Here is a 57671-nt window from a genome sequence, read left to right as displayed (position 1 = left end):
GCAACGGACGAGGGGGTGTGAAAGAGGTTCCGGCGACAGGGTCCTGTCACGGCAGCTCGTTGTCACGGGTGCGTCCTGGGGCGTGTCAGCTTCCTGACGGAGGCTCTCCGGGCAGGGAAGGCCCGAAAGACGGGGCAAATGTGGCCGTACACGACAACAACCGGCCCCTGGGAGGGGCCGGTTCCGGATAGAGGTCCAGGAGGCACAGTGACTGGGCCGAGCTCTCGGCGCGCGCGAGGTCCGGTGCCAGGAGGAAGAACACCGCGCTGACGTGCGTTTCCTCGCACCGGACGTAGACGTGCTGCAGGTGGTGGTCAGGGGTGGCGTACCCGAGCAGCCGACGCCGGATGCTCACCGGATCGGATGCGTCGAGGTATTCCATATGGGCTTGTACGAAGTACATGTGATGCCTACTCCTCCGAAAGGGAGAGTGGTCGAACGACAGGGTTGATGTGGGGGAGTGGGCCGGCATCGCGGCTGGTTCTCGTTCCCAGTGCCCGGTCATTACGAGAGCGGGGTGTGGACGGAAAGGCGGTCCACTTCGGCCGGAACGGGCGTGATCAGTGTGCGGGCCGGTCGGACGACCGGCCCGCAATGATGTGCCGGGCCAAACGGCACGCACGTTATCGCCCCATTGGCCGCCCGGTCCACTCCTCCCACGAAAAACGCTGTGTTCAGGCCGAGATCGGCGCACGCAAAGCGGTTTTCACGTGCGCGACGACCGCGTCCGCGGTGATGCCGTTCCGGGACAGCAGATGCCCGTGGCCACCGGTACCGGCGGCGAAGTGGTCCCCGACGGCCACGGTCCGCACCGAGCATCCGCGCCCCAGGCGGCACACGGCCTCGGCCACCGCGGATCCGAGTCCACCGGCCGCCCAGTGCTCCTCCACCGTCACGATGCCCCCCGGCCCCAGCGCCGCGGCCGTCAGGGCATCCACGTCGAGGGGTTTGACGCTGTGCATGTTGAGGACGGTCACGTCGACGCCGTCCTGCGCCAAGCGGTCCGCGGCGTCCAGCGCGGTCAGGACCGGCAGGGAACCCACCGCGACGAGGGTGGCGTCCGCGCCCTCGCGCAGGCGCTGCGCACGGCCGATCACGACCGGCGGCGCGCCCGGGGGGAGATCCGGTGTGGCCTTGCGCCCGAGTCTCACGTACACCGGTCCGGGGAGCGCGTGGGCCTGCGACAGGAGCTCCGGAGTGGAAGGCCCGTCGGCGGGCGTGACCACGGTCATGTTCGGGAGCATGCGCATCACGCCGAGGTCCTCCAGCGAGTGGTGCGTCGACCCGAGGTGGCCCGCGGAGAGACCGCCGTGCGTCGCGACGATGCGCACGGGCAGGTTGTTCAGGGCGATGTCGAGCTTGACGGCTTCCAGGGCGCGGGTCGCGGCGAAGGTCGCCATGGTGTTCACGTAAGGGATCCGGCCGGCCTTCGCGAGTCCCGCCGCGACACCCATGAGGCCCTGCTCCGCGATGCCCACGTTGATGTAGCGGGGCCGCTCGTCCCCCCACTCGACACCGTTGAACAGGCCGGTGTCGCTGTCGAGGCAGACGACGCGTTCGTCCCGCCGCATCAGCTCCACCAGGGTGTCCCGGTAGATCTCCCGCCCCGCGCGGGGCGGGGCCGTCACCGCCGCCGTGGTCGTCGTGTCGGTCACAGCGCCGCACTCCTCTGCTGTTCGTCGTCGAGCACGCGCAGTGCCCGCTTCACCTGGCGGTCCGTCAGTCGTGCGTAGTGGCTGCGGGCCTGCCCCTCGACCTGGGGGAAACCACGCCCCTTGACCGTGCGGGCGATCACCACCGTCGGCAGCCCGTCGGCGCGCGGCACCGTGGCGAACGCGGCACGCAGTTCGGCCGGATCGTGCCCGTCGACCTCGTGCACGGCCCATCCGAATCCGCGCCACCGGTCCGTCAGGCACGGTTCGCCCATCGCCGCCGTGACGGGGCCGGTGATCTGCAGGCCGTTGGCGTCGACGACGGCGACCAGCCGGCCGAGGCGCAGGGCACTCGCCATCATCGCGGCCTCCCACACCGATCCCTCCTGCAGCTCCCCGTCCCCGAGGACGACGAAGCAACGCCGGTCGGCGCCGGACAGGCGGAAGTCGAGGGCCGTGCCCACGCCCAGGGCGAGCCCGTGGCCGAGGGAGCCGGTCGGCATCTCGACGCCCGGCAACGCCGGGTTGGGGTGCGCGGTGAGCGGGGAGTCGGGGCTGCCGTAGCCGGTGAGGAGTTCCTCGGGGAAGAAGCCGCGGCCCGCGAGTGCCGCGTAGAGTCCCAGCGCCCCGTGGCCCTTGCTGAGGACGAGGACGTCCCGGTCCGGGGCTTTGGGGGAGGAGGGGTCGATGCGCAGCTCCGCGTGGTAGAGGGTGGCGAGGATCTCCGCCATGGACACCGAGCCGCCCAGGTGGCCGCCCTCCGGGTTGGCGCACATCCGCGCGACGTGCCCGCGGATCCGACGGGCGTGCTCGCGCAGCAGCGCGTCCGGGATCACGGTGTCCCGGTGGGGGGTCTGCGGGAGAGTGGTCGTGGTCATCGTTCGCCGCCTTCCGTGACGAGGGCCGTTACGGGGGCGGGCGCGTCGGCGTCCCGCCCGGTACCCAGCCGCCGCCCGATGTCCTCCAGGGCGGACGCGAGGATGCCGATGCCGTCGAGGTACTCGGAGAGCACGATGTGCTCGTCGTCGGCATGGTCGAGGGAGCTGTCCCCGGGACCGTAGGTGGCCATCGGGACCTCCCAGGCCTCGGCGAGCGTGTTCATGTCCGAGGTCCCGGACTTGACCTTCATGCGCGGCCTGGCCCCCCGCGAGCGGATCGCCGCCGACAGGGACCGCACGACCGGGTCACCGAGCCCGGTACGGCAGGCGGCCACCGAGCCCACGACGTCCAGAGCGCCCTGAGCGGGCAGCCGGCTCCGCAGCTCCGCGACGAGACCGTCACTGTCGTAGCCGAGCGGCGTGCGGACGCTGTACTCGGCTTCGGCGGACGCCGGGTCCCCCGCGACGGACACCAGGGTCGCGGTGGGCCGGTCGAAACCGCCCCCACGGGGGTCGGCGGGATCCGAGCCGAGTACGGCGAGCACGGTGTGCCAGCCCGCCGCGACCTGCTCGGCAGCCTGCGGAGCCGGACTGCTGGGGTGCGTCGCAGGGCACTGGACCCGGTAGCGCAGGTCGAGCTTGCCCTTGTACCCGAGGACGACCGTGTCCCAGCCGCTCGGCTCACCGACGATCAGGGCGTCCGGCCGACGGTGGGTCTCCCGGACGAACACCGCGCCCCGCGACCCCGGCGTCTCCTCCTCGACCGCGCCGACCACCACCAGCCGGCCGCGGAAACCGGAGGCGTTGACCGCCGCGCAGATCATGGTCGCCAGCGGGCCCTTCGCGTCGACCGCGCCACGCCCGTACAGACGGTCGCCCTCGACGCGTACGGGAACGTCGCCGCTGACGGTGTCCATGTGGCCGAGCAGCATCACCGTGGGACCGTCCCCGCGGACGATCTCGCCGACGGCGTTGCCCGCCTCGTCGACGCGGGCCGCGGTGAACCCCAGCTCGGTCATCGCGGTCACGAGGTGCCCGGCGAGCGGGGCCTCCCCGCACGAGGGGGACGGGATCCGCAGCATGCTGCGCAACAGGCCGATCGCGTACGGCTCCGGGCACGGCACGGCACCCCGGGACACCGGGACGACCGCGGTCATCGGAGGACTCCGTCCGTGTCGGGGGAGCCGAGGACGATCCGGGTGACGCCGCGGGCGAGGGCGGAGCGTACGGGATCGGCGGCGCGGCCGTCACCGACCAGCACCCGCGGCACTCCACCGGCCAGTGCCTCCCGGGCGGCCACCAGCTTCAGACCCATGCCGCCGCCCGTGACCGGCGGCGGCCCGTCGAGCGGGACCGGGCACTCGGCCAGCACGGAGCTCTCGTCCGCCGGGTCGGCGAGGACACCGGGAGCGCCCGTCAGCATCACCAGGACGTCGGCGCCCAGCGCGGCGGCGACGGCCGCCGCCACCCTGTCGGCGTCCGCGTTCACCGGACGGAAGTCCTCGGCGAGCGCCGGCGGGGACACCACCGGAAGATGGCCGTCGGCCAGCAGACTTCGCAACAGGTCCGCGTTGACCGAGGTCACACGGCCGCTGTGCTGATCCCTGACCACCTGGGGGCGGCCGTCGACCACGGTACGGTGCGCCGTCTTACGGCGGGCACGCAGCAGTCCGCCGTCGATACCGGTCAGGCCGACCGCGGACACCCCGGCCGCGGCGAGCTCGGTGACCAGACGGGGCTTGGTCACCCCCGTGAGCGCCATGTGCAGCACCCGCAGCGTGGCTTCGTCGGTGTACCGGGTCGACACCCCGTCGGGGGCGGTCAGCTTCCGCTGCCGCAGTCCCACACGTTCGGCGAGCGCGTCGATGTCGGCGGAACCGCCGTGCACGAGGACGACGCCCCACCCCTCGGCCGCCAGCGCGGCCACGTCACGGCACACGGCCGCCTGGTCCACGGCGGCATTGCCCCCGCACTTGACCACGATCGTCTTCTGTCCCATCGGCTGTTCCCTCAGCTCTCGCGTCGTCCGTCCGGCTGGACGGCCTAGTTCGGGTGCAGGCCCGTGAACTCCAGCCCCGCATCCTCCGGCCAGCCGAACCGCACGTTCAGGCACTGGACCGCATTGCCCGCGCCGCCCTTCACGAGGTTGTCGAGCGCGCCGACGAGAACCAGCTCGTCGCTGCGCTCCGACACGGCGAAGCCGACGTCGCAGAAGTTCGACCCGGAGAGGATCTTCGGTTCGGGGAGCCGGTAGGCGCCCCGCTTGTGCGCCACCACGCGCACGAACGGCTCGTCCCGGTACGCGGAACGGAACGCGGCCCGCACATCGGCCTCGGCCGCGCCCTCCACGAGCCGGGCCCGCGCCACCACCTGCACCCCGCGCACCGCCTCCACCCCGGTCGCGGTCATCCGTACGGGCAGACCGGTGGCCTGTGCGATCTCCGCCTCGTGACGGTGACCCGTCGGGGCGAAGACCCGCATCGCGCCGCTGCGCTCGGCGTGCAGATTGGACGAACCGGCCGACACCCCCGACCCGCTGGACCCCGTACGGGCGTCGAGGCGGACCGTGCCCTGCACCAGGCCCGCCTCGACGACCGGCCGCACCGCGAGGATCCCGGCCGCCGCCATACAGCCGGGGACCGAGATGCGGTCACTGCCCGCCAGCTCCTTGCGGTGCCACTCCGGCAGCCCCGTGGTGAACTCCGGGATCAGCGCGGACTGCGCGTGCGGCACCCCGTAGTACGCCTCGTAGACGGCCGGATCCCGCAGCCGGAAGTCCCCCGACAGGTCGACCACCACGTCCGCCAGCGCCAGGTACTCCGGCATCCGCAGCATGGTCCGGGTGTGCGGCATGGCCAGGAACAGCACGTCGTAGCGGACACCGCCCGCACCCAGCCGCTCGTGGGCGACGAAACGCAGCTCCGAACGCCCCCGCAGGTTCGGGTGGGGCCCGTCGACCCGCCGGCCCGCGAGACTGTCGGACGACACGGCCACCACCTCGACGTGCGGGTGGCCGAGCAGCAGACGCAGCAGTTCGCCGCCGATGTAGCCGGAAGCCCCGGCGATGGCCGCTCTCAGCATGAGGCCGCTCTCTCCTTCAGATGGTCCAGGACGGCATCGGCCACGGGCACCGAGTCGCCGAGGGCGCGCTGGAATCCCGTGAACTCCACGCCGTGATTGACTTCGAGGACGGACAGGCCGCCGTCGGCGTCCTCGATGAGATCGACCCCCGAGATGTCCGCCTCGACACACCGGGCCGCCTCGACCGCCAGCTTCTCGATCTCCGCGGTCACCGTGCAGCGCACGGTCTCCGCTCCCCGGGCGACATTGGTACGCCATCCGCCGCCGCGCCGGTACACCGCACCGACGACCCGGCCTCCGACGACCACGACCCGGATGTCCCGGTCCGGCTTCGCGACCAGCTCCTGCACGTACACCAGGTGCGAGGACGCCCCCGGCAGCGCGGCGATGTACTCCATGACCGTCTCGGCGGCCTCCCGGTCCGGGAGCCGGCTCACGAGCCGCCCCCACGAACCGGTGAGCGGCTTCACCACGGCCGGATAGCCGATCGCCTCCAAGGCGTCCATCGCGGCCTCCGGCGTCAGCGCGAGCGCCGTACGCGGCGTGGGCAGCCCGGCGGCCCGCAGAGCCAGCGACGTGCGGTACTTGTCCCCGCACACCTCGGTCGCGGTCGCCGAGTTGACGACCACCGCGTTCACCGACTCCAGAGCGCGGGCCGCGTACACCGCCCGCGCGTGTCCGATCTCGCGGTTCAGCACGACGCGGCGCGGCCGCCCCGTGCCGAAGTGCGGCACGGGATCCGCTTCGAGCGCCTGCCAGAACCGGCGGCTGTCGATGACCTCGCACCGCAGCCCGTGCCGGTCGAACGCGTCGAGAAGGCGCTTCTCGTCCGTACGGACCCGCGAGGCCACCATCGCGAAGGAAGCCTCCACACCGCCCGCCGTCACTCGCCCCAGTCCTCTTCGATCTCGGGGGCCAGCGCCACCTGCAGCGGCTCCACGGAAAGGATCTCCAGCTCGGTGGAGCAGTCGCCGCACTCGACGATCTCACTCACCCGCGGCGCATCGCCGACGACGACGGACGCCTCGCACTCAGGGCACGCGATCACTTGTCACTCCTCGATGTGGGTGTGGCCCGGGCCGGATCCGCTGTTCGGCCCGGCCGGCCTCGACGTTCGACCCCTGCCGAACGATCACCAGTAGAGCCCGCACCGCACACCCGCCACATCCACTGCCCCGATGAAGCCGGGGGGAGCCGCCGCGTCGACATCCACTGCCGCGCCGTAAGCGCGGCGTCGACGGCCACCCCGCGCCGTGTCGCTCCGCCGTCCCGCATCAGGCTTCGTCTGGCAGCTACTTGCCGGGGCGACCTCCTGACAACGCGCCCTCATGGTGCTCGCGCGAGCGGACGACAAGACTTCCTGCCACGGGGACCGGAAGCGGCCGTGCCATCCGGCAGGCCAGGGATTCCGCCGTACGCCCGGCCCCGGCAATCGACGAACGGGCCGCTTCACCATCGTGGGAGAAAACGGAATGGGAAACTCTCTGCTGCCGCTGCTGGCCGCACAGTCCGGCATCTGGTACGCGCAGAAGCTGGCGCCGGGCGAGCCCCTCTTCCGGCCGGGTGAATACCTGGAGATCCACGGGCCCGTCGACACCCAGGCCTTCCGAGCCGCCCTGCAACAGACCGTCGACGAAAGCGACACGCTGCGCCTGAAGTTCATCGAATCCACCGACGGCCCGATGCAGTACGTCGCCCCCCACGTGGACGCCGACGTTCACATCGCCGACCTCAGCGCACTGCCCGACCCGCGCACCGCCGCCGAACGCTGGATGGCCGAAGACCTGGGCCGGGTACCCGACCTCCTCACCGAACGCCCCTTCTCCTTCGCCCTGTTCAGGCTCTCCGCGGACCGCCACCTCTGGTACCACGGCTACCACCACATCGTCATGGACGGGTTCGGAGCCGCACTGTTCGCCCGCCGGGTCGCCGAGCTCTACACCGCCGCGACCCACGGCGAAACGGCACCGGCCGGCCGGTTCGGCACGATGGGAGAACTCCTCCTGGAGGAGAAGGAGTACGACTCCTCCGCCGCCTTCAAGCAGGACGAGGAATTCTGGCAGGCGGAACGCGACGCCGACCCGGCCCGCGAACACAGCACTTGGCCCCCACTGGCCGGCCCGTCGGACTTCGAACGCTTCACCGCCACCGTCCCCACCGACGTCACCCACGCCCTGCGCACCCTGGCCGCAGACCTCGGCGTCAGCCTGTCCCGGCTGCTCATCGCACTGACCGGCCGCCACCTCCAGGCCACCTCCGGCACCCGGTGCGCGGCCATGGAACTCCCCGTCACCGCCCGGACCACGCCACTCGCCCGCAGCACCCCGGCGATGATGATGAACGGCGTCCCCCTCACCCTCACCCTGCCCCCCGGCACGACCCTCCCCGAACTGCTCCGGCACACCGCGGACCGGGTGCGAACACTGCTCCCGCACCAGCGGTTCCGGGGCGAATACCTGCGCCGCGCGGGCGGCTTCCGGCCGGTCGTCAACGTCATGACCTTCGACTACTCGCTCACCTTCGGCGGCCACCCGGTCACCGCCCACAACATCTCCAAGCGACGCATCGACGGCCTGTCGATCTCCACCTACACCCGCACCACCGACGGCCCGCTCCTCGTCGACTTCGACGTCAACCGTGGCCTGCTGGAGACCGACGAGCCCGCCGCACAGCCCGCACGCTTCGTGCGGGTGCTGGAGCAGGCCGCCGAACTCGCCGGCACACCCGCACACACCTCCTTCCTGGTGGACGGCCTTGACGTGCTGGCTCCGGTGGAGCGTGCGGCGGTGCTGGAGGGGTGGAACGACACGGCTCTGGCGGACGCCGCCGGGTCGGTGGTCGAGCGGTTCGAGGCACGGGCGGCAGCGGATCCCGACGCGGTCGCGGTGTCCTGCGCCGGCCGTGAACTGACCTACGGCCAGCTCGACGCACGCGCCGGACGCCTCGCCGCACAGCTGTCCGCGCTCGGCGCGCGCCCCGAGCGGCTGGTGGCGGTGGCGCTGCCGCGCTCACCGGAACTCCTGGTGGCCCTGCTCGCGGTCCTCAAGTCCGGTGCCGGGTACGTGCCGGTGGACCCCGGCTACCCGGCCGAACGCATCGCGGCCGTCCTCACCGACGCCACCCCGCAGGCCGTACTGACCAGCCGCGAAGTCCTGGACACCGGCATCCTCCCCCACACCGGCCAGAACCCCCTGCTCCTCGAGGACCTCGAAGCCCTCGAAACCCCCGACGCGGCTCCGGTGACGGGCACGGCCCCCCTCGCGGACAACCCCGCCTACGTCATCTACACCTCGGGCTCCACCGGCCGCCCCAAGGGCGTCACCGTCACCCACGGCAACCTCGCCAACCTCCTGACCGCCATCCAGCAACGCATCCCCCTCACCCCCACCGACAACTGGCTGGCCCTGGCCACCGTGGCGTTCGACATGTCCCCGCTGGAGCTGTTCGGGCCCCTCACTCAGGGCGCCCGGGTGGTCATCGCCGCCTCCGAGGAGGCCAAGGACCCCGCCGCGCTGGCACGCCTGATCACCTCCCACCAGGTCACCGTCATGCAGGCCACCCCCACCACCTGGCAGATGCTCGCCGCCGAAGCCCCCCACGTACTCCACGGCCTGCGCAAACTCACCGGCGGCGAAGCCCTGCCCCCCGCCCTCGCCGACCAACTGCGCACGGCCGAGGGAACTGCCTACAACCTCTACGGCCCGACCGAGGCCACCATCTGGGCCACGGCCACCCGCCTCGCGCCTGACGAAGCCGACATCTCGATCGGCACGCCCCTCGCAAACACGCGTGTGTATGTGCTGGATGAGGGGTTGGGTGTGGTGCCGGTGGGTGTGGTGGGTGAGTTGTATGTGGCGGGTGCTGGTGTGGCTCGTGGGTATGTGGGTCAGCCGGGTTTGACGGCGGGCCGGTTCGTGGCGGATGTGTTCGGTCCTGCGGGTGCGCGGATGTACCGCACGGGTGATGTGGTGCGGTGGCGTTCGGATGGGGGGCTTGAGTATCTGGGCCGCTCGGACGACCAGGTGAAGGTGCGTGGTTTCCGGATCGAGCTGGGCGAGGTGGAGTCGGTACTGGTGGGGCATGGGTCGGTGGCTCATGCGGCGGTGGTGGTGCGTGAGGACCAGCCGGGAGACCGGAGGCTGGTGGCGTATGTGGTGCCGGTGGCCGGCGCGCCGGATGTGGTGGGTGAGTTGCGTGTGCTGGCAGGGCGGTTGCTGCCGGAGTACATGGTGCCGTCGGCGTTCGTGGTGTTGGAGCGGCTGCCGTTGACGGCGAACGGGAAGCTGGACCGTCGTGGGCTGCCGGTTCCTGAGTACGGGGTCGAGGGTGTGGGGCGTGGTCCGCGTGATGTGCGGGAGGAGGTGTTGTGTTCGCTGTTCGCGGATGTGCTGGGTGTGGAGCGGGTCGGGATCGATGACGACTTCTTCGCGTTGGGCGGGCATTCGCTGCTGGCGACGCGGCTGGCGTCGCGGGTGCGGTCGGTGCTGGGCTGGGAGATGTCGTTGCGGGCGTTGTTCGACCGTCCGACGGTGGCCGGCCTGGCGGAGGGCATGGACGCGGGGGCCAGTGAGCGTCCGGCTCTGACCGCGGGTGCTGGTGGGCGTGGCCGGGTGGGGGTGTCGTTCGCGCAGCGCCGGCTGTGGTTCCTGGGGCGTCTGGGCACACTGGGTGCCGCTTACAACATTCCGCTGGTCGTCCGTCTGAACGGCACCCTCGACGAAACAGCGCTACGGGCAGCTGTCGCTGACGTGGCCGCCCGGCACGAGGTGCTCCGCACGGTGATCGTCGAGGACGGGGACGAGGCTTTCCAGGGCATCCGGCCCGCCGATGTCGTGGTGCCGTTCGAAACGGTGGTCTGCACGGAAGCAGATCTGGCGGGCCGGCTGGCTGAAGCGTCCGGTCATGTGTTTGATCTTCAGGCGGAGATACCGCTGCGGGTCACTCTTTTCCGGGTCGGCGGGGGTGAGTGGGTGCTGCTGGTCCTGACCCATCACATTGCGTCGGACGGCTGGTCGACCACCCCGTTCCTGAAGGACCTCGGCCAGGCCTACACGGCACGCCTGGACGCCGGCACGCCGCCGGTATGGCAGCAACTGCCGGTCCAGTACGCCGATTACACGCTGTGGCAGCGTGATCTGCTCGGTGATCCTGCCGACCCGGGATCGTTGTTCGCCCGGCAGCTGGAGTACTGGAAGCAGAACCTGGCCGGCGCACCCGAGGAGCTGGTACTGCCCTTCGACCGGGCGCGTCCGGCGGAGCCCTCGCACGAGGGCGCGATGGCCCTGTTCGACATCGACGCGGACACCCACCACCAACTTGCAGCGCTGGCACGGTCGACGAACACCAGCATGTTCATGGTCTTCCAGGCCGCCATCGCCGCCACGCTGACCCGTCTCGGCGCGGGCACCGACATCCCCATCGGCATCCCCATCGCGGGACGCACCGACGACGCCCTCGACGACCTCGTCGGATTCTTCGTCAACACCCTCGTCCTGCGCACCGACACCACCGGCGATCCGACGTTCCGCGACCTCCTCAACCGCGTCCGCGACACCGACCTCGCCGCCTACGCCCACCAGGACCTGCCGTTCGAGTCCCTCGTCGAGGCGGTCAATCCGCAGCGGAGTCTGGCCCGTCACCCGCTGTTCCAGGTGACGCTGGCCTACCACAACACCACCCAGGCCGCCCTCACCCTCCCGGGCCTGACCGCCCACGTCCTCCCGCCCACCAGCAACACCGCCAAAACCGACCTCACGTTCAACATCCTCGAGCGGGATTTCAAGGCAGGGGACGAAGCCCTTCGCGGTGCCCTCCAGTACGCGACGGATCTGTTCGACCGCGCCACGGCCGAGCGGATCACCGCCTACCTCACCCGTCTCCTCACCGCCGCCGCCGACCACCCCGACACACCCCTCCACACGATCGACATCCTCTCGGAGCAGGAACGCCGCCAGGTACTGGGGGAGCGGAGCGGCCCGGGCTTCGAGCCCAGCACCGCCGTCCTGCCGGCTCTCTTCGAAGAGCAGGTGGTGTGTCGTGGGGATGCGGTGGCGGTGACCTTTGAGGGCGTGTCCCTGACGTATGCGGAGGTGAATGCGCGGGCGAATCGTCTTGCGCACTATCTGATCGGTCGGGGGGCTGGTCCGGAGGTGACGGTGGCGTTGATGCTGCCGCGTTCGCCGGAGATGGTGGTGGCGGTCCTGGGTGTGCTGAAGTCGGGGGCTGCGTATCTGCCGGTGGATCCGGAGTATCCGGCGGAGCGGATCGCGTACATGGTGGAGGACGCGCGGCCGTTGCTGACGCTGGACGCGTTGCCGGACCTCGACGGTCTGCCGGACACCGACCCGGGAGTGCCGGTCCATCCCGACCACCCGGCCTACGTCATCTACACCTCGGGCTCGACCGGCCGTCCCAAGGGCGTTGTCGTGACCCACCGGAACGCCTGCCGGCTGTTCGCGGTCACGCAGGAACACTTCTCCTTCGGTCCGAACGACGTATGGACGCTCTTCCACTCCTACGCCTTCGACTTCTCCGTATGGGAGATCTGGGGCGCACTTCTCCACGGCGGCCGACTGGTCGTCGTCCCGCAGCTCGTCAGCCGGTCTCCCGCGCACTTCCTCGAACTGCTCGCCAGGGAAAGGGTGACGGTCCTCAACCAGACGCCGTCCGCATTCCGGCAGCTCACCCAGGCGGCCCGGGAGAACCGGGAGCTCGCGGACGAACTGGTGCTGCGCCGCGTGGTCTTCGGCGGTGAGAAGCTCGAACTGCCCGGTCTGGCCGACTGGTACGACATCCGGTCCGACGAGGCACCGCTCCTCGTCAACATGTACGGAATCACCGAGACGACGGTGCACGTCAGCTACCTGCCCCTGGCCGAGGAGATGACCGGCGCCAGGGCCGGGAGCCCGATCGGCCGGGCACTCGGCGATCTGCGGACGTACGTACTCGACGACCTGCTGTGCCCGGTCCCGGTCGGCGTGCCCGGTGAGCTGTACGTCGCGGGGGCCGGTCTGGCCCGTGGCTACCGTGATCGCGCGTCGCTCACCGCCACGCGGTTCGTCGCCGATCCGTTCGCCCTGGACGCCGGCCGCATGTACCGGACCGGCGACGTGGTGCGCTGGACCACCGACGGCGGCCTGGAGTTCGTCGGCCGTGCCGACGACCAGGTCAAGGTGCGCGGGTTCCGGATCGAGCTCGGCGAGATCGAGGCCGCACTCGATGGTGATCCCGAGGTCGTGCACTGCGCCGTGATCGTGCGGGAGGACCGTCCCGGTGACCAGCGGATCGCCGCGTACGTCGTGGCTGCCGAAGGCCGTGAAGCCGATGCGGTCGGCCTGCGCCGGCGTCTGCAGAAGACGCTGCCCGACTACATGGTGCCTTCGGCCTTCGTGCTCATGGACCGGCTGCCGCTGACGGCGAACGGGAAGCTCGACCGCAAGGCACTCCCGGTGCCGGACCACGCGCCCACCGACGGTGATGGCCGGGGCCCGCGGACCGAGCAGGAGGAGATCCTCTGCGCCCTGTTCGCGGAGGTGCTGGGGCTGGAGAAGGTCGGTATCGACGACGACTTCTTCGACCTCGGTGGTCACTCGATCCTCGCGACGCGACTGGTCAGCCGGGTCCGCAACCGGCTCGAAGTGGAACTGCCCATCCGTGCGATGTTCGACACGCCCACCGTGGCCGGCATCGCCTCGCACATCACCCGGACCCAGGCCCAGACCCCCAAGCGGCGGCCCGCCCTGACAGCGCGGCGCAGGCCCACCGCAGCCCAGTAACCGCTCTTGGCGCGGTCGTCCCCCTCTTACGTGATTCCTGTGGAGTTCTGATGATTCCTCTGTCGTTTGCTCAGCGTCGGCTGTGGTTCCTGGGCCGGTTCGGCGATGCCGGTTCGGCGTACAACATGCCGCTGGTGGTCCGGCTGAAGGGCGCGCTGGACGAGGCGGCCCTCCAGGCCGCCGTGGGTGATGTGGTCGGCCGGCACGAGGTGCTGCGGACCGTGATCGCCGAGTCCGACGGCGAGGCGTTCCAGGACATCCGTCCCGCGGGTGTGGCGGTGCCGTTCGAGTCGGTGGTCTGCGAGGAGGGCGAGCTCGCGGGCCGGCTCAGCGAGGCGTCCCGCCATGTGTTCGACCTCCAGACCGAGATCCCGTTGCGGGTGACGGTGTTCCGGGTGGGGGAGGGTGAGTGGGTGCTGCTGGTGCTGATGCACCACATCGCCTCCGACGGCTGGTCGACGGCGCCGTTCCTGAGGGACCTCGGGCAGGCCTATACGGCACGCCTGGAGGCGGGTGCGGCGCCGGTGTGGGAGGAACTCCCCGTCCAGTACGCCGACTACACGCTCTGGCAGCGGGACCTGCTCGGCGAATCCGGCGATCCTGGTTCCCTCTTCGCGCAGCAGCTGGACTACTGGAAGCAGAACCTGGCCGGGGTTCCGGAGGAGCTGGCGCTGCCGACTGACCGGCCTCGTCCGGCGGAGCCCTCGCACAGGGGCGAACTCACGGTGTTCGAGGTGGACGCGGACATCCATCGGCAGCTCGCAGAGCTCGCACGGTCGACGAACACGAGCATGTTCATGGTCTTCCAGGCCGCGATCGCCGCCACGCTGACCCGCCTCGGCGCCGGCACCGACATCCCCATCGGCATCCCCATCGCGGGACGCACCGACGACGCTCTGGAGGACCTCGTCGGGTTCTTCGTCAACACCCTCGTCCTGCGTACGGACACCGCCGGCGATCCGAGCTTCCGCGACCTCCTCAACCGCGTCCGGGACACCGACCTCGCCGCCTACGCCCACCAGGACCTCCCCTTCGAGTCACTGGTCGAGGCGGTCAATCCGCAGCGGACCCTGGCCCGTCACCCCCTCTTCCAGGTCATGCTCGCGTACCACAACACCTCGCGCGCCACCCTGGAACTGCCCGGTCTCAGCCTCGAACCCGTACCGGGCACCGAGGCCGCCGCCCTCTTCGACCTGGCCTTCAACATCGCCGAGAGCCACGACGACGCCACCACCCCCGCAGGCATCAGCGGCGGCCTCCAGTACGCGACGGACCTGTTCGACCGCGCGACGGCCGAGCGCGTCACCACGTACCTCACCCGTCTCCTCACCGCCGCGGCCGGCCACCCCGACGCACCCCTCCACACCCTGGAGATCCTCTCGGCCGACGAGCGCAGCACGCTCGCCGAGATCGGTACGGGACCCGCGACGCCCGATGCCGTACCCCGTCTTCTCCTCCCCGCCCTGTTCCAGGAGCAGGTGGTGTGTCGTGGGGATGCGGTGGCGGTGACCTTTGAGGGTGTGTCCCTGACGTATGCGGAGGTGAATGCGCGGGCGAATCGTCTTGCGCACTATCTGATCGGTCGGGGGGCTGGTCCGGAGGTGACGGTGGCGTTGATGCTGCCGCGTTCGCCGGAGATGGTGGTGGCGGTCCTGGGTGTGCTGAAGTCGGGGGCTGCGTACCTGCCGGTGGATCCGGAGTATCCGGCGGAGCGGATCGCGTACATGGTGGAGGACGCGCGGCCGTTGCTGACGCTGGAGGCGTTGCCGGACCTCGACGGTCTGCCGGATACGGATCCGGGTGTGGCGGTCCATCCCGACCACCCGGCCTACGTCATCTACACCTCGGGCTCGACCGGCCGCCCCAAGGGCGTCACCGTCACCCACCGGGGCATTCCGAACCTCGTCACGAGCAAGATCGAGGGCTTCGCGGTCAGCCCGGGGGACCGCATGCTGCAGTTCGCGTCTCTGGGGTTCGACGCTGCCTTCATGGAGATCAGCGTCTCGTTGCTGGCGGGCGCGACGCTGGTGCTCGCACCCACGGAGAAGCTGCACGACGCGGAGGCGCTCACCGAGCTCATCGGACGAGAGGGCGTCACGCATGCCCTGATCCCCCCGGCCCTGCTGTCGGCCCTGACTCCGGAGCGGATGCCGGACTTCACCCTGATCGTGGCGGGCGACGCCTGTTCCGGCGAAGCGGTGGCCACCTGGTCGCGTGGGCGACGCATGATCAACGCCTACGGGCCGAGCGAATACACCGTGTGCGTGTCCATGAGCGCCCCGCTCAGCGGCTCGGCGAAGCCGTCGATCGGCATTCCGGTGGGGAATACGGGTGTGTATGTGCTGGACGGGTCGTTGTCGGTGGTGCCGGTGGGTGTGGCGGGTGAGTTGTATGTGGCGGGTGCGGGTCTGGCACGCGGCTATCTGCGGCGTGCGGGACTGACCGCGGAACGCTTCGTGGCGGATCCGTTCGGGCCGGCGGGGACTCGTATGTACCGGACCGGGGACCTGGTGCGGTGGCGGGCGGACGGGACGCTGGACTTCCTGGGCCGGGCCGATGACCAGGTCAAGGTCCGCGGGTTCCGGATCGAGCTCGGCGAGATCGAATCCGCCCTCGCCCGGACCGGGGGTGTCGCCGCGTGTGTGGTGGTCGTGCGTGAGGACCGGCCCGGTGACAAGCGCCTGACCGCCTACGCCGTCCCCGCCCCGGGAGCAGTGGTGGATGCGGGCCGGCTGCGGAAGGCTCTGCAGGAGTCCCTGCCCGACTACATGGTGCCGTCCGCGTTCGTCACTCTCGAGGCGCTGCCGCTGACCGCGAACGGCAAACTCGACCGCAACCGCCTCCCCGCCCCCACCACCCCGGATGCGGCCGCCACTGGAGCGGATGGTCCGCGCAACGCGCGCGAGGAGGTTCTGGCGGGTCTGTTTGCGCAGGTGCTGGGGGTGGAGCGGGTCGGGGTCCATGACCGGTTCTTCGAGCTGGGAGGTGACTCGATCACCTCGATCCAGCTGGTCTCCCGGGCCCGCCGCCACGGCCTGGTCCTGCGCCCCAAGGACGTCTTCCTCCACCAGAGCGTCGCCGAACTCGCCACCGCAGCCACCGACGAAACCACCCAGGACAACACGGATAGCGAAGACGTGTGGGAGGGATGGGGCGAGATGCCCCTCACCCCCGTCATGCACTGGCTCCTCGGTCTGGACGGCCCGGTCGACCAGTTCAACCAGTCGGTCCTGCTCACCACCCCGCCCGGTGCCACCTACCAGCACATCGACCAGGCACTGACCACGGTCCTCGACCATCACCACAGCCTCCGCGCCCACCTGATCCACGACCCGGAGCAGGACACCTACCGCCTGAACATCCCCGAACCCGCTCCCGGGGTCCTCGCCAGTGAACGCGGGATCCTCACCCGTGTGCTCCTGCCCGCCGAGGGCGAAGCCCGGATCCATGCCCTGGACAAGCAGGTGACGGCTGCGCTCTCACGTCTGGACCCGGCCGGCGGGCGGATGGTGCAGGCCGTGTTCCTCGACCCCGGCACCCCCGCCGCGAGCGGACGTCTGCTGATCACCGCGCACCACCTCACCGTCGACGGCGTGTCCTGGCGGATCCTGCTCCCCGACCTCGCCACCGCCTACACCGCCCACCACCACGGCCAAACCCCCCAGCTTGATACGGCCGGCACCCCGCTGCGCCAGTGGGCCCACCAGCTCACCGAACTCGCCGCCACTCAAGCCGTCCAGGACCAGACCCCCTACTGGAGCCAGGTCCTCACCCCCGCCGACCCCACACCCGCCCTACGCCCCCTTCACCCCGCCCGCGACACCACCGCCACCCAGCAGCACCACACCCACACCCTCGACACCCACCACACCCAAGCCCTCCTCACCACCGTCCCCGCCGCCTACAACGCCGGCATCAACGACATCCTCCTCACCGCCTTCCACCTCGCCCACACCGAATGGCGCCGCCGCCACGGCCACCCCACCCCCCACGGCACCCTCATCGACCTCGAAACCCACGGCCGCCACGAAACCCACACCGGCGCCGACCTCACCCGCACCACCGGATGGTTCACCACCTTCCACCCCCTCCGCCTGCCCAACACCCCCACCACCTGGCACAACCTCAACACCCCCCACAACAACCTCACCCACACCATCCAAACCGTCAAAGAACACCTGCGCACCATCCCCGACGACGGCATCACCTACGGCCTCCTCCGACACCTCACCCCCCACCACCCCCTCACCAACCACCCCACCCCCCACATCAGCTTCAACTACCTCGGCCGCACCACCACCAACAACAGCCACACCAACACCAACAGCCAGGCACACAACCCCACATCAGCCACCCCCACCACCGGCTACTTCACCACCGCACCCGAAACCCCCCACCTCAACCCCCACAACCCCAACGACCACATGCCCACCCCCCACACCATCGCCATCAACGCCGCCACCCACGACCACCCCGACGGCCCCCGCCTCACCACCCACATCACCTGGCCCAACACCCTCATCAACCCCACCCACATCCACGAACTCACCACCCTCTACACCCAAGCCCTCACCACCATCACCACCCACACCACCACCCACCACACCCCCACCCACACCCCAAGCGACCTCCCCCTCGTCACCCTCACGCAGAGCGAGATCGATCGCTACGACGAGGCCGTCGGCGGGCTCGAAGACGTCTATCCCCTGTCGCCGTTGCAGGAGGGGCTGCTGTTCCACGCCCTCTACGACACCGACAACGACACCCCCGACGTCTACGCCGTCCAGCTCGAACTCACCCTCGAAGGCGAACTCGACACCACCGCACTACACAACGCCGCCCAAACCCTCATCAACCGCCACCCCAACCTCCGCGCCGCCTTCCGCACCCGCGGCACCGACAACCCCATCCAAATCATCCCCCGCCACACCACCATCCCCTTCACCGAACACAACCTCACCCACCTCACCCCCACCCAAGCCCACACCCAACTCACCCACATCATCAACACCGACCGCACCACCCGCTTCGACCCCACCACACCCCCCCTCATCCGCATCACCCTCACCCACCTCACCCCCACCACCCACCACCTCCTCATCTCAAACCACCACATCCTCCTCGACGGATGGTCCATGCCCCTCGCCATCCGCGAACTCTTCACCCTCTACCAAACAAACGGAAACGACACCCACCTCCCCACCCCCACCCCCTACCGCACCTACCTCACCTGGCTCAACAACCAAAACCCCCACACCGCCACCACCACCTGGAAAACCACCTCCACAACCTCACCCAACCCACCCTCCTCACCCCCCACACCACCCACCACACCCCCACCCCACCCCACTCCCACCACACCACCCTCCCCACCACCACCACCCACACCCTCCGCACCCAACTCCGCACCCACGGACTCACCCTCAACACCGCACTACAAACCGCCTGGACCCTCCTCCTCACCCACTACACCGGCAACCACGACATCGTCTTCGGCACCACCGTCTCCGGCCGACCCCCCGAAATCCCCGGCATCGAAGACATGATCGGCCTCTTCATCAACACCATCCCCACCCGCGCCACCACACACCCAACCGACACCCTCCTCACCCTCATGCACCGCCTCCAACACCAACAAGCCACCCTCCTCGACCACCACCACACCAGCCTCACCACCATCCACAACCTCACCCCCCACCCCCAACTCTTCGACACCACCCTCGTCTTCGAGAACTATCCGGTGCAGCCGGACACCCTCGAGCAGGTGCGGAGCGGCGGGCTCACCGTCACCGGGAGCGACGGAAACGACGGTGTGCACTACCCGTTGAACCTCGTTGCCGCGCACAACCCCACCGACGACACCCTCCACCTGCGCCTCATCTACAACCCCCACGCCTACGACGAAGCCACCGCACACCGCATCACCGACCACCTCACCCACCTCCTCACCACCATCGCCACCCACCCCGAACAACCCCTCACCCACACCACCCCCCTCACCCCCCAAGAACACCTGACCCTCACCACGACCTGGAACACCCGCCAGGACCGCGAACCGGGTCCGGACGTCACCATCCACCGGCGCTTCGCCGAGATCGCCGAACGGCGTGCGGACGAGCCGGCCTACCTCTCCGTACGTGGCGACCTCACCTTCGGGGAGATCGACCGGCGCGCGAACCGCCTCGCGCACCTGCTCCTCAAGCTCAAGGGCGACACCACGACAGGGCACACCACCACCGGGCCGGCCGCCGAGCGTCCCGTCGCGATCCTCATGGACCGCTCCGCCGAACTGCTCGTGTCGATGCTCGCCGTGCTCAAGACGGGCGCGCCGTACCTGCTGCTCGACGCCCGGTCGCCCGTCGGACGTCTGTCCGCCGTCCTCGCGGAGAGCGGCGCCGAGCTGCTCCTCACCGCCCCGCTGGCGCAGGACATCGGCTGGAATCCGGAACTGGCCCCGGCAGTCCGGCAGTTGGAGTTCGCCGGGCTCGACCTCGACGCCGAGCCGGACACCGCGCCCGATGTGGTGGTCCGTCCCGACCAGCTGGCCTACGTGATGTACACGTCGGGTTCCACGGGCGTCCCCAAGGGTGCGGCCCAGACGCACCGCAACGTGCTGCGCCTGGTCGAGGCGGACCCGTACGAGCCGGAGCCGGGTGGCGGCGACCGCATGCTGTTCCACTCGCCGCACGCCTGGGACGCCTCCACGTGGGAGCTGTGGAACGCGCTGCTGAGCGGACACCAGGTGGTCGAGGCCCCGCCCGGTCGGCTCGGTGTCCAGGACATCGCCCGCCTGCTCACCGACCACGGCATCACCCGCATGTGGCTGACCGCCGGCCTGTTCCGGCTCATGGCGGACGAGCACCCGCGCGCCTTCGCCCGTATGCGGGAGGTCTGCACGGGCGGCGACGTGGTACCCGCCACGGCCGTCCGCAAGGTCCTCGACGCCTGCCCGGACCTGGTCGTCGTCGACGGCTACGGACCGACCGAGGCCACCGTCTTCACCACCCACCACCGGATGCGCGCCACGGACACCGTCCCCGACAACGTGCCCATCGGCGGCCCGCTCCCCAACATGCGCACCTACGTACTGGACAGCGCCCTGCGCCCCGTCACGATCGGGGTGACCGGCGAGCTGTACATCGCGGGCGAGCAGGTCGGCCGCGGCTACGCGAACCGGCCCGACCTGACCGCGGAGCGGTTCGTGGCCTGCCCCTTCGGGCCGGCCGGGTCCCGCATGTACCGGACCGGGGACCTGGTGCGGTGGCGGGCGGACGGCGTGCTGGAGTTCGTGGCCCGGGCGGACGCCCAGGTCAAGCTGCGCGGCTTCCGCATCGAACCGGCTGAGATCGAGGCGGCGCTCGCCGCCCATCCCGCGGTCGGCCACCACGCGGTCGTGGTCCGGGAGGACCGCCCGGGGGACAAGCGGCTCGTCGCCTACGTGACCCGGGCCGACAACGGCAACGGCAACGCCAACGGCAACGGCAACGCCAACGGCACCGGCAACGCCAACGGCAGCGGGGACACGGAGCTCGGCGAAGCGCTGCGCTCCCATCTCCAGCAGAGCCTGCCCGACTACATGGTGCCGTCGGCGTACGTGGTGCTGGACGCGCTGCCGCTCACCACCAACGGCAAGCTCGACCGCGACGCACTGCCCGCCCCCGCCCGGCAGGAGGCGGGGCGCACCGCCCCGCGGACCGTGCAGGAGGAGACGCTCTGCCGGGTGTTCGCGGACGTGTTGGGCGTGGAGCAGGTCGGCGTCCACGACAACTTCTTCGAGCTCGGCGGGCACTCGCTGCTGGCGGCACGGCTGGCCGGACACGTGCGCACCGCCTTCGGCATCGACCTGCCGCTGCGCGACCTGTACGCGGCCCCGACCCCCGCCGCGCTCGCCGCCGTACTGGGAGAGGGAGCCGTCGCCCGGGACTTCGCCTTCCGCACCGTGCTCCCGCTGCGGGAGACCGGCAGCCGCACCCCGCTGTTCTGCGTGCACGCCGCCGGCGGACTGGCCTGGCGCTACGCCGAGTTCCTCCAGCACATCCCGAAGGACCACCCGGTCTACGGGATCCAGGCCTCCGGGTTCCGCGCGGACGAACTGCCCGAGTCCGTCGAGGAGATGGCGGCCGCGTACGTGCGGGCGGTCCGCGAGATCCAGCCGAAGGGCCCGTACCGGCTGCTCGGCTGGTCCTTCGGTGGACTCGTGGTGCAGGAGATGGCGGTGCAGCTCGCGGAGCACGGTGAGGAGACCGAACTGCTGGTGGTCCTCGACTCGTTCCCCGCGGACGACGAGGAGATCGCCGAGCTGCCGGACCGGCAGGACGTCGTCCGCGGCCTGTTCGAGGTGATCGGCCTCGACGCGGACGGCGAGCACGAGGCCGCCGGAGACGGCGTGCGGGACACCCTGCGCGAGGCCGACAGTGCCTTCGGGCGGCTGCTCGGCGACCGCCTGGAGGCGCTCGTGGAGATCACCCGCAACAACGTCGGCCTCAGGCAGCGGTTCCGCCCCCGCCGCCACGAAGGCCCCGTGACCCTGGTGGTGGCCGAGCACCCCGACACCCCCGCCGAGGCACTGGTACGGCTCTGGGAGCCGTACCTCGCGGGCCCGGTCGACGTCCTGCACGTCGCCTGCTCCCACGCGCAGATGATGGACGCCGGTCCCGTCTCCGACATCGCCGGCCCCCTCGCCAAGACCCTCGAAGCCCTCGAAACCCTCGACGAGACGCCGGTGGCGTCGGAAGGCACGGAACGATGAAGGACCTCTACGACATCGGTGAGCTCCCGCCCCTGGGCGAGGTGCCCACCCACATGCACGCGGCGCTGATCAGGCCCGAACGCTACGGGCAGCCCGCGCAGGCGATCGAGACGGAGGTCGTCCCCGTGCCCGAGGTGGCACGGGGCAAGGTCCTCGTCCTGGTGATGGCCGCCGGCGTGAACTACAACAACGTGTGGGCGGCGCTCGGCAGCCCCGTGGACGTGGTCGCGGCCCGCCGCAAGGCCGGCCACGCGGAGGACTTCCACATCGGGGGCTCCGACGGCTCCGGCATCGTCTGGGCCGTGGGCGAGGGAGTCGAGCAGGTCAAGGTGGGTGACCAGGTGGTCATCGCGCCCGTCGTCTGGGACGAGAGCGCCGCGGACATCCGGCTCGGCGCCGACCCGATGACCTCGACCAGCGCCCTGGCGATGGGCTACGAGTCCAACTACGGATCGTTCGCCCAGTTCACACTGGTGGACGAGTACCAGTGCCACCCCAAGCCCGCCCGGCTGACCTGGGAGGAAGCCGGCTGCTTCATGCTGACCGCGGCGACGGTCTACCGGCAGCTGCGGGGCTGGGCGCCGCACACGGTGGAACCGGGCGACCCGGTTCTGATCTGGGGCGGGGCCGGGGGCCTCGGTTCCATGGCCATCCAGATCGTGCGGCAGTTCGGCGGCATACCGGTCGCGGTGGTGTCCGACGACGAGAAGGCCGAGCACTGTCTGCGCCTCGGAGCCCGGGGCGTGATCAACCGGAAGGAGTTCGGCCACTGGGGCCGGGTTCCCGACGAGGAGGACACCGTCGCGTACGCGCAGTGGCGCAGCGGCATGCGCGCCTTCGGCCGGGCCTTCTGGGACGTGCTGGGGGAGCGCCGGTCGCCCCGCATCGTCCTGGAACACCCCGGCGAGGACACCATTCCCACCTCCATCTACCTCTGCGACAACGCCGGCATGGTCGTCACCTGTGGCGGCACCAGCGGCTACCGGGGCGATGTGGACCTGCGCTTCCTGTGGATGCGCCAGAAGCGGTTCCAGGGTTCCCACGGCGCGAACACCGCCCAGTTCCGCGCCGTGGCCGAACTCGCGGCCCAGGGCTCGCTGGACCCCTGCATGTCGCTGGCCGTGCCCTTCTCCGGGATCGCCGACGTCCATCAGCTCATGTACGAGAACCGGCACCCCTCCGGGAACATCGGCGTGCTCGTCGGCACTCCGGAGCCAGGCCGCCGCGACGTGCCCCGGCCCGCCCGGTCCCGTACGTCCGGCTGATCCCCCCAGTGCCCCCGCAGCCCCGCACCTCGCGGAACGACCCAGGAAGCGACCCGACAGTGCCCACGAACCCCACTCCCACCGCCCCCACCGCCCCCGCCCCCACCGGGGCCCCGCCGCGCGGCAAGCTGGCCATGTTCGGCGGATCCCGCGCCGTACCGCGCACCGCGCGCATCGCGAAGTGGCCGGTGGTCACCGAGGAGGACCAGGAGGCGGTGAGCCGCGTCCTCGCCTCCGGCCGGTTCACGCTCGCCGCCCACGGCGAGGAGGAGATACCCGCCCTGGAACAGGAATGGGCCGCCGAGGCCGGCACCCGGCACTGCGTGGCGGTCTCCAACGGCACGGCCGCCCTGAGCCTGGCCCTGGCAGCCGTCGGCATCGAGCCGGGGGACGAGGTGATCGTCCCGGCGTTCAGCTTCGTGGCCACCGCCGCGGCGCCCATGCACCTGCTGGCGGTGCCCGTGTTCGTCGACGTCGACCCGGACACCTTCAACATGACCGCGGCCGCGGTGGAGGCGGCGATCACCCCGCGCACCCGTGCCGTCGTCGTCGTCCACCTGCACGGCCTGCCCGCCGACATGGACGAGATCAACGCCGTCGCCCGCAAGTACGGCCTCGCGGTCGTGGAGGACGCGGCCCAGGCCCACGGCGCGCTCTACCGGGACCGGCCGGCGGGCGGGCTCGGCACGGTCGGCACCTTCAGCCTCAACGTGAGCAAGAACCTCGCCACCTGCGGTGAGGGGGGCCTGGTCACCACCGACGACGAGGGCCTGGCCAGGCGGGTCGCGGCGCTGCGCCAGTTCGGCGAGCTGTCGGGTACGGGCACCCCCCGTACGTACATCTCCCACATGCTCGGATGGAACAACAAGCCCAACGCGATCCAGGCCGCGTTCACCCGCAGCCAGCTGCGCCGCTTCCCCGCGGACCTCCTGCGGCGTGAGCGGAACGTCCGGCCCTTCCTCGACCGGGTCGCGGCCCTGCCCGGGTTCCTGGCCCCGCACCATCCCGCGGACCGCACCCACGCCTGGCACATCCTGCGCTTCCGCGTGCTCCCCGCCGCCTTCGGCCTGGACGACCGCTACGCCGGGCCGCTGCGGGCAGCGGTGCAGCGGGCGCTGCGCGCCGAGGGGGTGCCGGCCGCCCCCTACCAGTCGCTGCCGCTGCCCGCCCAGCACATGTTCCGGGCCGACGGCGGGTTCGACGCCTGGCCCTGGCGGCTGGCCGGCACCCGACCGCAGTCGGGTGAGCCCGACGCGTTCCCGGCGGTCTTCCGGGTGATCGAGGACTCCTTCGCCCTCCAGAAGGCCCACCTGCATCCCGATGCCGGCCCGCTGCTGGCCCACTACGCGAACGCCTTCGAGAAGGTCTGGGAGAACAGGGACGAGCTCGCACGGCTCGCCACGACCCTGCCGTACACCCCTCCGTGGGAGGAGGCGTCCGCCGCCGGCCGGGCCGAACGGGAGAGCGCCTTCCCCGCCTGAGACGGCGGCGGACCCCGGTCCGCTACCGGACCCAGCCGCGCGAGGTGGCCAGGACCCCGGCCTGGAAACGGCTCTTCGCGCCGAGCTGGGCCGTCAGCTTCGCCGTGATCCGGCGGCTGGTGCGCACCGACACACCGAGCTTGCGGGCGATGGTGTCGTCGGTGTGCCCGTCGGCCAGCAGCTGGAGGATCGCCGCCTCCTGGGCGGTGAGCTCCTCCTCCTGCTCCGCGACCGCGGCGTCGAGCGGCATCGAGGCCTTCCACACCTGCTCGAAGAGGTCGCACAGGGCGCTGACCACGCCGGTGCTGTGCAGCAGCATCGCGCCGGCCCGGGTCGTCTCCGGGTCCAGGGGCACGATGGCCGTCTTGCGGTCGTAGATCACCATGCGGGGCGGCAGGACGGCGGCGGTGCGGACCTCGGCGCCGGACTCCACCAGCCAGCGCGCGTAGTCCATGGTCGGCCGGTCGTTGACGATGCTCTCGAGGTAGATCGTGCGCATGCGCACGTTGCGGTCCAGGACCGCGCTGTCGAGCGGGCGGCTGGCCTCCAGGTTCGCCGCGGACTGGGCGCCGGCCGGAACGAAACCGAGGATCTCGGACGAACACTTGGCGGCGAGGGCCTCGATCTTGAAGCGGATGCTGTCGATGTTGGTGAGCCGCTCGACGTCGGGGTCGTGCCGGCCCTGCTTGGTGTGCTGGAACTCGGCGATCACCTGTTGCAGCGCGGTCCGGTTGGCGGAGATGCGTTCCTGTTCCCGTAGCAGGTCCGCTTCCTGACGGGCCAGCAGCGAGGCGAGTCCGACCTCGGGGTCGACCGCCCGCACTTCGCCCGGGGCGTCCCAGGAAGGGCGTATCAGCAGCAGCCGGCCCAGTTCGTCCAGGCAGTCGCGGATCTCCTGCGTTCCGAGGCCGAGCCGCTCCGCGACCTGCTCGACGTCGGCCTCGGGATGTTTGAGCATCTCCCAGTAGACGGCTTCCGCTTTACCTTCCAACCCGAGCCCCGCGAACATTTTTTCCCCCTTGTGACGTACTTCCGGACATCCGGTAGTTGATCAAGTTCAACCCGCCGGACCCTCCACCGTCAACCGAGAGACACTCGAGGGATGTTCCCGGCCGGGGGAGTGGCAGCTTGCTGTCCGGGCGAGGTCCTGACACTTCGGCCCATGGTCATCGTGGGGGCGCGGCGACAAGACTTCCCTGTGTCGCGGGCTGAAGAGCGGCCGAGGACCCGGTCCCGGCGTACGCCGCCCCCGAATCGAACTCTGGCCTTCTTGACCACGGTGGGGAGCATGGGCACAACTGTGAACCTTCGGCCTTCGTCCGTCGCGCAGCGCGGCGACCGGCCGGTGCGGGCCGGGCGGCCGGGCACCGGCGGAGCGGGGCCCGCCCGGTGATCCGCTCCCTGTGGCGCGCCGTGCGCCCGTATCCCCTGGCGCTGACGGTGCTGGTCGTCCTGCAGATCGCGGCCGCGGCCGCCGGCCTGCTCCTGCCGGACCTCAACGCGCAGATCATCGACCGCGCCGTGACGGCCGGTTCCACCGGCCGCGTCCTCGGCCCGGCGCTGGGCATGTTCGGGCTGGCCGCCCTCCAGGTGGTGCTCGCCATGGGGGCCGTGTACGCCGGTGCGCGGGTCGCCCTGGCGGCGGCCCGCGACCTGCGCGGCTCGGTGTTCGAGCGCGTCCAGGAGCTGTCCTGCCAGGAGTTCACCGGGTTCGGCTCCCCGTCGCTGCTGGCCCGGACCACGAACGACGTCCAGCAGGTGCAACGCGTACTGATCATGGTCCTCGCGGTGGTGGCGACGGCTCCGGCGACCTGGATCGGCGGTGTGGTCATGGCCGTGCGCCACGACGCGCAGCTCTCCATGGTCGTGCTGGCCGTGGCCCCCGTGCTCGGGGCGCTGACCACGGTGGTCATCCGCCGGATCCGCCCCCATTCCCACGCCGCGCAGCGGGGGGTGGACGCGGTGAACCGCGTGGTGCGCGAGCAGCTCGGCGGTATGCGCGTGATCCGGGCCTTCGCGAAGGACGCCCATGAGCAGGAACGATTCGCCCGCTCGAACGCCGTCCTCACCGACGCCACCCTCGGACTGGCGCGCCACACGGCCGTACTGCTCCCCCTGACCACCCTGGTGGCCAACTTCGCCGGCGTCGCCGTGCTGTGGCTCGGCGCCGGCAGGCTCGCCGACGGAACGATCCGCGTGGGCACCCTGGTCGCCCTGATGTCCTGGCTCACCCAGGTCTTCGGGGCCTCGCTCCTGCTCGTCGCCGTGTTCGTCGTCGCCCCCCGCGCCGAGGTCTGCGTCCGCCGGATCGCCGACGTCCTCGCACCCCGGGCCGGCCTGGACGTGCCGACGCGTCCCGTCCTGGCCCTGACGCGGCCGGGCCACCTGGAGGTCAGCGGGGCCGCGTTCCGCTACGGCGGGGCCGAGGAACCGGTGCTGCACGGGGTGGACCTGGCGGCGTCCCCCGGCGAGACGGTCGCGGTGATCGGCCCGACGGGCAGCGGCAAGTCGACGCTGCTCGGGCTCGTCCCCCGGCTGTTCGACGTGACGGCCGGGACGGTACGCGTCGGAGGGGTCGACGTACGTGAACTCGATCCCGAGCTGATCTCCCGGACCGTCGGGCTGGTCCCGCAGAAGGCCCACCTGTTCTCCGGGACCGTCGCGACGAACCTGCGCTACGGCAAGGAGGACGCCACCGACGCGGAACTGTGGCACGCCCTGGAGGTCGCACAGGCCCGCACGTTCGTGGAGGGCCTGGATGGCGGGCTCGACGCGCCCGTCTCCCAGGGCGGAACCAACGTCTCCGGGGGGCAGCGCCAGCGCCTGGCCATCGCCCGGGCCCTGGTGGGGCGCCCGGACATCTACCTCTTCGACGACGCCTTCTCGGCCCTGGACCACGTGACCGAGGCGGCCCTGTGCGCGGCGCTGGCCGAGGAGACCCGCGACGCGACCGTCGTCCTCGTCTCGCAGCGCGACTCCACGGTCCGCCGCGCCGACCGCATCGTGGTCCTCGACGAGGGGCGGGTCGTCGGCGAGGGCAGCCATGAGGAGCTCATGGCAGGGAACGCGACGTACCGGGACATCATGGGCGCGCAGCTGACGGAAGCGGGGACGGCATGAGGACGCGCGGACGCATCGACCGCCGCCGACCGGACGGGCGCCACGGAACCGGCACGGACACGGGCCGGGGAACGGACACGGGCCGGGGAACGGACACGGGCAAGGCCGCGGACAGCGGCTTCGGCAAGGGCAGGCGTCCGGGCGACTGGTCCATGGACCTGCGCGGGACCGTGCGCAGACTGCTGGCGATGATGCGGGGCGAACCCCGGCTCCTCTACGGGGTGGCCGCCCTGGGCACGATCGCGGTGGCCACGGCGACGACGGGCCCCTGGCTGCTGGGCCGCGCCACGGACTCCGTCGTCGCCGGCGACGGCCCGCGGGCCGTCGCCACCCTGCTGGCCCTGGCCGCCCTGGTCTACGCGGCCGAGGGACTGTGCCGCGTCCTCCAGGGCCGGTGGACGGCGAGGCTGGCGAGCGGTGTGGCGTACCGCCTGCGCGCGGACAGCCAGGCCAAGCTGTCCCGGCTGCCGCTGTCGTACTTCGACCGGGGCAGGCGCGGCGACGTCCTGAGCCGGGTCACCCACGACATCGACAACGTCAGCCAGACGATCCAGCAGGCCGTCGGCACGTTCGTCAACACCCTGCTGACCGTGGTGGGCGTGCTGGCGGTGATGGTGTGGATCTCTCCGCTCCTCGCGCTCGTCGCCCTGGCCTCCGTCCCGCTCGCCCTCTTCGTGTCCGGGCGCGTCGGCGCACGCTCCCAGCCGCACTTCGTCCGGCAGTGGGCCGCCACGGGCGCGCTCACCGCGCACGTGGAGGAGACGTACAGCGGCCATCTGCTCGTCAAGGTCTTCGGCCGCCGACGGCAGTCGGTGCGGGAGTTCGCCGCACACAACGACGCGCTCTACCGGGCCGGTCTGCGCGCACAGTTCACCAGCGGCATCCTCCAGCCGCTGATGATGCTCGTGTCCCACCTCAACTACGTGGTGGTCGCGGTCGTGGGCGCGGCGCAGGTGGCCTCCGGTTCGCTGTCGATCGGCCAGGTGCAGGCGTTCATCCTGTACTCCGGCCAGTTCTCCGCCCCGCTGGCGCACCTGGCCGGGATGGCCAACATGGTCCAGTCCGGTGTCGCCTCCGCCGAACGGGTCTTCGAGCTCCTGGACGCCGAGGAACAGCTTCCCGACCCCCGGCCGGCCGCCGCGCTGCCGCGGCAGGCCCGCGGCCGCCTCACGATGGAGAAGGTGTCCTTCCGGTACGCGGCGGACCGGCCGCTGATCGAGGAGCTGTCGCTGACGGCCGAGCCCGGCCACACGGTGGCCGTCGTCGGACCCACCGGCGCCGGCAAGACCACCCTGGTGAGCCTGCTCATGAGGTTCTACGAGGTGACCGGCGGCCGCATCACCCTGGACGGCGTGGACATCACCGAACTCCCGAGGGACGAGCTGCGCTCCGCGATCGGCATGGTCCTGCAGGACACCTGGCTCTTCGGCGGCACCATCGCCGAGAACATCGCCTACGGCAGCGCGCGCCGCGACGTGAGCCGCGCCGAGATCGAACGGGCGGCGCGCGCCGCGCACGCGGACCGGTTCATCCGCACCCTGCCCCACGGCTACGACACGGTGATCGGTGAGGAGGGCAGCGGGGTGAGCGCGGGCGAGCGGCAGCTGATCACCATCGCCCGGGCGTTCCTCGCCGACCCCGTCATCCTCGTGATGGACGAAGCCACCAGCTCGGTCGACGTCCGCACCGAGCGCCTCGTCCAGGAGGCCATGCACCGTCTGGCCGCCGGCCGTACCTGCTTCGTCATCGCCCACCGGCTCTCGACCGTCCGCCACGCCGACACGATCCTGGTGATGCAGGACGGCTCGATCGCCGAACAGGGCACGCACGACGCGCTGCTCGCCGCCGACGGCGTGTACGCCGGACTCCACCGCGCCCGGCTCACGCCCGACCGCTCCCCGTCCGCCACGTCCCGGAACACCTGACGAAATGAACGCCGCCATGCCGAGTCGAATTCTTGTCTGCGAAGAGCTGCCGCTGATGAGAGAGGGGTTGCACACGCTCCTGGACGCGCTGCCCGACATCGACGTACTCGCCTCCACGGAGAGCCAGATGGAGACGCTGCAGCTGGCCCGCACCCAGAGACCCGACGTGGTGCTCATCGGCACGTCCGAGGTGGCGGCCGCCGTACGCCTCGTACGCCGCCTCGTCGACGAGGCCCGTTCGCCGGACGCCGCGCCCGGCTCGGTGGTCTTCCACCTCAGGGGCGACGACCAGGGCGTGGCCGAACTGCTGCGGGCCGGCAGCAGGGGGCTGCTGAACCGGGACGCCACCAGCGCGCAGGTGATCGCCGCCACGCGCGCCGTGGCGAGCGGCCGGGCCGCGGTGGGCCCGGACGTCGTCGACAGCCTCGTCGAGTGGTTCCGCGACGGCAGCGCCGCGCCGCGCCCGGAGTCCGGCGCGGAGGCGGGAGCCCTGACCGGCCGGGAGCGCCAGGTCCTCTCCCTCGTCGGCCAGGGGCTCTCCGTCGACGACATCGCGGGCGATCTGTACATCGGCGCGAGCACGGTCCGCACGCACCTGCACCGCATCCGCCACAAGGTCGGCCTGCGGGACCGGGCCCAGCTCGTCGCCTTCGCCTACCGTACGGGCCTCGTACGTCACGTGGCCTGACGGTGCTCCGTGGCCCGGTCGGGGATCCAGGAGCCGTGGAGGCCCGCGCTCACGCGGTGGGGCAGGCGGCCACGGTCGGTTCAACTGGCGTTCACGCCGCGCTCGCCGGGCCTGCCTAACCTCCGTCTGTCCTTCACCCGACCGAGGGGAAACACCCGGTGTCCTTCACCGTCTCCGTCCGCGCCGCCGCCTTGCCCGCCGCCGTCCTGGCCGCCCTGGCGCTGCCCGCCGCACCCGCGCACGCGGCGTCCGTATCCGTCACGGCCACCGTCGAGACCGCCCCGGTCTCGCACAGCGGCGACGCCGCCGACGACCCCGCGATCTGGGTCCACCCCACCGACCCCGCGAAGTCGGTCGTCGTCGGTACGGACAAGAAGGGCGCGCTGGAGGTCTACGACATGACCGGCGCCCGCATCCAGCGGATCAGCGGCGACTACGGGAACAACGTCGACGTGCGCGGCAACATCGTCGTCTCGGCGGACGACGAGGCCGCCGACGGCAACGGCGCCATGCACGTCTACCGCATCGACCCCGCGACCCGGCAGCTGAAGCGCCTGGCGGACGTCCCCACCGAGGTCACCGCGCACGGCATCTGCCTCTACACCTCGCCCGCCTCGGGCAAGCTGTACGCCTTCCCCAACTCCACCTCCGGCCGCGTCGAGCAGTGGGAGCTGGCCGTCAGCGGCGACACCGTGAAGGCGACCTCCGTGCGCCTGTGGGACGCCGGCTCGGCCGTCGAGGGCTGCTACGCCGACGAGAGCACCGGCAAGCTCTACCTCGGCGAGGAGGACGTAGGCGTCTGGGTCTACGGCGCCGAGCCCACCGCCGGCACGAGCCGCACCAAGCTCGACTCCACCGGCTCGGGCGGCCACATCACCGCCGACACCGAGGGCATCACCGCCGCCGGCAACCGGATCTACGTCTCCTCGCAGGGCAGCAACGACTTCACCGTCTACGACCGCACCACCCGCGCCTACCTCGGCCGCTTCTCCGTGTCCAACGGCACGGCCGCCGACGACTGCGAGGACACCGACGGCATCGACGCCACCGCCGCCGACCTGGGCCCGGCCTTCCCCCAGGGCGTCTTCGTCTGCCAGGACGGCTCCAACGGCGCCCCCGGCACCAGCGGCAACCAGAACTTCAAGTTCGTCCCGCTCCAGCGCATCACCGCACAGATCGGCTGACCCGCACGGGCGCCGGCGGTGCCGCGCCCGGTCACCAGGTGACGTGCAGGGCCTGTGGCGAGCGGTGGATCAAGGTGGGCCGCACGGCGGGCTCCGGGCGGTCCGCGGCGAGCCGCAGGCCCGGCAGGCGGCGGGTGAACACCTCGAGCGTGACCCGGAGTTGTTCGCGGGCCAGCTGGGAGCCGGGGCAGCCGTGGGGGCCGTGGCCGAAGGCGAGGTGGCGCCGGTCCACGGGTCGGCCGATGTCGAACCGGTCGGCCCGCTCGTACCGGTCCTCGTCCCGGTTCGCCGAACCGTAGGCGACCAGGACGACGGCGCCGGCCGGGAGCTTCGTCCCGGCGAGCGTCACCGGCCGGGTGGTGGTGCGGCGGAAGGCCTGGACGGCCGTGTCATGACGTGCGGCCTCCTCCACCGCCGCCGGTATCAGCGACGGATCGGCGCGGAGCCGCTCCCACTGCGGCCGGTCGCGCAGCAGGTGCAGCAGCGCGGTGCCGATCAGCGCGCTGGTGGTGAGGAACCCGGCGATCAGCAGGTTCTGGAGGCTCGCCACCAGCTCGTGGCGCTGGTCGAGGGTGAGTTCGCCGTCACCGGGCGCGAGGGCCGCCACCATCGCCGAACACAGATCGTCCCGGGGAGCGGCACGCCGGTCGCGGAGATATCCGTCCAGCAGGTGCTGGAGCGCGACCACGTCCTCGGCGGCGGCCAGCTGCTCCTGCGGCGGCATCGGCCGGAACAGCAACTCCTCGGCCCGGTAACCGCCGTGCACCGCGGCGGGCACGTCCGCCGGGTCCAGGCCGATGAGCCGGCCGACGACCTGCCCGGGCAGCCGGCGGGCGTACGCCTCCATCAGCTCCGCACGGCCGTCCGCGGCGATGCCGTCCACCAGCGCGTGGGCGCACTCCCGGGCGTACGGCACCAGGGCCGCCACGCGCGGGACGGACAGCCCACGGTTCAACACGCCCCGGTGCCGCCGGTGTTCGGCGCCGTCGGAGCTGACGACGGTGGGGCGCGGTGCGAACCCCCGGGCCAGGACGGCGAGCGCCGCGTCCGGGAGCGCGATGTCCGGCAGCAGCGAGTTCGTGGAGGAGAAGTCCTCGGCGCGCAGCAGCACTTCCCGCACGTCCTGGTCCCGGGCCACCAGCCACGCGTCGAACTCCGGGACGTACGTCAGCCCCTCCGCCCGGCGGGCGCGGGCGTAGAGCGGGTACGGGTCGCGGTACAGCGCATCGCGGCTTGCCTGGTCGTCCTGCGACGGCACACGGGCCTCCGGCTCGCGGTGGGTGGGGGCGCGGGGCCCCCGCGTGGGTGAACTCCGGTGCCGGGCCATGATGCCCGAGCCCCCGCCGCGCCGGGAAGTACGCCCTACGCCGCCCCGGCGACGAGGAGTTCGCCGACCGTGTCCGTCAGGACCTCGCGGGCGGACGCGGGCATCCCGGCGTCCGTGACGAAGCAGTCGACGCGGTCGAGGGGGGCGAAGGCGCTCAGCGCGACCGTGCCCCACTTGGTGTGGTCGGCGACGACGGCCACCCGCCGGGCCGCCCTGATCAGGGCCCGGTTGGTCTGCGCCTCGGCGAGGTTCGGGGTGGTCAGGCCGGCCTCCTCGCTGACCCCGTGCGCGCCCAGGATCAGCAGGTCCACATGGAGCGAGGAGATCACCAGTTCGGACAGGGGGCCGACCAGCGCCGCGGAAGGGGTGGGGGAGCCGCCGGTGAGCAGCAGGGACGGGACCGCGGCCTCCCCGCGGTCGCGGGAAGCGGAGCGCACCAGTTCGGCGACCGGCAGCGAGTTGGTGAGCACGGTCAGCCGCGGGACGTCCAGCAGCCGGGCGGCGACCGCGCAGGCGGTGGTGCCCGCCGAGACCGCGACCACACTGCCCGGCTCGACGAGCGCGGCGGCCGCTTCCGCGATGGCCGCCTTGGCGGCGCCGGCCAGTGCGGTCTTGGCGTCGAACCCGGGTTCCTCGACGCGGGTGCCGGGAGCCGCGACGGCGCCTCCGTACACCTTCTCCACCAGCCCGCGCGCCGCGAGCGCGTCCAGGTCCCGGCGGACCGTCATATCGGACACCTCGAGCAGCTCGACGAGCTCGGCGACGCGCACCGCACCGTCGCGGCGCACCGCCTCCAGGATGAACGCGCGTCTCTGCTGGGCCAGTTGCATGGCCCCAACATAACACGCAGGCTGTTGATTCTTAGGGGATTCTGTTTACTCTTGTTGAATGAAGAGGAGCTTCGCGAAACTCGCCGACGGTCGTGAGCTGATCTACTACGACGCCGACGCGAGCGCCCCACGGCCGTACGCCCCCGACCTCCGCCCCCTCGACCCCGTCGACAGCCGCCCCCAGCTCCGGCGCGACGAGGCCACCGGCGACTGGATCACCATCGCCGCCCACCGGCAGACGCGCACGTACCACCCGCCCGCCGACGCATGCCCCCTGTGCCCGTCCCGCGACGGCCGGCTCAGCGAGATCCCCGCCGCCGACTACGAGGTCGCGGTGTTCGAGAACCGTTTCCCCTCACTGGCCGGCGAAGCGGGCCGGTGCGAGGTGGTCTGCTTCACCCCCGACCACACCGGCGGCTTCGCCGACCTCACCCCGGACCGGGCCCGCCTCGTCCTCGACGCCTGGACCGACCGCACCGAGGAGCTGTCGGCCCGCCCCGGTGTCGAGCAGGTGTACTGCTTCGAGAACCGGGGCGCGGAGATCGGCGTCACCCTGGCCCACCCGCACGGCCAGGTCTACGCGTTCACCGCCGTGCCCCCGCGCACCGCCAAGATGACGGCCGCCGCCGCCGCCCACCGCGCCGCAACAGGCCGCAACCTCTTCGAGGACCTGCTCGCCCGCGCCCGGGCCGAGGCCGACCGGGTGGTGCTGCGGGGCGAGCACTGGACCGCCTTCGTCCCGTACGCCGCCCGCTGGCCCTACGAGGTCCACCTCCACCCGCACCGCCGGGTCCCCGACCTGACCCGGCTCACCGAAGCCGAACGGGCCGAGTTCCCCGCCCTCTACCTGGACCTGCTCCGCCGCTTCGACCGGCTCTTCGACCGCCCGGGACCCACCCCGTACATCTCCGCCTGGCACCAGGCGCCGGTCCGCGGCGGCGGCGAACTCGCCCTGCACCTGGAGCTGTTCACCGTCCGCCGGACGGCCGACAAGCTCAAGCACCTGGCCGGGACCGAATCCGGCGTGGAAGCCTTCATCAACGACATCGCGCCGGAGACGGCCGCGCGCCGCCTCAGGGAGTGCGCATGAACCCCCGGCCCGCCACACCCGCGGAGTCCGCCCGGACCTTCACCGAGCTCTACGGCGGCCACCCCGACGGCATCTGGTACGCCCCCGGCCGCGTCAACATCATCGGCGAGCACACCGACTACAACGACGGCTTCGCCCTGCCGATGGCCCTGCCCCGCACCACCCGTGTGGCCGCCCGCCGCCGCGACGACGGCCTCCTGCGCCTGCACAGCACCCGCGGCGGCGGACGGATCACCGAACTCCGCGTCCCGGACCTGGCTCCCGGCACCGTCGAAGGCTGGGCCCGCTACCCGGCCGGCACGGTCTGGGCCCTCGCCGAGGCCGGCCACCCGGTGGGCGGCGCCGACCTGCACATCGACAGTACGGTCCCCACCGGCGCCGGCCTCTCCTCCTCGGCCGCCCTCGAGTGCGCGGTGGCCGTCGCCTACGACGCGCTGTACGGACTGGGGCTGCCCGGCCCCGAACTCGCCCGCACCGCCCAGCGCGCCGAGAACGCCTTCGCCGGCGTGCCCTGCGGGGTCATGGACCAGATGGCCTCCTTGTGCTGCGTCGAGGGCGCCGCCCTCCACCTCGACAGCCGCACCCTGGAGCACCGCCAGGTGCCCTTCGACCTCACCGCCCACGACCTGACCCTGCTGGTCCTCGACACCCGCGTGCAGCACGACCTCGCCGACGGGGCGTACGCCGCCCTGCGCGCCGGATGCGAACGCGCGGCGCGCCTCCTCGGCCTGCCCGCCCTCAGGGACCTCCCCGCCGACCGGCTGCCCGAAGCGCTCGCCGGACTCCCGGCCGGGCTCGCGCCCCTGGTCCGGCACGTGGTCACCGAGAACGCCCGGGTCGCCGAGGCCGAAGCCCTCCTCGCGGCCGGCGACACCCGCGCCCTCGGCCCCCTGCTGACGGCCGGGCACGCCTCGTTGCGCGACGACTACCGGGTCTCCTGCGCGGAGACCGATCTCGCCGTGGACACGGCCGTCGCCGCCGGAGCCCTGGGCGCCCGGATGACCGGCGGCGGCTTCGGAGGCTCGGTCATCGCCCTCACGCCCGCCGCCCTCGCGCGGGCCGTCACCGAGGCCGTCACCACCGCCTTCGCCCGCGCCGGGCACCGCCCGCCGGCCGTCCTGGAGGCCGTCCCCTCGCAGGGCGCCGGCCGCCTCGCCTGAGCCGCCCCGCCTGAGCGGCCCCGCCTGAGCGGCCTCGCCTGAGCCGCCCCGCCTGAGCGGCCTCGCCTGAGCCGCCCCGCCTGAGCCGCCTCGCCGCTCAGGCGGGGCGGGCCCCCGGCTCCGGGGCGGGGGCCGTGCTCGCCCGTACGACGAGTTCCGGTTCCACCGACGCCGGTACGGCCACCGCGTCCGGGTCCGCCAGGTGCCGCAGCAGCTGCGCCACGGCCAGCGCCCCCATCTGCGCGAACGGCTGCGCGACGGTGGTCAGGGGCGGGGTGCAGTACTCCGCGAGCTCGATGTCGTCGACGCCCACCACGGAGACGTCCTCGGGGACCCGCCGTCCGAGCTCGTGCAGCGCCCTGATCACGCCGAAGGCCATCTCGTCGCTGGCCACGAAGACGGCGGTGACATCGGGGACCCGGCCCAGGACGAGCCCGATCCGGTAGCCCGAGGCGGGGGACCAGTCACCCTCCAGCGGCGGAGGCACCTGCCGGCCCGCCGCCTCCAGCGTCGCGCGCCAGCCCTCGCGCCGGCTCGCGGCCTCCAGCCACCGCTCCGGACCCGCGACGTGCCAGACCGTCTCGTGGCCGAGGTCCAGCAGGTGCCGGGTCGCCAGCCGGGCCGCGAGGTCCTGGTCGACCGCCACCACCCCGGTCGCGTCGGTGCGCGACCCGTCGATGGTGATGGTCGGCGTGGTCCGGGTGAGCTGCTCGATCCGCTCGCTGCTGTGGATCAGCGGCACCGACAGGATGACGCCCTCGACGCCCTGGTCGGCCAGCCGCGCCAGGGCCCGTTCGATGGCCGAGGTGTCCAGGGAGGTCGTGGTGGCCGTACTCACCGCGTAGCCGGCGGCCTGCGCGGCGTTCTCGATGCCCGAGGTGACCGCGGCCCGCGAGTAGAAGGTCGTCTGGAGCGTCACCACCCCGATGGTGCGGCTGCGGCCCGAGCTCAGCATCCGCGCCGCGTTGTTGCGGCGGTAGCCGAGCTGCTCCACCGCGGCCACCACCTTGGCCCGCGTCCGCTCCTGCACGTTCGGATGCCCCGACAGCACCCTCGACACGGTCTGCGCCGACACTCCGGCGACCCGGGCGACGTCCGCCATCCCCGGGGGCCGCTCCTGGTCACCGGGACTGCGCATCGCCATGGATTCCCTCCTCGTTACGAGCACGGATGATATCGCTCCCCATACCGCTCCAGCTGGCCCTGGCCAAGGATCCGGAGATACCTCCGCCATCCATTGGCATCGATAACATTCTCTGCCATAGTTCCGATCCATCGACGCGCATCGGCGCGGGGTGGGCGACGCGTTCCAGGCGCGGTCCCCCCTCGGGGGCGATCCCCTCCGCCTTGCCGCAGCCCTAGGAGGAGCCTTGAAGCGCACTGTGATCCGAGCCGCGAGCGCCGCGGGCGTCCTCGTTCTCGCACTCGCCGCCAGCGGATGCTCAGCGCAGGGAACGGCATCGGAGCCCGGAAAGGCATCGATAACATTCTGGGGCTGGGCCCCCGGGTACGCGGAAGCGGTGCAGGCGTTCAACGCCTCCCACCCGGACATCCAGGTCAGCTACCAGACGGTGCAGCCCGGCGCGAAGGGCGGCTACCAGAAGATGCTCAACGCCGTGAAGGCCGGAAACGCGCCCTGTCTGGCCCAGCTCGGGTACGAGACCCTGCCGAGCTTCGCCGCCCAGGGCGCCCTGCGGGACGTGACCGCGCACGCGTCGGCCGCGAAGGGGGACTTCCAGGAATCCGCCTGGAAGTCGGTGACCCTGGGGGACAAGGTCTACGGCGCGCCCGTGGACACCGGCCCCATGGCGCTCTTCTACAACAAGAAGCTCTTCGACTCCCTCGGCCTCGCGCCGCCCGCCACCTGGGCCGAGTACCGCACCGCGGCCGAGAAGATCCACGCCTCCGGCCCCGACCGCTACATCTCCTCCCCGTACCTGGACTACGACTACGCCGGTCTGGCCTGGCAGGCGGGGGGCAGCTGGTTCGGCGTCAAGGGCGACGCCTGGCAGGTCACGATGACCTCGCCGGCCAACCGGAAGGTGGCCGACTACTGGCAGGGCCTCGCCGGGGACGGACTGATCAGCAAGGCCCCCATGTACGACCAGGCCTGGTACACGGGCCTGGGCAACGGCACCATCGCCACCGTCGTCGGCGCCGTCTGGCAGGCGGGCGTCATCAAGGGCGGCGCCAAGGACGGCTCCGGGCAGTGGGCGGTCGCCCCCATGCCCCAGTGGAACGCCGGGGACACGAAGGCGGGCAACGCGGGCGGCTCCGCCACCGCCGTCCTCAAGGGCTGCCAGAACCCCGAGGCCGCCTGGGAGTTCGCGCACTGGATGAGCACCGACCCGCAGGCCTTCGGCGGCCTCGTCGACAAGGCCGCGCTCTACCCGGCCGCGAAGAAGCTCCTCACCCTGTCCCAGCTGAAGCCCGACCCCTACTTCGGCGGCCAGAACGTCTACGAGGTGTTCGCCGCCGCCTCCCCGCAGGTCGATCCCGACTGGACCTGGGGACCGCTGATGACCAAGACCGCCGCGGACCTCGACGACGGCCTCGGCAAGGCCTGGGCCGGCCACGGCACCATCGCCGACGCGCTGCGCACCGCGCAGGACAAGACGCTCGGCGAGATGCAGAAGCAGGGGCTCCAGGTGGGGAAGGCCTCGTGACCCGGGTCGGTGCCCGCCGGCTGAGGCCGCTCCTGTTCTGCGCCCCCTTCCTCGTCCTCTTCGCCGGCATGTACGTCGCTCCGATCGGCTACGCCGTCGTCAGCAGCCTGTTCACCGTCCACCGGTCCGGGCTCGGGCTCACCGCCCCGACCAGGCAGTTCGACGCGTTCGGCAACTACGCCCGGGCCTTCCAGGACGGGGCGTTCACCTCGTCGCTGGCCCGCGTGGCGCTGTTCGGCCTCGTGCAGGTGCCCGTGATGCTCGGGCTGGCGCTGCTGCTGGCCCTGCTGATCGACTCGCGGTCCGCCCGGGGCAAGGGCTTCTTCCGGCTCGCGGCCTTCGTCCCGTACGCGGTGCCCGGCGTCAGCGCGGCCCTCGTCTGGTCGTTCATGTACTCCTCGCAGTCCAGCCCGGTCGACCGGGTGCTCGGGCCCCTCGGGCTGGACATCCCCTTCTTCGCCGAGGACCTCGTCCTCTGGTCGGTGGCGAACATCGTCACCTGGGGGTGGGCGGGCTACAACATGATCATCATCTACGCGGCGCTGCGGGCGATCCCCGCGGAGGTCCTCGAAGCGGCCCGGATGGACGGCGCCTCGGCGTTCCGTACCGCCTGGAGCATCAAGATCCCCGCCGTCCGCGGGGCGCTCGTCCTCACCGCCGTGTTCTCCGTCATCGGCTCGGCCCAGCTCTACAACGAGCCCGCCGTGCTCCAGCCCGTCTCCGCCGGCTCCGTCTCCTCCACCTTTACCCCGATCATGTCCGCCCAGAGCGCCGTCACGGCCGGGAACTACCCGTACGCCGCCGCCCAGTCGGTGATCCTCGCCGTACTGGTGGGAGTCGTCTCGCTGGTGTTCTTCAAGGTGACCGGCAGGGGAGAGCGCGCATGAGCACCCTCCCCGCGCGGGCGGTCAGCCGCGTCACGGTCACGGCGCTCCTCGCCCTGTCGGCCTTCTACTTCCTCGCCCCCCTGTGGTGGCTGCTGGTCTCGGCCACCAAACCCTTCGGCGAACAGTTCAGCGGCAACGGCCTCTGGTTCGACGGCTTCGCCCTCTTCGACAACATCGGACGGCTCAGCGGCCACGACGGGGGCGTCTTCTGGCGCTGGATGCTCAACAGCGTCCTGTACTGCGGCGTCGGAGCGCTGCTCGGCACCGCCTTCTCGGCGCTCGCCGGATACGCCCTCGCCAAGTTCGACTTCCCCGGACGCGGCGCCGTCCTCACCCTGGTGCTCGCGGCCGTGCTGGTGCCCAAGGTGCTGTTCACCCTGCCCCTGTACCTGATGTTCTCGGGCGTCCACCTGATCGACAACCCGCTGGCCGTGCTGCTGCCCAGCATCGTCAGCCCCTTCGGGGTCTACCTGGCGCGGGTGTTCGCCGAACAGGCCGTGCCCGACGAGGTGCTGGAGGCCGGCCGGCTCGACGGGGCCGGCGAGTTCCGCGTCTTCCGGACCATCGGCGTCCCCATGATGCTGCCCGCCCTGGTCACCGTCTTCCTGTTCCAGTTCGTGGAGATCTGGAACAACTACCTGCTGCCCGCGATGGTGCTCGGCGACGACCGCCTGCAACCGGTGACCGTCGGCCTCGTGGGCTGGAACGCCAGCCATGTCGCGGTGCCGCCGCCCCTGGTCGTCATCGGATCGCTGGTGTCCGTCGGCCCCCTCCTGATCGCCTTCCTCGCGCTCCAGCGCTACTGGCGCGCGGGCATGACCGCCGGAGCCGTCAAATGACCACCTCGAGCACCTCGACCACCACCACGGTCACCCGCGCCGCACAGCTCTCGGCGAAGCTGACCCACGCAGGCGGAACCTTCCTGCGCGACGGCCGCCCGCACCGCGTCCTGTCCGGCTCCCTGCACTACTTCCGCGTCCACCCCCAGCAGTGGGCCGACCGCCTCCGGCGCGTCGCGGCCCTCGGACTGAACACCGTCGACACCTACGTTCCGTGGAACTTCCACGAACCGACCCCGGGGGAGGTCCGCTTCGACGGCTGGCGCGACCTGGACCGGTTCGCCGGCCTGGCCCAGGAGATCGGACTCGACCTGATCGTTCGCCCCGGCCCCTACATCTGCGCCGAATGGGACAACGGCGGCCTCCCCGCCTGGCTGACCGGCACCCCCGGCATGCGGCCGCGCACCTCGCACCCGCCCTTCCTGGACGCGGTCGGCCGCTGGTTCGACGAGCTCGTCCCCCGTGTCGCGGCCCTCCAGAGCTCCCGGGGCGGCCCCGTGGTGGCGGTGCAGATCGAGAACGAGTACGGCAGTTACGGCGACGACCACACCTACCTCCGCTGGGTCCGCGACGCCCTCGTCGCCCGCGGCATCACCGAACTGCTCTACACCGCCGACGGCCCCACCCCGCTGATGCTCGACGGCGGCACCCTCCCCGGCGAACTCGCGGCCGCCACCCTCGGCTCGCGCCCCGACGCCGCGGCCGCGCTCCTGCGCTCACGGCGCCCTGACGAGCCCTTCCTCTGCGCCGAGTTCTGGAACGGCTGGTTCGACCACTGGGGCGAGAAGCACCACGTCCGCCCGGCCGCCGGCGCCGCCGACTCCGTCGCCGCAATCCTCGACGCGGGCGGCTCGGTCAGCCTCTACATGGCGCACGGCGGCACCAACTTCGGCCTGTGGTCCGGCGCCAACCACGACGGCGACCGCATCCAGCCCACCGTCACCAGCTACGACTCGGACGCACCCGTCGCCGAACACGGCGCGCTCACCCCGAAGTTCTTCGCCCTGCGCGAGACACTGACCGCCCTCGGCGGCGCCGACGAGACCCGCCCCGTACCGTCCGATCCGCCCCTGCTCACCCCCCGCACCCTGCGGGTGACGCGCGGAGCGGACCTCCTGGAGGCGCTGCGCGCGGCGGGCGAAGGCGTCCGCGCGCCCGCACCGCTCAGCTTCGAGGAACTCGGCCAGGCCTGTGGCCTGGTGCTCTACGCGGCCCGCCCGCTGCTGCCGCCCGGCACGCACACCCTGACGGTCTCGGGACTGCACGACCGGGCCCAGGTCTTCGCCGACGGCCTGCCCGTCGCCGTCCTCGACCGGGAGACCTCCACCTGCACCCTCACCGGGACCGGCGAACGGATCCGGCTGGAGCTGCTGGTGGAGAACCAGGGACGGATCAACTACGGACCCCTCCTCGGCCAGGGCAAGGGCATCCTCGGCGGGGTCAGCGTGAACCGCCGCCTGGTGCACGGCTGGACCATGCACCGGCTCCCCCTCGACACCTGGACGCCCGACGAGGTCGCCGAGGCCCCCTCGCTCGCCGCACCCGGCGCCACGGCGGGATTCGTCACCGCCCGGCTGACCGTGTACGAGCCCGCCGACACCTTCGTCGCCCTGCCCGGATTCGGCAAGGGCTTCCTCTGGATCAACGGCAGGCTGCTCGGCCGCTACTGGGAAGTGGGACCGCAGCACACCCTCTACCTGCCCCACCCGTTCCTGCGGGCGGGCCGCAACACGCTCACCGTGCTCGAACTCGAACGCCTCGGTGACCGCATCGAGCTGCGCGACCGGCCGGACCTCGGCCCGTCCGAGGAGTTCGTCGAGACGTTCGACTGAAACGCCGGCGCCCTCTCCGCGGACCGTCACCGCCCCGCCGCCCCGCCGCCCCGCCCGCCGCCCCGCCCGCCGCCCCGCCCGCCGGCCCGCCCCCGCACGGCCCGCCCCCGCACGGCCCGCCCCCGCACGGCCGGCCGGCCGTCCGCCCCGTCGAAGGGAGCCCCACCCATGTCCGCCACCGCACCGCCCCCCGCCGCCGCCTCCCACACCCTCCGCGAGATCGCCTCGCAGCCCGACTGCTGGCGGCGCGCCGCCGCTTCCGTCCCGCGCCACCTTCCCGTCCTCCCGCACCAGGGCGAGCGCCTCGCGGTCGTCGGCTGCGGCACCTCCTGGTTCGTCGCACAGGCCTACGCCGCCCTGCGCGAGCACGGCGGCCACGGCGAGACCGACGCCTTCGCCGCCTCGGCCTTCCCGCCCGCCCGCCGCTACGACCGGATCCTGGCCATCACCCGCTCCGGCACCACCACCGAGGTCCTGGACCTCCTCGGCCGGCTCCGGGGCACCGCACCCACCGGCGTCCTCACCGCCGACCCGGACACACCCGTCACCGCCGTATCCGACGCCGTCGCCGCCCTGGACTTCGCGGACGAACGCTCCGTGGTCCAGACCCGGTTCGCCACCACCGCCCTCGCCCTGCTCCGCGCCCACCTGGAACGCGAAGGCGCCCTCCCCCCGGGCGTGCGCCCGCTGGAGCACGCCGCCCGCGACGCCGGGACGGCCCTCGCCGAGCCCCTCGCCGCCGACGTGCGCGACGCCGAACAGATCACCTTCCTCGGCACCGACTGGACCTACGGCCTCGCCCTCGAAGCGGCCCTGAAGATGCGCGAGGCCGCCGGAGCCTGGACAGAGGCCTACCCGGCGATGGAGTACCGGCACGGCCCGGCTGCCGTCACCGGCCCCCACCGGGCCGTCTGGGTGTTCGGCCGGGCCCCCCGCGGCCTGGCCGAGGACGTGACCCGCACCGGAGGCACGTACGTCTCCGCCTCCGGCGACATGCACCGGGAACTCGACCCCCTGGCCGATCTCGTCCGCGCGCAGCGCCTCGCCGTCCTGTGCGCCGAGGCACGCGGCCTGGACCCCGACCGGCCCCGCAACCTCACCCGCTCCGTGGTGCTCACCGCCGACCGTGGCTGACCGCACCGGCCCGCTCGACTGCGTGATCGCGCTCGACGTCGGCGGGACGTCCATGAAGGGCGCCGTGCTCGACCGGGCGATGTCCCCGCTCTCCGGCCTGCGCCGCCCCACACCGCGCGGGCACGGCCCGGACGCCGTCGTGGCGGCGATCGGGGACGCGCTGCGGGAACTGTCCGGGGCGCCCGCGAGGTGCTGTTCCTGCCCGTCGGCACCGGCATCTCCGCCGCCGCACTGGTCGACGGCCGGCCCGTCCACCCCTCGGCGTACGCGGGCGAAGCCGGACACCTGGTGGTCGACCCCGGCGGCAGACCCTGCGCCTGCGGCGGCCGGGGCTGCCTGGAGGCCCTCGCCTCCGCCTCGGCCCTCGCCACCGCCTACACCGAACGCTCCGGCCGCGGCGGTCGACGCCCTGGCGACCGGACTCGCGGCCCTCACCTCGATCCTCGCCCCCGCCCGCGTGGTCATCGGCGGCGGCCTGTCCGAGGCCGGCGACCTCCTGCTCGACCCGCTGCGCACCGCTCTGGCGCGGCGCCTCACCTTCCAGAGGCACCCCGAGGTCGTCCGAGCGTCGCTCGGCGCCGCCGGCCGCTTAGTGCTGTGGCCGGAAAGGTTCACCGTGTCGCGGTGCCCGGCACGGCACCTCGCCGCGTTGTCGGACCACCCGAGTACGTCCAGTACAAGCGGCGGCCCTTCGCCTTGCGAGGCTTGCCCTCGGCCCTGCGGGCCTGGGGAGACCCCATGCACCGGACACCCCGACCCGGCAAACCTTTCCGGCCACAGCACTTGGCGCCGGCCTGACGGCCTGGCAGTCCGTCGATGCCGGGTTCCGTCCCCCTACGACCGTGGAGACCGTCCATGCCGCTCGCGTCCACTGACGAGATCCTCGCCGCCGCCCGCGCGGACGGCCGGGGCGTCGGCGCCTTCAACGTCATCCAGATCGAGCACGCCGAGGCCATCGTCGCCGGAGCGGGCCGGGCCGGACGCCCGGTGATCCTCCAGATCAGCGAGAACACCGTCGGCTACCACGGCCCGCTCGCCCCCATCGGCCTCGCCTCACTGGCCCTGGCCCGCGGCGCCCGCGTACCCGTCGCCGTCCACCTCGACCACGCGCGTTCGCCCGCGCTCGTCGCGGAGGCGGTCGAACTCGGCTTCTCCTCCGTGATGTTCGACGCCTCGCACCTGCCGTACGAGGAGAACCTGGCCCGTACCCGCGCCGTCACCGAGGACTGCCACCGCGCCGGCGTCTTCGTGGAGGCCGAACTCGGAGCCATCGGCGGCAAGGACGGTGCGCACGCGCCGGGCGTGCGCACCGACCCCGACGAGGCGCGGCGGTTCGCGGCGGAGACCGCCGTCGACGCGCTCGCCGTCGCCGTCGGCAGCTCCCACGCCATGCGCACCCGGGACGCCGTACTCGACTTCGAGCTGATCGGCCGGCTGCGCGCCGCCCTCGGCGTGGCCCTAGTGCTGCACGGCTCGTCGGGCGTACCGGATTCCGGCCTGGCCAGGGCCGTCGCCGCCGGAATGACCAAGGTCAACATCTCGACGCACCTCAACGCGGTGTTCACCGCCTCCCTCCGGCGCGGCCTCGCCGCCGCACCCGCGACGGCCGACCCGCGCAGGTACATGGGTCCGGCCCGCGAGGCGACGGCGGCCGAGGTCGCCCGGCTGCTGGACGTACTGGCGGGCAGATGACCCGTCGAGCGTCCGCCCCCCACACGGCAGCCCCACAACGGACGAGGGCTGCGACAAGGAGATGAAGGAGGAGGAGCTGTGTCAGCACCTCGAAGGAGGCTCGCGGGCGCGTTCGTCGCGGCCGCGCTGGTCCTGGCCGGCGGCGGCGCACAAGCCGTAGCCGCACCCGTAGCCGCACCCGTAGCCGCACCCGCACCCGCACCTGCACCCGCACCGGCGGCCTCGCCGGAGGCCACCTACACCGTCACGGTCGGCTCGAAAGGGTCCTGGACCCAGCCGGACGACACCCCCGCCTTCCCCTACCTCGACAAGGACGGCACCTTCTACTTCCAGCAGTCCCACGCGCTCTACGGCCCCTCGGACCCGCGCAAGTGGACCTTCCACACCGGCACGGACTTCGACACGGCCACCCGGTCGAGCCAGATCAGCGACGCGGTGAACCCCGCCAACAACAAGGACAAGAACAACGACACGACGTGGCGGTGCAACAACAGCCCCACCGGGCTCACCTCCACCAACCCCCCGGCCGGATCGGGCTACTCGCAGAAGAACTTCTGCGACCTGGCGGGCGTGTGGGCCGACCCGGACACCGGGAACTGGTACGGCCTGATCCACAACGAGTTCACCCCGCAGCCCTTCGGCGACAGCTCCCACTACGACGGGATCGACTACGCGCTCTCCACCGACCAGGGCCGTACCTGGACCATCAAGGACCACGTCATCACTTCCCCGTACAGCACCGCCCGCGGTGACACCACGGCCTTCCCCCAGCAGACGTACCACTACGGCGACGGCGACCCCCGCCTGTACGCCGACACCGCCTCGGGCTACTTCTACGTCTTCTACGGATCGCGGATCATCGACAAGGGGAGCGGCTGGAAGACCTTCCACGCCCACGTGGCGCGGGCCCCGATCGCGGCGAAGATGGCGCCCGGCTCCTGGCAGAAGTGGTACGACGGCGCCTGGTCCCAGCCCGGCGTCGGCGGCCGGGAGAGCAACATGGTGCCCGTCGACTCCGCGAGCACGACCGGATACACCCCCGCCGACCGCGAGTACGATCCGGCGACCACCGGAACGGCGAACCAGCAGGTCGCGGCCGGGGCGATGCCCCCGACGTCCCCGCTGTTCGTCATGGACATCACCTACAACGCCCACCTCGGCCTCTACATCGGCGAGCCCCAGGCCGTGAAGCAGGACGGAACGGCGCCCCAGCAGCTCTACGCCACCGACAACCTCGCCACCCAGAAGTGGCGCCTGATCGGCGACACCGGCAGCCACACCAATGCCTCCTGGTACCGCTGGTTCCTCGACAGCAAGAACAGGACGAGCTCGGCCGTCGTCGGCAAGGACTTCCGCTCCTACTGCTCGTTCGGCTGCTCGAACAACACCTCCGGCGAGTACGTCAACCTCTCGATCGGCACCTCCTCTCCCGCCGCACCGGTGGACACCGGCAGGACGTACCGGATCGGCGCCGCCGGCCGCGTCCTCGCCCAGACCTCCGGCAGCTCCGCCACCACCTCCCAGGCCACGGCCACCGGATCCGCCCTGGAGACCTGGATCTTCACCGGCAACGGCGACGGCAGCTACCGCATAGCCAACGCCGCCACCGCAGGACTGCTGGGCGTCGACTCCACCTCCACCGCGCAGCGCGCCTGGGGCACCAAACCCACCGTCACCGCGCCCGGGTCCGGCGGCCCCACCGTCGGCCAGCAGTGGTGGGTCGTTCCCGGCACCTCCGCCGACGGTGGCGGCGCCACCGGCGCCCACCGCCTCGTGAACCGACACAGCGGACTGGTCATCGCCATGTCGGGAGTCTCCTCCCGGCTCGCCGAGACCACACCGGTCCGTACCTGGACCCACACCGGCGGCGGAGTCGGCGGCGCACGCACCGCCGCCGAACAGACCCTCAGCCTCACGGCGGTGGGAACCGCCCCCGGCTCCCTCGACGGCATCCGCACGCTCGTCGCCGCGGGACAGGCACTCGACAACCCCGACCACAGCACCACCGCGGGCACCCAGCTCATCACCTACACGCCCAACACCGGCGCCAACCAGAAGTGGAACCTCACCCGGCAGCCGGACGGCTCCTACGAGATCACCAACGCCGAGTCCGGCCTCTGCGTCGACATCAGCGGCGGCTCCACCGCGGCGGGCGCCAAGGTCATCCAGTGGACCTGCCACGGCGGCACCAACCAACGCTGGACCCTCACCCGGGGCGCGGACGGCACCTACACCGTCGCCTCGGTGAAGAGCGGCCTCCTCGTCACCACCGCCTCCACCACACCGGGCGCCCTGGTGACGCAACAACGCGACACCGGCTCCACCCTCCAGCGGTGGACCGTGAACTGACACCCCGTCCGGTGTCCGGGGCGCACGCCACCCCGGACACCCGGACGCGGCCGTCCGGGGGAATCACCCCGGACGGCACCGCAGGTCACAGCGGGTCATCACCCGTTCGGTCGAGCGCACGTGCGGGTGGCGCGGGAGACGGGTCTGATGGGCAGGGGCCGCACCCGCCGGTGCACGGCCCCCGGAAGAAGGGACCGGCCGCCCTGCCCGCACCATCCAAGGAGACGTACCCATGCAGCACACCTGGACGCGCGCCGTAGGCGCCGCCGCCCTGGCCACCGCACTGGCCGTCGGGACCGCCGGCTGTTCGGACGGCGACGGCGGCAGCGTGTCGAGCGCGGCCTCGGCGGCGGCGTCGAAGGCCTCCGAGGTCCTGTCCTCGGCCACCGCGGCCGCGCAGCGGCAACTGGACGAGATCAAGGACGGGGTCGACGTCGCCTCGGACGTCCAGCTGGGCACCCCGGCCGCCGACGCGGACGGGAAGTCCGCCGTGAAGGTGACCGCCCGCAACACGGCCGACTCCGCCAAATCGCTGGCCGTGCAGGTCAACTTCAACGACGCCTCCGGGAACCTCCTGGACACGGTCGTGGTCACCGTCCAGGACGTACCGGCCGGCCAGTCCAAGGACGCCACGGCCGTCAGCAACCGCAAGCTCTCCGGCGAGGTGAAGGCCGCCGTGGGCAAGGCCGTGCGGTACTGACGCCCGAGCGCGCGGTCAGGTGCGCGGTCAGGCGGCGGGCTTGCCGGGCTGGTCGTGGGTCGAGCAGTGGATGCCGCCGCCGCCCGAGGCGATCGTGTCGATCGGGACCGGCACCACGTCCCGCTTCGGGAAGTGCTCCCGCAGGATCGCGCGGGCCCGGTCGTCGGCCTTGCCGTCCCCGAACCTGGGCATGAACACGGCGTCGTTGGCGACGTAGAAGTTGGCGTACGTCGACACGAAGTCGTCGCCCCGGCCCGTGATCCGGTCCAGGTCGGGCTGCGGCAGGTCGATCACCTCGAACCGCCGGCCGCGCGCGTCCGTCGCCTTGGACAGGACGGACTTCGCCTGGTCGGCGGAGCGCGACCAGGAGTCGGCCGGAGTGCTGGGGTGCGCGCGGTCCAGCAGGACGACGCCGGGCGCGGTGAAGCGTACGAGGCTGTCCACGTGGGCGTCGGTGATGTCCTCGCCGCGTACGCCGGCCAGCCAGACCACCTTCTCCACGCCCAGGGTCTGCTTGAGCTCGCCCTCGATCGTGTCCCGGCTCTTGCCCCGGTTGCGGTTGTCGTTGACGATCGAGCTCTCGGTGATCAGCAAGGTGCCCTCGCCGTCGGTCTCGAAGGAGCCGCCCTCGGCGACGAGGGGGGCCTGGACCCGGGGGATCCCGTACTTCTGGAGGACGGCGCGCCCGACCTTGCCGTCGTTGGCGTGCTCCTGCTTCTTGCCCCAGCCGTTGAAGTTGAAGTCGACGCCGACGACCTTGCCGCCCTCCTCGACGAAGACGGGAACGGTGTCGCGCGCCCACAGGTCGTCCACGGCCAGCGGGATCACCTCGACCTGTGAGCCGCAGGCCCGCTGGGCCGCGTCCACCTGATCGGGCCGGGCCATCATGACGACCGCCTCGTACTCCCCGACGGCCCGCGCGATCCGCGCGATGTCCTCGCGGACGTAGCGCAGGTCCTCCTCCCAGACCGAGTTCAGCGCGGGCCAGGCCATGAAGGTACGGGTGTGGCTCTCCCACTCGGCGCCCAGGCGGCGCCGCCCGCCCGCCGTGGAGGGCGCGGAGGACCCGGCGGCGGCTCCGGCCGGCGTTCCGGACGCGGAGGGGCCGCAGGCCGAGGCGCCCGCGACGACGGCGCCGATCCCGGCGAGGGTGCGAAGGACGGTCCGGCGGGTGGGGGGAAGGAAGGACACGGGGAACTCCGATCGTGGGCTGGCGGAAGGGGTGCATCCGGCCAGGGCGGGCGCGAGCGTCTGGCGTAGGCGGACAAACCGGGCCCTACGATCAAGAGTGCGCGCTCCGCACCGCGAACGGCCGCTCTGCAAGGAGAGTGAGGCGGCCTCGTGTCGCCACTGTGGCACTGACTGGAAATTCAGTCAATTCGAGGGGCGGGGGAGGCGGGGGAACCGAGTCGGCCCAGTTCCACCCCGATCGCCTCCCGCAGCAGGCCGCGGGCGTGCGCGACGGGCAGCAGACCGCTCAGCCAGCGGACGCTGAGCCCCTCCAGCAGGGCGGTCAGCCGCTCCGCCGCGGCCGTGACGGCCCCGGGCGGTGCGGCCGGGCACAGTGCGGCGAGGTGGCCCGCGACCTCCGCCACCCAGGCCGCGCCGGCCGCGGCGAGATCCTCGCGCAGCTCCGGATCGAAGACCGCGTGGGCCCGCAGCTCGCCCCAGGCCGTGCTGTTCTCGCGCACTTCGGGCAGGTCCTGGAACTCCAGCAGCAGGGTCCGCTCCAGGAGCCCGCGCGGATCGGACGGCCCGGGCCCGGCCTCGCCCTCCCACGTCGCGGTGTAGCGGTCCGCGCGGTCCCCGATGAAGGCCAGGGCGTGCCGCAGGATGCCGGGCCGGTCCTTGAAGTGGTAGTAGATCAGGGCGGTGGACACGCCGGCCTCGGCCGCCAGGTCCGCCACCCGGAGCCCCCGGACGCCCTGACGTGCGATGACCCGCGCGGCGCCCGTGAGGATGGCTCGTCTGCGGTCGGTCACTGTGTGATCCCTCCTGGCCGTGTGCGTCTCGCATTGTCACACATTGACTGAAAGTTTAGTTAGCGGCACGATGCGCGCAGGTCATTGCCGCATCGTTGAAAGAGCCACCGCATGCCCGAACGACTCCCCGGCACACCGCCCGCCCCCGCGGCGCTGTCCGCCGACGACCCCTACGAGATCGGCGGCTACCGCCTCCACGCCCGTCTCGGCTCCGGTGGCATGGGGGTGGTCTACCTGGCGTACACGCCCGGGGGCCGCCCCATCGCGCTGAAGGCCGTCCGCAGGGAGTTCGCCGCGGACCCCGAGTTCCGCGAACGGTTCGCCCAGGAAGTGGCCAGTGCCCGCCGGATCCACGGCCTGTTCACGGCTCAGGTGGTCGACTCCGGGGCCGACGACCGCACGCCGTGGCTCGCCACCGCCTACGTGCCCGGCCCCTCGCTGGACGAGGTGGTGCGACGCCACGGACCGCTGCCGGTGCGCACGGTCCTGCTGCTCGTCGCGGGCATCGCCGAGGCGCTGCATGCCATCCACCGGGCGGGCGTCGTCCACCGCGACCTCAAGCCCGCCAACGTCCTGGTCGCGGGGGACGGCCCCCGCGTGATCGACTTCGGCATCGCGCGGGCGGCCGACGCCGCCGCCCTCACCGGCACCGGCCTGCGGATCGGTACCGCGGCCTTCATGGCGCCCGAACAGGCACTGGGCCACCAGGTGACACCGGCCACCGACGTCTTCGCGCTCGGGACGCTCGTCGCGTACGTGGCGGGCGGGGTCCCGCCGTTCGGGGGAGGGCCGGAGTCCAGCGCGCTGTACCGGGTGGTCCCCGAGCATCCCGACCTCGCCCGCGTACCGGGTGACCTGCACGGACTGATCGCGTGGTGCCTGGCCAAACGCCCCGAGGACCGGCCCACGACCGTGCAGCTGATCGAGTCCGTGCACGCCCACCCCCTGGTGGGCCCGCGCCCCGAGTTCACCGACGGCTGGCTGCCCCACCCGGTCCGCGAGGAGGTCGGCGTCCGACCCGCCCCGGCGCACCTCCAGCAGACCCGGGCGGCGACCGCACCCGCTCCGCCCGGGCCGGGCTCCCACCTCCCGGCGGCCCCGGCCCCGGCGCCCGTGCGCGTCCCCCCGCCCGCGCAGGCTCCCGCGTCCGGTCGCCGCGCCCCCGGCCCGGGGCGGCGGCGCCTGCCGGTGGTGGCGCTGGCGGTCGCCGGCACCCTGCTGGCCTGCGCCGGAGCCGTGTACTACCTGGACGCTCCCGAGGGGGAGGAGGAAGACCCCGGCGCGAGCCCCGCTCCCTCCCGGTCGGCTCCGCCCACGGCCCCCGGGTTCGTGCCCGGCTACGCCAAGGCCCGGCTGACCGCACCCGACCCGGGCTACGAGTTCGACCTGAAGGCGGGGAAGGTGGTGCCCGCGGAGACGGCCACCTGGTACCTGGCGCGCGACGGCCAGGCGTTCGTGCCGTCCCAGGAGTCGGACGCGTTCGTCTCCGACACCGGGGAGCCGGGACCGGCCGACTGTGTCCGGGGCATCGAGACCCGGCCGGCCGCCACCCTGCCCTTCACCGCGCTCTCGAAGGCGCGGCCGTTCTGTGTGCGCAGCCCGGACCGGAGTGAGATCGCGATCGTACGGCTGGCCGAGGCGGCCGCCGACGGCTCGGTCACGATCGTCGTGGACCAGTACCGCCGCGGCTGACGTCGCAGAGCTCGACCGGACTTGACTGAATTTTCAGTTAACGCAAGGATGCCGAGTCATCCCGCCCCTCACCCCTCAGGGAGACCCATGGACGTGCCCCGCACCACCCGTCGACGCCTGCTCCAGTACGGCGCCGCCGCCCTGCCGCTCGCCGCCCTCGGCACGGCCCTCCCCTCCACCGCGCGCGCCGCCTCCGATGCCCTGCGGATGCCCGCCGAGACCGACCTCCACGTCCGCACCTACATGGCCTGGCCCGCCCTCTCCTCAGTGTGGGGCGGCAAGCTCGAGGCGGTGCGCGGCGACATCGCCGACGTCGCGTACGCGATATCGCGCTTCGAGCCGGTCGTGATGCTGGCGCGCCCCGGCCAGGCCGCCGACGCCCGCTACCGCTGCGGGCGCGGCGCCCGCCACGCCGTCGACGTCATCGAGATCCCCGTAGACGACCTGTGGATCCGCGACTTCGGCCCCACCTTCGTCGTGGCCCCGGGAGCCCTCGCCGGGGTGGACACCCGCTTCAACGGCTGGGGCAAGACGGGCACCCCGTACGCCCAGCCGTACGCCGATGACGCGGCGGCCGCCGGGATCCTCCTCGGCGAGTACGGGGTCCGCCGGACCGTGGCCGGGTTCGTCGGCGAAGGCGGCTCGCTGGAGACGGACGGCGAGGGGACCCTCCTGGCCACCGTCAGCTCGCTGGTCAACGCCAACCGCAACCCGGGCATGAACCAGGACCAGGTGGAACAGGCCCTGAAGCAGGCGCTCGGCATCGACAAGGTCCTCTGGGTGCCGGGCCTGGCCGGCCAGGACATCACCGACTGCCACATCGACTGCCTGGCCCGCTTCACCGCCCCGGGCAAGGTCATCCTCGACCGGCCCGGAGCCGGCGCGGACCACAAGTGGGTCGCCGTCTACGAGGAGACCAAGCAGGTCCTGGAGAGCGCCACCGACGCCCGTGGCCGCCGCCTCGCCGTCACGGAACTCCCCGGCCCCGACCGCCGCCTCATCCGCGGCGGGGGAGCGGAGTTCCTCTCCAGCTACACCAACTACTACACGCCGAACGGCGCGGTCATCGCGCCGCAGTTCGGCGACGGCTACGCCGACGGTCTGGCGTACACCATCCTCCAGGCCGCCTACCCCGACCGGCAGGTGCTCCAGATCGGCATCGACGCCATCGCCGGCGGCGGCGGAGGCATCCACTGCGCCACCCAGTCGCACCCGGCCGTCCCGCCGGCCGCCTGATGCCCGCCGTGCCCCTGCCGGACCGCACCCCCGGCGCCGGGCCGCCTGCGGCGGTAGCGGAACGCCCCGGTAAAGTGCGGGTCATGGCGTCTCGCAGCACTCAGATCCTCGAAGCCGCCGCCCGGGTGATCGCCCGGCGCGGGGTCCGCGGGCTGCGCGTGGAGGAACTCGCGGCCGAGGCCGGCGTCTCCACCGCGCTGATCTACTACCACTTCAAGGACCGCACCGGCGTCCTGCGCGAGACCCTCGAGTTCATCAACGACCGCGCCGAGCGCTACACCACCGACCGCGACCCGGACGACCCGCCGCTCACCCCTCGGGAGGAGCTGGAGGAAACCCTGCTCCTGGAGCTCCAGGACACCGTCGAGGTACGGGAGAACAGCTCGGCCTGGGGTGAACTGCGGGCGAGCGCCGTCTTCGACGAGGTGCTGCGCGAGGACCTCGCCCGGGCCAGCCTGGTGTGGGTGCAGGAGGTCGCCGCGCTGCTGGGCCAGGTCCAGCCGATGGTGCCCGCCTCCTCGCTCGCCGCCTCCGCCGAACGGCTCACCGCGCTCCTGGAGGGGCTCAGCATGCGCTGGCTCAGCGGTGGCATCCGGATCGACCACGCGCGGGAGCTCATGCGCGGCGCCGTCGAAGCCGAACTGGCCGGACTCCGCCAGTACTGACCCGAGCCCGCCCCGGACACGTCCGGACCCTGTCCTCCCGTAGGACGGGACCTTTCGACGCCCCATCTATTGACTGAATTTTCAGTCAATGCCAGAGTGGGGTTCCGAGCCACCGACGGCCCTTCGGGACCCCACTTCGGCCCCTCCCCACCACGGGCCGGGCGCTCCGCCCGGCCGCACCCGGCCCTCTCGCCCCTCCCCGCGCCACCAGAGCCCCTCCCCGCTCCGTGCACCCATGCGCCGGAACGGCGGACCCCCGGCCCCGTGGCCCACTCCGCCCGCCTCCCGGAGAAGAAATGATCATGAAGATTTCCCGGTGGACGTCATGCCCCTGACGCCCACCGAACGTGACCGGCTCCTGCTGTTCACCGCCGCCGAACTGGCCCGGGCCCGCCACGCACGGGGCCTGCGGCTCAACGTCCCGGAGGCGACCGCCGTGATCGCCGACACCGTGTGCGAGGCGGCGCGCGACGGCCTCCGGCTCGCCGAGGCCCTCGAACGCGGCCGCAGCGTCCTCGGCCCGGACGACGTCCTGCCCGGCGTCGTCGACATCGTGACCGAGGTGATGGTCGAGGCGGTGTTCGACGACGGCACCCGGCTCGCGGCGATCAGCGAACCCTTCGGGGCGCACCCCCGTGACGACGGCGCGCCGGGCGCCGTACTCCCCGCCGAGGACACCGTCGAGGCCCTCGCGCCGGCCGTGGTCCTGGCCGTGCGCAACACCGCGACGGTCCCGGTGAGCGTGACCTCGCACTTCCACTTCTTCGAAGCCAACCCGCGCCTGGACTTCGACCGCGCCGCCGCGTACGGCATGCGCCTCGCCGTCGCCGCGGGGTCCTCCACCCGCTTCGGCCCCGGTGACACCGCCGAGGTGGGTCTCGTCCCCATCGGCGGCGACCGGATCGCGATCGGTTTCGCCGGTCTGGTCGACGGCCCGCTCGACGCCCCCGGCGCCCGGGAGGAAGCCCTCCGCAAGGCCGCGGCCTGCGGCTACCTCGGCGCGGCCACCCCGGAAGGAACCCCGGCATGAGCAGACCGACCCGGCACAGCGACCACTGCGCTCCCGGCGGCCGCCACATCGACCCGCACGAGTACGCGTCCGTCTTCGGCCCCCGCGCCGGGGACCGGGTCCGGCTCGGCGACTCGGGGCTGACCGTCCGCGTCGAGCACGACGCGCAGAAGCCGGGCGACGAGTTCCTGGCGGGTTTCGGCAAGACGGCCCGTGACGGCCTGCACCTGAAGGCCGCCGCCGTCCGTGACACCTGTGACGTGGTGATCAGCAATGTGCTGGTGATCGACGCGGTCCTGGGCATCCGCAAGGTGTCCGTCGGTATCCGCGAGGGCCGGATCCACGCGATCGGCCGGGCCGGCAACCCCGACACCCTCGACGGCGTCGACATCGTCGTCGGCACCGGCACGACCATGATCTCGGGCGAAGGCCTGATCGCCACCGCCGGCGCCGTGGACACCCACGTCCACCTGCTCTCCCCGCGCATCATGGAGGCCTCGCTCGCGAGCGGCGTCACCACGATCATCGGGCAGGAGATCGGGCCGAGCTGGGGCGTGGGGGTGAATTCGCCCTGGGCGCTGAAGCACGGGTTCAACGCCTTCGACGCCTGGCCGGTGAACATCGGTTTCCTGGCCCGGGGCTCTTCCTCGGACGCGGCTCCGCTGGTCGAGGCCCTGGCCGAGGGCGGCGCGTCCGGTTTCAAGGTGCATGAGGACATGGGCGCCCACACCCGGGCCCTGGACACCGCCCTGCGGGTGGCCGAGGAGCACGACGTGCAGGTGGCCCTGCACAGCGACGGCCTGAACGAGTGCCTGTCGGTGGAGGACACCCTGCGCGTCCTGGACGGCCGGACCATCCACGCCTTCCACATCGAGGGCTGCGGCGGCGGCCACGTCCCGAACGTGCTGAAGATGGCGGGCGTGCCGAACGTCATCTGCTCCTCCACCAACCCCACCCTGCCCTTCGGGCGGGACGCGGTCGCCGAGCACTACGGCATGATCGTCTCCGTCCACGACCTCAAGCCGGACCTGCCCGGCGACGCCGCGATGGCCCGGGACCGGATCCGCGCGGGCACGATGGGCGCCGAGGACGTGCTCCACGACCTGGGCGCGATCGGCATCACCTCCTCCGACGCCCAGGGCATGGGGCGGGCGGGCGAGACCATCCGCCGCACCTTCGCCATGGCCGCCAAGATGAAGGGCGAGCTCGGCCCGCTGGACGGCGACGGCGAGGGCGACGACAACGCCCGCGTCCTGCGCTACATGGCCAAGCTGACCATCAACCCGGCCATCGCCCACGGCCTGGCCCACGAGATCGGCTCCATCGAGGTCGGCAAACTCGCCGACATCGTGCTCTGGCGCCCGCAGTTCTTCGGCGCCAAGCCCCAGCTCGTCCTGAAGTCCGGCTTCCCCGCCTACGGAGTCACCGGCGACCCCAACGCCGCCACGGACTGCTGCGAACCCCTCGTGCTGGGCCCGCTGTTCGGCGCCCACGGCGCCGCCCCCGCCGACCTCTCGGTGGCGTTCGTCAGCCGCGCCGCCGCCGAGTCGGGCTCCTTCGGCGCCCCCTACGACACCCTGGGCACCCGGCGCCGCCGGGTCGCCGTACGCGGGACGCGCGGCATCGGTCCCAAGGACATGATCGGCAACACGCGCCTGGGGGCCGTCGACGTGAACCCCGCCACCGGCCTCGTCACCCTCGACGGGGAGCCCCTGCGCTCCGAGCCGGCCCAGGAGGTCTCCCTGAACCGCCTCTACTTCCTCTGACGCCCACACTCTTGACTGAATTTTCAGTTAAGTGGAAGACTCCGCCCCACGAAAGAAATGAGACGCCCGATGGCTGAATTCCGTATGCCCGCCGAGTGGTCCGCGCACCAGGGCTGCCTGATGGCCTGGCCGACCCGCGAGGAGCTGTGGGGAAGCGTGCTGGCCGACGTGAAGGAGGAGTACGCGGAGGTCGCCCGCGCCATCGCCGCCTTCGAGCCCGTGACGATGGTCGCCCCGCCCGGCCACGGCGAGGAGGCCCGTACCCGCTGCGGCGACGGCGTCACCGTCATCGAGCTGCCCCTCGACGACTCCTGGTTCCGCGACAGTGCCCCGCTGTTCGTCCTCGACGACGACGGCAACCGCGCCGGCGTGGACTTCCGGTTCAACGCCTGGGGCGGCAAGCACCACCCCTTCGACTCCGACGACCGGATCAGCGCCCTGCTGCTGGAACACCTCGGGGTCGACCGGATCGCCTCCGACATGATCCTCGAAGGCGGGGCGATCACCGTCGACGGCGAGGGCACGCTCATCACCACCGAGCAGTGCCTGCTGCACCCCAACCGCAACCCCGGCATGAGCCGCGACGAGATCGAGGCCGAACTCAAGGCCCGCCTCGGGGTCACCAAGGTCATCTGGCTGCCGTACGGCGGCCTGCTCGACACCGAGACCGACGGCCACGTCGACGGCGTCTGCGCCTTCGCGGCGCCCGGCACCGTCGTCGTCTCCCTGCCCGACGACCCCCGCCACCCCGACTACGCCCGGATGCGCGCCAACCGCGCCGTCCTCGAAGCCGGCACCGACGCCCGCGGCCGCCGACTGGAGATCATCGACGTCCCGCAGACGGCCTTCGCCGACCTCACCGACGGCGAGATCGAGGTCTCGTACCTGAACTACTACGTCGCCAACGGCGGCGTCGTCGTCCCCGTCGCCGGGCTCCAGCAGGACGAGGACGCCCTCGCCGTCATCGCCTCCGCCTACCCCGGCCGCAAGGTCGTCGGCGTCCGCGCGCTCGCCATC

Annotated in this window: 38 protein-coding genes and 1 pseudogene (1 of these 39 cut by a window edge); 26 read left to right on the top strand and 13 right to left on the bottom strand. The window is 72.2% G+C overall.

What is annotated here, in order from left to right:
- Positions 1 to 674: 674 nt before the first annotated feature.
- The 7 genes from OOK31_RS03080 to OOK31_RS03050 are packed head-to-tail and all read right to left on the bottom strand — an operon-like array spanning position 675 to position 6659.
- On the bottom strand, positions 675 to 1655 hold the full coding sequence (locus tag OOK31_RS03080) for a transketolase family protein (protein WP_267010759.1): 981 nt from the start codon (positions 1653 to 1655) through the stop codon (positions 675 to 677).
- Entirely contained in the window at positions 1652 to 2530 is an 879-nt protein-coding gene (locus OOK31_RS03075) for a transketolase (protein WP_267010758.1), read from the bottom strand. Before OOK31_RS03075 ends, OOK31_RS03080 begins: the two co-directional genes overlap by 4 nt.
- A complete protein-coding gene (locus OOK31_RS03070) occupies positions 2527 to 3687 on the bottom strand; it encodes a M20/M25/M40 family metallo-hydrolase (protein ID WP_267010757.1) in 1161 nt (386 codons plus the stop codon). Before OOK31_RS03070 ends, OOK31_RS03075 begins: the two co-directional genes overlap by 4 nt.
- On the bottom strand, positions 3684 to 4529 hold the full coding sequence (locus OOK31_RS03065) for a [LysW]-aminoadipate kinase (protein ID WP_267010756.1): 846 nt from the start codon (positions 4527 to 4529) through the stop codon (positions 3684 to 3686). Before OOK31_RS03065 ends, OOK31_RS03070 begins: the two co-directional genes overlap by 4 nt.
- A gap of 44 nt (positions 4530 to 4573) precedes the next feature.
- Complete coding sequence (gene argC / locus OOK31_RS03060; protein ID WP_267010755.1) at positions 4574 to 5611, bottom strand: N-acetyl-gamma-glutamyl-phosphate reductase; 1038 nt, start codon at positions 5609 to 5611, stop codon at positions 4574 to 4576.
- A complete protein-coding gene (locus OOK31_RS03055) occupies positions 5605 to 6498 on the bottom strand; it encodes a RimK family alpha-L-glutamate ligase (RefSeq protein WP_323188174.1) in 894 nt (297 codons plus the stop codon). Before OOK31_RS03055 ends, argC begins: the two co-directional genes overlap by 7 nt.
- Complete coding sequence (locus OOK31_RS03050) at positions 6495 to 6659, bottom strand: lysine biosynthesis protein LysW (RefSeq protein WP_267010754.1); 165 nt, start codon at positions 6657 to 6659, stop codon at positions 6495 to 6497. Before OOK31_RS03050 ends, OOK31_RS03055 begins: the two co-directional genes overlap by 4 nt.
- Positions 6660 to 7083: 424 nt before the next feature.
- Between OOK31_RS03050 and OOK31_RS03045 the strand changes: the two genes are divergently transcribed.
- From OOK31_RS03045 to OOK31_RS03025, 5 genes and pseudogenes are all read left to right on the top strand, one after another.
- Positions 7084 to 13386, top strand: coding sequence for a non-ribosomal peptide synthetase (locus tag OOK31_RS03045; protein WP_267010753.1), 6303 nt, complete (start codon positions 7084 to 7086; stop codon positions 13384 to 13386).
- A 50-nt stretch (positions 13387 to 13436) separates the two neighbouring features.
- Positions 13437 to 18623, top strand: a pseudogene (locus tag OOK31_RS03040) (amino acid adenylation domain-containing protein); the annotation flags it as partial.
- Positions 18515 to 22135 carry an amino acid adenylation domain-containing protein gene (locus OOK31_RS03035; protein ID WP_267010752.1) on the top strand — a complete coding sequence of 1207 codons (3621 nt, stop codon included), beginning with the start codon at positions 18515 to 18517 and terminating at the stop codon, positions 22133 to 22135. The pseudogene OOK31_RS03040 and the gene OOK31_RS03035, both read left to right, overlap by 109 nt.
- Entirely contained in the window at positions 22132 to 23400 is a 1269-nt protein-coding gene (gene ccrA / locus OOK31_RS03030) for a crotonyl-CoA carboxylase/reductase (protein ID WP_267010751.1), read from the top strand. Before OOK31_RS03035 ends, ccrA begins: the two co-directional genes overlap by 4 nt.
- 59 nt (positions 23401 to 23459) lie before the next feature.
- Positions 23460 to 24881 (top strand): DegT/DnrJ/EryC1/StrS aminotransferase family protein, encoded by a 1422-nt coding sequence (locus OOK31_RS03025; protein ID WP_267010750.1) that lies wholly within the window; start codon positions 23460 to 23462, stop codon positions 24879 to 24881.
- A gap of 22 nt (positions 24882 to 24903) precedes the next feature.
- Here the strand turns inward: OOK31_RS03025 and OOK31_RS03020 are convergent, their stop codons facing one another.
- Positions 24904 to 25890, bottom strand: coding sequence for a LuxR family transcriptional regulator (locus OOK31_RS03020; protein ID WP_267010749.1), 987 nt, complete (start codon positions 25888 to 25890; stop codon positions 24904 to 24906).
- A 380-nt stretch (positions 25891 to 26270) separates the two neighbouring features.
- On the opposite strand from OOK31_RS03020, the gene OOK31_RS03015 reads away from it, so the two are divergent.
- The 4 genes from OOK31_RS03015 (at position 26271) to OOK31_RS03000 (ending at position 31798) form a co-directional block, all read left to right on the top strand.
- Entirely contained in the window at positions 26271 to 28001 is a 1731-nt protein-coding gene (locus tag OOK31_RS03015; RefSeq protein ID WP_267010748.1) for an ABC transporter ATP-binding protein, read from the top strand.
- A gap of 188 nt (positions 28002 to 28189) precedes the next feature.
- A complete protein-coding gene (locus OOK31_RS03010; protein ID WP_267011810.1) occupies positions 28190 to 29926 on the top strand; it encodes an ABC transporter ATP-binding protein in 1737 nt (578 codons plus the stop codon).
- 55 nt (positions 29927 to 29981) lie between these two features.
- Complete coding sequence (locus OOK31_RS03005) at positions 29982 to 30614, top strand: DNA-binding response regulator (protein WP_267010747.1); 633 nt, start codon at positions 29982 to 29984, stop codon at positions 30612 to 30614.
- A gap of 158 nt (positions 30615 to 30772) precedes the next feature.
- The gene (locus tag OOK31_RS03000; protein ID WP_267010746.1) at positions 30773 to 31798 is read left to right on the top strand and encodes a phytase; all 1026 of its coding nucleotides are present in this window, start codon (positions 30773 to 30775) and stop codon (positions 31796 to 31798) included.
- Between the two features lie 31 nt (positions 31799 to 31829).
- Here the strand turns inward: OOK31_RS03000 and OOK31_RS02995 are convergent, their stop codons facing one another.
- Together OOK31_RS02995 and OOK31_RS02990 are read right to left on the bottom strand one after the other, a co-directional pair.
- Positions 31830 to 33056: a cytochrome P450 gene (locus tag OOK31_RS02995; protein WP_267010745.1), complete on the bottom strand. Its 1227-nt coding sequence runs from the start codon at positions 33054 to 33056 to the stop codon at positions 31830 to 31832.
- Between the two features lie 104 nt (positions 33057 to 33160).
- On the bottom strand, positions 33161 to 33955 hold the full coding sequence (locus OOK31_RS02990) for a DeoR/GlpR family DNA-binding transcription regulator (protein ID WP_267010744.1): 795 nt from the start codon (positions 33953 to 33955) through the stop codon (positions 33161 to 33163).
- A 58-nt stretch (positions 33956 to 34013) separates the two neighbouring features.
- Between OOK31_RS02990 and galT the strand changes: the two genes are divergently transcribed.
- Together galT and galK are read left to right on the top strand one after the other, a co-directional pair.
- Entirely contained in the window at positions 34014 to 35045 is a 1032-nt protein-coding gene (gene galT, locus OOK31_RS02985) for a galactose-1-phosphate uridylyltransferase (RefSeq protein ID WP_267010743.1), read from the top strand.
- On the top strand, positions 35042 to 36205 hold the full coding sequence (gene galK / locus OOK31_RS02980) for a galactokinase (RefSeq protein ID WP_267010742.1): 1164 nt from the start codon (positions 35042 to 35044) through the stop codon (positions 36203 to 36205). The genes galT and galK overlap by 4 nt, the downstream gene beginning before the upstream one ends.
- A gap of 97 nt (positions 36206 to 36302) precedes the next feature.
- Here galK and OOK31_RS02975 read toward each other — a convergent pair whose 3' ends face one another.
- Entirely contained in the window at positions 36303 to 37349 is a 1047-nt protein-coding gene (locus tag OOK31_RS02975) for a LacI family DNA-binding transcriptional regulator (RefSeq protein ID WP_267010741.1), read from the bottom strand.
- 376 nt (positions 37350 to 37725) lie between these two features.
- Here OOK31_RS02975 and OOK31_RS02970 point away from each other — a divergent pair, with 376 nt between their 5' ends.
- The 9 genes from OOK31_RS02970 to OOK31_RS02930 all read left to right on the top strand — a co-directional run bounded on the left by OOK31_RS02970 (position 37726) and on the right by OOK31_RS02930 (position 48304).
- On the top strand, positions 37726 to 38871 hold the full coding sequence (locus OOK31_RS02970) for a sugar ABC transporter substrate-binding protein (RefSeq protein WP_323188173.1): 1146 nt from the start codon (positions 37726 to 37728) through the stop codon (positions 38869 to 38871).
- Positions 38868 to 39758, top strand: coding sequence for a carbohydrate ABC transporter permease (locus tag OOK31_RS02965; protein ID WP_267010740.1), 891 nt, complete (start codon positions 38868 to 38870; stop codon positions 39756 to 39758). Before OOK31_RS02970 ends, OOK31_RS02965 begins: the two co-directional genes overlap by 4 nt.
- Complete coding sequence (locus OOK31_RS02960) at positions 39755 to 40597, top strand: carbohydrate ABC transporter permease (protein ID WP_267010739.1); 843 nt, start codon at positions 39755 to 39757, stop codon at positions 40595 to 40597. The genes OOK31_RS02965 and OOK31_RS02960 overlap by 4 nt, the downstream gene beginning before the upstream one ends.
- Positions 40594 to 42429, top strand: a complete 1836-nt coding sequence (locus OOK31_RS02955; protein WP_267010738.1) for a beta-galactosidase — start codon at positions 40594 to 40596, stop codon at positions 42427 to 42429. The genes OOK31_RS02960 and OOK31_RS02955 overlap by 4 nt, the downstream gene beginning before the upstream one ends.
- Positions 42430 to 42597: 168 nt before the next feature.
- On the top strand, positions 42598 to 43563 hold the full coding sequence (locus OOK31_RS02950) for an SIS domain-containing protein (protein ID WP_267010737.1): 966 nt from the start codon (positions 42598 to 42600) through the stop codon (positions 43561 to 43563).
- A 189-nt stretch (positions 43564 to 43752) separates the two neighbouring features.
- Positions 43753 to 44361: an ROK family protein gene (locus OOK31_RS02945; protein ID WP_267010736.1), complete on the top strand. Its 609-nt coding sequence runs from the start codon at positions 43753 to 43755 to the stop codon at positions 44359 to 44361.
- Positions 44362 to 44418: 57 nt separating this feature from the next.
- Positions 44419 to 45255 carry a class II fructose-bisphosphate aldolase gene (locus tag OOK31_RS02940; RefSeq protein ID WP_267010735.1) on the top strand — a complete coding sequence of 279 codons (837 nt, stop codon included), beginning with the start codon at positions 44419 to 44421 and terminating at the stop codon, positions 45253 to 45255.
- A gap of 78 nt (positions 45256 to 45333) precedes the next feature.
- A complete protein-coding gene (locus tag OOK31_RS02935; RefSeq protein WP_267010734.1) occupies positions 45334 to 47604 on the top strand; it encodes an RICIN domain-containing protein in 2271 nt (756 codons plus the stop codon).
- A 232-nt stretch (positions 47605 to 47836) separates the two neighbouring features.
- The gene (locus tag OOK31_RS02930) at positions 47837 to 48304 is read left to right on the top strand and encodes an FxLYD domain-containing protein (RefSeq protein ID WP_267010733.1); all 468 of its coding nucleotides are present in this window, start codon (positions 47837 to 47839) and stop codon (positions 48302 to 48304) included.
- A gap of 27 nt (positions 48305 to 48331) precedes the next feature.
- Here OOK31_RS02930 and OOK31_RS02925 read toward each other — a convergent pair whose 3' ends face one another.
- Together OOK31_RS02925 and OOK31_RS02920 are read right to left on the bottom strand one after the other, a co-directional pair.
- Positions 48332 to 49495, bottom strand: a complete 1164-nt coding sequence (locus OOK31_RS02925; protein WP_267010732.1) for an agmatine deiminase family protein — start codon at positions 49493 to 49495, stop codon at positions 48332 to 48334.
- Positions 49496 to 49674: 179 nt separating this feature from the next.
- Positions 49675 to 50286, bottom strand: a complete 612-nt coding sequence (locus OOK31_RS02920; protein WP_267010731.1) for a TetR/AcrR family transcriptional regulator — start codon at positions 50284 to 50286, stop codon at positions 49675 to 49677.
- Between the two features lie 111 nt (positions 50287 to 50397).
- Between OOK31_RS02920 and OOK31_RS02915 the strand changes: the two genes are divergently transcribed.
- From OOK31_RS02915 to OOK31_RS02890, 6 genes are all read left to right on the top strand, one after another.
- Positions 50398 to 51978, top strand: a complete 1581-nt coding sequence (locus OOK31_RS02915; protein WP_267010730.1) for a serine/threonine-protein kinase — start codon at positions 50398 to 50400, stop codon at positions 51976 to 51978.
- Positions 51979 to 52065: 87 nt separating this feature from the next.
- Positions 52066 to 53214, top strand: coding sequence for an agmatine deiminase family protein (locus OOK31_RS02910; protein ID WP_267010729.1), 1149 nt, complete (start codon positions 52066 to 52068; stop codon positions 53212 to 53214).
- Positions 53215 to 53297: 83 nt separating this feature from the next.
- Positions 53298 to 53879 (top strand): TetR/AcrR family transcriptional regulator, encoded by a 582-nt coding sequence (locus OOK31_RS02905; protein ID WP_267010728.1) that lies wholly within the window; start codon positions 53298 to 53300, stop codon positions 53877 to 53879.
- A 325-nt stretch (positions 53880 to 54204) separates the two neighbouring features.
- Positions 54205 to 54909 (top strand): urease subunit gamma, encoded by a 705-nt coding sequence (gene ureA / locus OOK31_RS02900; protein WP_267011808.1) that lies wholly within the window; start codon positions 54205 to 54207, stop codon positions 54907 to 54909.
- Entirely contained in the window at positions 54906 to 56654 is a 1749-nt protein-coding gene (locus OOK31_RS02895) for an urease subunit alpha (RefSeq protein WP_267010727.1), read from the top strand. The genes ureA and OOK31_RS02895 overlap by 4 nt, the downstream gene beginning before the upstream one ends.
- Before the next feature lie 69 nt (positions 56655 to 56723).
- A protein-coding gene (locus tag OOK31_RS02890) for an agmatine/peptidylarginine deiminase (RefSeq protein WP_267010726.1) crosses the window boundary here: on the top strand, positions 56724 to 57671 show its 5' portion. 66 nt of this gene lie beyond the right edge of the window; only the first 948 of its 1014 coding nucleotides appear in the window; it begins with the start codon at positions 56724 to 56726; the stop codon falls past the right edge of the window.

This window comes from Streptomyces sp. NBC_00249, assembly GCF_026342355.1.
Taxonomy (GTDB): domain Bacteria; phylum Actinomycetota; class Actinomycetes; order Streptomycetales; family Streptomycetaceae; genus Streptomyces.
Note: the sequence above shows the minus strand (reverse complement) of the source record. Positions and strands in the feature narration are given on the sequence as shown.

What these genes read in the sequence shown, in the direction of transcription:
- OOK31_RS03005 (WP_267010747.1), top strand. Translation starts at nt 29,982, where the DNA reads ATGAGAGAGGGGTTGCACACGCTCCTGGACGCGCTGCCCGACATCGAC.
- ccrA (WP_267010751.1), top strand. Translation starts at nt 22,132, where the DNA reads ATGAAGGACCTCTACGACATCGGTGAGCTCCCGCCCCTGGGCGAGGTG.
- OOK31_RS02915 (WP_267010730.1), top strand. Translation starts at nt 50,398, where the DNA reads ATGCCCGAACGACTCCCCGGCACACCGCCCGCCCCCGCGGCGCTGTCC.
- OOK31_RS02910 (WP_267010729.1), top strand. Translation starts at nt 52,066, where the DNA reads ATGGACGTGCCCCGCACCACCCGTCGACGCCTGCTCCAGTACGGCGCC.
- OOK31_RS02955 (WP_267010738.1), top strand. Translation starts at nt 40,594, where the DNA reads ATGACCACCTCGAGCACCTCGACCACCACCACGGTCACCCGCGCCGCA.
- OOK31_RS02960 (WP_267010739.1), top strand. Translation starts at nt 39,755, where the DNA reads ATGAGCACCCTCCCCGCGCGGGCGGTCAGCCGCGTCACGGTCACGGCG.
- OOK31_RS03020 (WP_267010749.1), bottom strand. Translation starts at nt 25,890, where the DNA reads ATGTTCGCGGGGCTCGGGTTGGAAGGTAAAGCGGAAGCCGTCTACTGG.
- ureA (WP_267011808.1), top strand. Translation starts at nt 54,205, where the DNA reads ATGCCCCTGACGCCCACCGAACGTGACCGGCTCCTGCTGTTCACCGCC.
- OOK31_RS02895 (WP_267010727.1), top strand. Translation starts at nt 54,906, where the DNA reads ATGAGCAGACCGACCCGGCACAGCGACCACTGCGCTCCCGGCGGCCGC.
- galT (WP_267010743.1), top strand. Translation starts at nt 34,014, where the DNA reads ATGAAGAGGAGCTTCGCGAAACTCGCCGACGGTCGTGAGCTGATCTAC.
- OOK31_RS02975 (WP_267010741.1), bottom strand. Translation starts at nt 37,349, where the DNA reads ATGGCGATGCGCAGTCCCGGTGACCAGGAGCGGCCCCCGGGGATGGCG.
- galK (WP_267010742.1), top strand. Translation starts at nt 35,042, where the DNA reads ATGAACCCCCGGCCCGCCACACCCGCGGAGTCCGCCCGGACCTTCACC.
- OOK31_RS02930 (WP_267010733.1), top strand. Translation starts at nt 47,837, where the DNA reads ATGCAGCACACCTGGACGCGCGCCGTAGGCGCCGCCGCCCTGGCCACC.
- OOK31_RS03035 (WP_267010752.1), top strand. Translation starts at nt 18,515, where the DNA reads ATGGTCCATGCCCCTCGCCATCCGCGAACTCTTCACCCTCTACCAAAC.
- argC (WP_267010755.1), bottom strand. Translation starts at nt 5,611, where the DNA reads ATGCTGAGAGCGGCCATCGCCGGGGCTTCCGGCTACATCGGCGGCGAA.
- OOK31_RS02940 (WP_267010735.1), top strand. Translation starts at nt 44,419, where the DNA reads ATGCCGCTCGCGTCCACTGACGAGATCCTCGCCGCCGCCCGCGCGGAC.
- OOK31_RS03070 (WP_267010757.1), bottom strand. Translation starts at nt 3,687, where the DNA reads ATGACCGCGGTCGTCCCGGTGTCCCGGGGTGCCGTGCCGTGCCCGGAG.
- OOK31_RS02990 (WP_267010744.1), bottom strand. Translation starts at nt 33,955, where the DNA reads ATGCAACTGGCCCAGCAGAGACGCGCGTTCATCCTGGAGGCGGTGCGC.
- OOK31_RS03065 (WP_267010756.1), bottom strand. Translation starts at nt 4,529, where the DNA reads ATGGGACAGAAGACGATCGTGGTCAAGTGCGGGGGCAATGCCGCCGTG.
- OOK31_RS03075 (WP_267010758.1), bottom strand. Translation starts at nt 2,530, where the DNA reads ATGACCACGACCACTCTCCCGCAGACCCCCCACCGGGACACCGTGATC.
- OOK31_RS03045 (WP_267010753.1), top strand. Translation starts at nt 7,084, where the DNA reads ATGGGAAACTCTCTGCTGCCGCTGCTGGCCGCACAGTCCGGCATCTGG.
- OOK31_RS03010 (WP_267011810.1), top strand. Translation starts at nt 28,190, where the DNA reads ATGATGCGGGGCGAACCCCGGCTCCTCTACGGGGTGGCCGCCCTGGGC.
- OOK31_RS02950 (WP_267010737.1), top strand. Translation starts at nt 42,598, where the DNA reads ATGTCCGCCACCGCACCGCCCCCCGCCGCCGCCTCCCACACCCTCCGC.
- OOK31_RS02905 (WP_267010728.1), top strand. Translation starts at nt 53,298, where the DNA reads ATGGCGTCTCGCAGCACTCAGATCCTCGAAGCCGCCGCCCGGGTGATC.